The sequence below is a fragment of the Helcococcus bovis genome, from assembly GCF_046035835.1.
Classification (GTDB): Bacteria; Bacillota; Clostridia; order Tissierellales; family Peptoniphilaceae; genus Helcococcus; species Helcococcus bovis.
In genome coordinates, this window is the sequence record NZ_JBFNGB010000009.1 from 1 (window position 1) to 57,671 (window position 57,671).

General features: G+C 30.8%; 63 protein-coding genes (1 of these 63 running past the window's edge). 53 read left to right on the plus strand and 10 right to left on the minus strand.

The features are described from left to right. The first annotated feature begins 176 nt into the window (after window positions 1–176). The 9 genes from ABGF48_RS03975 (at window position 177) to ABGF48_RS04015 (ending at window position 9,317) form a co-directional block, all read left to right on the plus strand. A complete protein-coding gene (locus ABGF48_RS03975) occupies window positions 177–1,166 on the plus strand; it encodes an NAD(P)H-dependent glycerol-3-phosphate dehydrogenase (protein ID WP_408105048.1) in 990 nt (329 codons plus the stop codon). Beyond that, window positions 1,150–2,304, plus strand: a complete 1,155-nt coding sequence (locus ABGF48_RS03980; protein ID WP_408105049.1) for an HlyD family efflux transporter periplasmic adaptor subunit — start codon at window positions 1,150–1,152, stop codon at window positions 2,302–2,304. The genes ABGF48_RS03975 and ABGF48_RS03980 overlap by 17 nt, the downstream gene beginning before the upstream one ends. Window positions 2,305–2,364: 60 nt before the next feature. After that, window positions 2,365–2,892, plus strand: a complete 528-nt coding sequence (locus tag ABGF48_RS03985; RefSeq protein WP_408105050.1) for a cell division protein SepF — start codon at window positions 2,365–2,367, stop codon at window positions 2,890–2,892. 43 nt (window positions 2,893–2,935) lie between these two features. Further along, window positions 2,936–3,394, plus strand: coding sequence for a signal peptidase II (gene lspA, locus ABGF48_RS03990; protein WP_408105051.1), 459 nt, complete (start codon window positions 2,936–2,938; stop codon window positions 3,392–3,394). Then, a complete protein-coding gene (locus ABGF48_RS03995) occupies window positions 3,391–4,065 on the plus strand; it encodes a uracil-DNA glycosylase (protein WP_408105052.1) in 675 nt (224 codons plus the stop codon). Before lspA ends, ABGF48_RS03995 begins: the two co-directional genes overlap by 4 nt. Beyond that, window positions 4,043–4,966 carry an RluA family pseudouridine synthase gene (locus ABGF48_RS04000; protein WP_408105053.1) on the plus strand — a complete coding sequence of 308 codons (924 nt, stop codon included), beginning with the start codon at window positions 4,043–4,045 and terminating at the stop codon, window positions 4,964–4,966. The genes ABGF48_RS03995 and ABGF48_RS04000 overlap by 23 nt, the downstream gene beginning before the upstream one ends. Continuing rightward, window positions 4,950–6,419: an ATP-binding protein gene (locus ABGF48_RS04005; RefSeq protein ID WP_408105054.1), complete on the plus strand. Its 1,470-nt coding sequence runs from the start codon at window positions 4,950–4,952 to the stop codon at window positions 6,417–6,419. The genes ABGF48_RS04000 and ABGF48_RS04005 overlap by 17 nt, the downstream gene beginning before the upstream one ends. Window positions 6,420–6,799: 380 nt before the next feature. Further along, complete coding sequence (locus tag ABGF48_RS04010; protein WP_408105055.1) at window positions 6,800–7,246, plus strand: IS3 family transposase; 447 nt, start codon at window positions 6,800–6,802, stop codon at window positions 7,244–7,246. Between the two features lie 157 nt (window positions 7,247–7,403). Beyond that, on the plus strand, window positions 7,404–9,317 hold the full coding sequence (locus ABGF48_RS04015; protein WP_408105056.1) for a DUF1542 domain-containing protein: 1,914 nt from the start codon (window positions 7,404–7,406) through the stop codon (window positions 9,315–9,317). 463 nt (window positions 9,318–9,780) lie between these two features. On the opposite strand, the gene ABGF48_RS04020 is transcribed toward ABGF48_RS04015, so the two are convergent. Continuing rightward, window positions 9,781–10,125: a winged helix-turn-helix transcriptional regulator gene (locus ABGF48_RS04020; protein ID WP_408105123.1), complete on the minus strand. Its 345-nt coding sequence runs from the start codon at window positions 10,123–10,125 to the stop codon at window positions 9,781–9,783. 116 nt (window positions 10,126–10,241) lie between these two features. On the opposite strand from ABGF48_RS04020, the gene ABGF48_RS04025 reads away from it, so the two are divergent. Further along, window positions 10,242–10,877 (plus strand): NAD(P)-dependent oxidoreductase, encoded by a 636-nt coding sequence (locus tag ABGF48_RS04025; RefSeq protein ID WP_408105057.1) that lies wholly within the window; start codon window positions 10,242–10,244, stop codon window positions 10,875–10,877. A 156-nt stretch (window positions 10,878–11,033) separates the two neighbouring features. Here the strand turns inward: ABGF48_RS04025 and ABGF48_RS04030 are convergent, their stop codons facing one another. From ABGF48_RS04030 to ABGF48_RS04040, 3 genes are all read right to left on the minus strand, one after another. After that, window positions 11,034–12,581, minus strand: a complete 1,548-nt coding sequence (locus ABGF48_RS04030) for a recombinase family protein (protein WP_408105058.1) — start codon at window positions 12,579–12,581, stop codon at window positions 11,034–11,036. Next, window positions 12,578–14,302, minus strand: a complete 1,725-nt coding sequence (locus ABGF48_RS04035) for a recombinase family protein (protein ID WP_408105059.1) — start codon at window positions 14,300–14,302, stop codon at window positions 12,578–12,580. Before ABGF48_RS04035 ends, ABGF48_RS04030 begins: the two co-directional genes overlap by 4 nt. 195 nt (window positions 14,303–14,497) lie before the next feature. Next, window positions 14,498–14,851, minus strand: a complete 354-nt coding sequence (locus tag ABGF48_RS04040; RefSeq protein ID WP_408105060.1) for a DUF2116 family Zn-ribbon domain-containing protein — start codon at window positions 14,849–14,851, stop codon at window positions 14,498–14,500. A 303-nt stretch (window positions 14,852–15,154) separates the two neighbouring features. Here ABGF48_RS04040 and ABGF48_RS04045 point away from each other — a divergent pair, with 303 nt between their 5' ends. Beyond that, window positions 15,155–16,480, plus strand: a complete 1,326-nt coding sequence (locus tag ABGF48_RS04045; protein ID WP_408105061.1) for a DNA cytosine methyltransferase — start codon at window positions 15,155–15,157, stop codon at window positions 16,478–16,480. A gap of 43 nt (window positions 16,481–16,523) precedes the next feature. On the opposite strand, the gene ABGF48_RS04050 is transcribed toward ABGF48_RS04045, so the two are convergent. The 5 genes from ABGF48_RS04050 to ABGF48_RS04070 are packed head-to-tail and all read right to left on the minus strand — an operon-like array spanning window position 16,524 to window position 21,129. After that, window positions 16,524–17,663: a hypothetical protein gene (locus ABGF48_RS04050; RefSeq protein ID WP_408105062.1), complete on the minus strand. Its 1,140-nt coding sequence runs from the start codon at window positions 17,661–17,663 to the stop codon at window positions 16,524–16,526. Between the two features lie 10 nt (window positions 17,664–17,673). After that, window positions 17,674–17,901 (minus strand): helix-turn-helix domain-containing protein, encoded by a 228-nt coding sequence (locus ABGF48_RS04055; protein WP_408105063.1) that lies wholly within the window; start codon window positions 17,899–17,901, stop codon window positions 17,674–17,676. Between the two features lie 11 nt (window positions 17,902–17,912). Beyond that, window positions 17,913–19,724, minus strand: coding sequence for an AAA family ATPase (locus ABGF48_RS04060; protein ID WP_408105064.1), 1,812 nt, complete (start codon window positions 19,722–19,724; stop codon window positions 17,913–17,915). Window positions 19,725–19,727: 3 nt separating this feature from the next. Further along, window positions 19,728–20,171, minus strand: coding sequence for an ABC-three component system middle component 2 (locus ABGF48_RS04065; protein WP_408105065.1), 444 nt, complete (start codon window positions 20,169–20,171; stop codon window positions 19,728–19,730). After that, a complete protein-coding gene (locus tag ABGF48_RS04070; protein ID WP_408105066.1) occupies window positions 20,164–21,129 on the minus strand; it encodes an ABC-three component system protein in 966 nt (321 codons plus the stop codon). The genes ABGF48_RS04065 and ABGF48_RS04070 overlap by 8 nt, the downstream gene beginning before the upstream one ends. 398 nt (window positions 21,130–21,527) lie before the next feature. Between ABGF48_RS04070 and ABGF48_RS04075 the strand changes: the two genes are divergently transcribed. The 13 genes from ABGF48_RS04075 to ABGF48_RS04135 all read left to right on the plus strand — a co-directional run bounded on the left by ABGF48_RS04075 (window position 21,528) and on the right by ABGF48_RS04135 (window position 34,545). Further along, window positions 21,528–22,064, plus strand: coding sequence for an RNA polymerase sigma factor (locus tag ABGF48_RS04075; RefSeq protein WP_408105067.1), 537 nt, complete (start codon window positions 21,528–21,530; stop codon window positions 22,062–22,064). A 120-nt stretch (window positions 22,065–22,184) separates the two neighbouring features. Then, window positions 22,185–22,364, plus strand: coding sequence for a hypothetical protein (locus ABGF48_RS04080; protein ID WP_408105068.1), 180 nt, complete (start codon window positions 22,185–22,187; stop codon window positions 22,362–22,364). Next, complete coding sequence (locus ABGF48_RS04085) at window positions 22,285–22,560, plus strand: hypothetical protein (protein ID WP_408105069.1); 276 nt, start codon at window positions 22,285–22,287, stop codon at window positions 22,558–22,560. The genes ABGF48_RS04080 and ABGF48_RS04085 overlap by 80 nt, the downstream gene beginning before the upstream one ends. Then, window positions 22,557–23,672, plus strand: a complete 1,116-nt coding sequence (locus tag ABGF48_RS04090) for a DUF2800 domain-containing protein (RefSeq protein ID WP_408105070.1) — start codon at window positions 22,557–22,559, stop codon at window positions 23,670–23,672. Before ABGF48_RS04085 ends, ABGF48_RS04090 begins: the two co-directional genes overlap by 4 nt. 2 nt (window positions 23,673–23,674) lie before the next feature. Continuing rightward, window positions 23,675–24,217: a DUF2815 family protein gene (locus ABGF48_RS04095; RefSeq protein ID WP_408105071.1), complete on the plus strand. Its 543-nt coding sequence runs from the start codon at window positions 23,675–23,677 to the stop codon at window positions 24,215–24,217. A gap of 125 nt (window positions 24,218–24,342) precedes the next feature. After that, a complete protein-coding gene (locus ABGF48_RS04100; protein WP_408105072.1) occupies window positions 24,343–26,274 on the plus strand; it encodes a DNA polymerase in 1,932 nt (643 codons plus the stop codon). Between the two features lie 10 nt (window positions 26,275–26,284). Then, window positions 26,285–27,073: a phage antirepressor gene (locus ABGF48_RS04105; protein WP_408105073.1), complete on the plus strand. Its 789-nt coding sequence runs from the start codon at window positions 26,285–26,287 to the stop codon at window positions 27,071–27,073. After that, complete coding sequence (locus ABGF48_RS04110) at window positions 27,073–27,468, plus strand: DUF7768 domain-containing protein (RefSeq protein ID WP_408105074.1); 396 nt, start codon at window positions 27,073–27,075, stop codon at window positions 27,466–27,468. The genes ABGF48_RS04105 and ABGF48_RS04110 overlap by 1 nt, the downstream gene beginning before the upstream one ends. After that, window positions 27,465–29,693 (plus strand): phage/plasmid primase, P4 family, encoded by a 2,229-nt coding sequence (locus ABGF48_RS04115; RefSeq protein ID WP_408105075.1) that lies wholly within the window; start codon window positions 27,465–27,467, stop codon window positions 29,691–29,693. Before ABGF48_RS04110 ends, ABGF48_RS04115 begins: the two co-directional genes overlap by 4 nt. A gap of 139 nt (window positions 29,694–29,832) precedes the next feature. Further along, window positions 29,833–30,114: a VRR-NUC domain-containing protein gene (locus tag ABGF48_RS04120; protein WP_408105076.1), complete on the plus strand. Its 282-nt coding sequence runs from the start codon at window positions 29,833–29,835 to the stop codon at window positions 30,112–30,114. Next, the gene (locus ABGF48_RS04125) at window positions 30,115–31,461 is read left to right on the plus strand and encodes an SNF2-related protein (protein WP_408105077.1); all 1,347 of its coding nucleotides are present in this window, start codon (window positions 30,115–30,117) and stop codon (window positions 31,459–31,461) included. A 93-nt stretch (window positions 31,462–31,554) separates the two neighbouring features. Next, a complete protein-coding gene (locus tag ABGF48_RS04130; protein WP_408105078.1) occupies window positions 31,555–31,971 on the plus strand; it encodes a DUF1492 domain-containing protein in 417 nt (138 codons plus the stop codon). Between the two features lie 180 nt (window positions 31,972–32,151). Further along, entirely contained in the window at window positions 32,152–34,545 is a 2,394-nt protein-coding gene (locus ABGF48_RS04135) for a glycoside hydrolase domain-containing protein (protein WP_408105079.1), read from the plus strand. A gap of 23 nt (window positions 34,546–34,568) precedes the next feature. On the opposite strand, the gene ABGF48_RS04140 is transcribed toward ABGF48_RS04135, so the two are convergent. Beyond that, complete coding sequence (locus ABGF48_RS04140; RefSeq protein ID WP_408105080.1) at window positions 34,569–34,970, minus strand: hypothetical protein; 402 nt, start codon at window positions 34,968–34,970, stop codon at window positions 34,569–34,571. Window positions 34,971–35,315: 345 nt separating this feature from the next. On the opposite strand from ABGF48_RS04140, the gene ABGF48_RS08555 reads away from it, so the two are divergent. The 29 genes from ABGF48_RS08555 to ABGF48_RS04285 form a co-directional block, all read left to right on the plus strand. After that, window positions 35,316–35,480 carry an HNH endonuclease gene (locus ABGF48_RS08555; RefSeq protein ID WP_456264621.1) on the plus strand — a complete coding sequence of 55 codons (165 nt, stop codon included), beginning with the start codon at window positions 35,316–35,318 and terminating at the stop codon, window positions 35,478–35,480. Window positions 35,481–35,592: 112 nt separating this feature from the next. After that, window positions 35,593–36,174 (plus strand): terminase, encoded by a 582-nt coding sequence (locus ABGF48_RS04150; RefSeq protein WP_456264595.1) that lies wholly within the window; start codon window positions 35,593–35,595, stop codon window positions 36,172–36,174. A gap of 70 nt (window positions 36,175–36,244) precedes the next feature. Then, window positions 36,245–36,631, plus strand: coding sequence for a hypothetical protein (locus ABGF48_RS04155; protein ID WP_408105081.1), 387 nt, complete (start codon window positions 36,245–36,247; stop codon window positions 36,629–36,631). Window positions 36,632–36,706: 75 nt separating this feature from the next. Beyond that, complete coding sequence (locus ABGF48_RS04160) at window positions 36,707–37,489, plus strand: S-adenosylmethionine synthetase N-terminal domain-containing protein (RefSeq protein ID WP_408105082.1); 783 nt, start codon at window positions 36,707–36,709, stop codon at window positions 37,487–37,489. Beyond that, window positions 37,486–38,721 (plus strand): site-specific DNA-methyltransferase, encoded by a 1,236-nt coding sequence (locus tag ABGF48_RS04165; protein WP_408105083.1) that lies wholly within the window; start codon window positions 37,486–37,488, stop codon window positions 38,719–38,721. Before ABGF48_RS04160 ends, ABGF48_RS04165 begins: the two co-directional genes overlap by 4 nt. Further along, window positions 38,714–40,147: a DNA (cytosine-5-)-methyltransferase gene (gene dcm / locus ABGF48_RS04170; protein ID WP_408105084.1), complete on the plus strand. Its 1,434-nt coding sequence runs from the start codon at window positions 38,714–38,716 to the stop codon at window positions 40,145–40,147. The genes ABGF48_RS04165 and dcm overlap by 8 nt, the downstream gene beginning before the upstream one ends. Before the next feature lie 43 nt (window positions 40,148–40,190). Beyond that, the gene (locus ABGF48_RS04175; protein ID WP_408105085.1) at window positions 40,191–40,406 is read left to right on the plus strand and encodes a DUF4314 domain-containing protein; all 216 of its coding nucleotides are present in this window, start codon (window positions 40,191–40,193) and stop codon (window positions 40,404–40,406) included. 100 nt (window positions 40,407–40,506) lie between these two features. Then, window positions 40,507–40,761: a hypothetical protein gene (locus ABGF48_RS04180; protein ID WP_408105086.1), complete on the plus strand. Its 255-nt coding sequence runs from the start codon at window positions 40,507–40,509 to the stop codon at window positions 40,759–40,761. Window positions 40,762–40,771: 10 nt separating this feature from the next. Continuing rightward, complete coding sequence (locus tag ABGF48_RS04185; RefSeq protein WP_408105087.1) at window positions 40,772–41,077, plus strand: hypothetical protein; 306 nt, start codon at window positions 40,772–40,774, stop codon at window positions 41,075–41,077. A gap of 117 nt (window positions 41,078–41,194) precedes the next feature. Beyond that, window positions 41,195–41,482 carry a transcriptional regulator gene (locus ABGF48_RS04190; RefSeq protein WP_408105088.1) on the plus strand — a complete coding sequence of 96 codons (288 nt, stop codon included), beginning with the start codon at window positions 41,195–41,197 and terminating at the stop codon, window positions 41,480–41,482. A gap of 97 nt (window positions 41,483–41,579) precedes the next feature. Continuing rightward, window positions 41,580–43,175, plus strand: a complete 1,596-nt coding sequence (locus tag ABGF48_RS04195) for a terminase large subunit (protein ID WP_408105089.1) — start codon at window positions 41,580–41,582, stop codon at window positions 43,173–43,175. 88 nt (window positions 43,176–43,263) lie between these two features. Further along, window positions 43,264–43,911, plus strand: a complete 648-nt coding sequence (locus ABGF48_RS04200) for a S8 family serine peptidase (RefSeq protein WP_408105090.1) — start codon at window positions 43,264–43,266, stop codon at window positions 43,909–43,911. Next, complete coding sequence (locus tag ABGF48_RS04205; RefSeq protein WP_408105091.1) at window positions 43,901–44,725, plus strand: hypothetical protein; 825 nt, start codon at window positions 43,901–43,903, stop codon at window positions 44,723–44,725. Before ABGF48_RS04200 ends, ABGF48_RS04205 begins: the two co-directional genes overlap by 11 nt. A 3-nt stretch (window positions 44,726–44,728) precedes the next feature. After that, a complete protein-coding gene (locus tag ABGF48_RS04210; RefSeq protein ID WP_408105092.1) occupies window positions 44,729–45,214 on the plus strand; it encodes a hypothetical protein in 486 nt (161 codons plus the stop codon). A gap of 112 nt (window positions 45,215–45,326) precedes the next feature. After that, window positions 45,327–46,580 carry a phage portal protein gene (locus ABGF48_RS04215; protein ID WP_408105093.1) on the plus strand — a complete coding sequence of 418 codons (1,254 nt, stop codon included), beginning with the start codon at window positions 45,327–45,329 and terminating at the stop codon, window positions 46,578–46,580. After that, window positions 46,543–47,280, plus strand: a complete 738-nt coding sequence (locus tag ABGF48_RS04220) for a head maturation protease, ClpP-related (protein WP_408105094.1) — start codon at window positions 46,543–46,545, stop codon at window positions 47,278–47,280. Before ABGF48_RS04215 ends, ABGF48_RS04220 begins: the two co-directional genes overlap by 38 nt. 3 nt (window positions 47,281–47,283) lie before the next feature. Beyond that, on the plus strand, window positions 47,284–48,456 hold the full coding sequence (locus ABGF48_RS04225; RefSeq protein ID WP_408105095.1) for a phage major capsid protein: 1,173 nt from the start codon (window positions 47,284–47,286) through the stop codon (window positions 48,454–48,456). Between the two features lie 15 nt (window positions 48,457–48,471). Next, window positions 48,472–48,735, plus strand: a complete 264-nt coding sequence (locus ABGF48_RS04230; RefSeq protein WP_408105096.1) for a head-tail connector protein — start codon at window positions 48,472–48,474, stop codon at window positions 48,733–48,735. Beyond that, window positions 48,735–49,091: a phage head closure protein gene (locus ABGF48_RS04235; RefSeq protein WP_408105097.1), complete on the plus strand. Its 357-nt coding sequence runs from the start codon at window positions 48,735–48,737 to the stop codon at window positions 49,089–49,091. The genes ABGF48_RS04230 and ABGF48_RS04235 overlap by 1 nt, the downstream gene beginning before the upstream one ends. After that, window positions 49,072–49,287 (plus strand): hypothetical protein, encoded by a 216-nt coding sequence (locus ABGF48_RS04240; RefSeq protein WP_408105098.1) that lies wholly within the window; start codon window positions 49,072–49,074, stop codon window positions 49,285–49,287. The genes ABGF48_RS04235 and ABGF48_RS04240 overlap by 20 nt, the downstream gene beginning before the upstream one ends. After that, window positions 49,271–49,630 (plus strand): HK97 gp10 family phage protein, encoded by a 360-nt coding sequence (locus ABGF48_RS04245; RefSeq protein WP_408105099.1) that lies wholly within the window; start codon window positions 49,271–49,273, stop codon window positions 49,628–49,630. The genes ABGF48_RS04240 and ABGF48_RS04245 overlap by 17 nt, the downstream gene beginning before the upstream one ends. Further along, window positions 49,627–49,938, plus strand: coding sequence for a hypothetical protein (locus ABGF48_RS04250; RefSeq protein ID WP_408105100.1), 312 nt, complete (start codon window positions 49,627–49,629; stop codon window positions 49,936–49,938). The genes ABGF48_RS04245 and ABGF48_RS04250 overlap by 4 nt, the downstream gene beginning before the upstream one ends. Window positions 49,939–49,947: 9 nt before the next feature. Then, window positions 49,948–50,505 carry a major tail protein gene (locus ABGF48_RS04255; RefSeq protein WP_408105101.1) on the plus strand — a complete coding sequence of 186 codons (558 nt, stop codon included), beginning with the start codon at window positions 49,948–49,950 and terminating at the stop codon, window positions 50,503–50,505. A 2-nt stretch (window positions 50,506–50,507) separates the two neighbouring features. Further along, the gene (locus tag ABGF48_RS04260) at window positions 50,508–50,870 is read left to right on the plus strand and encodes a hypothetical protein (protein ID WP_408105102.1); all 363 of its coding nucleotides are present in this window, start codon (window positions 50,508–50,510) and stop codon (window positions 50,868–50,870) included. Between the two features lie 11 nt (window positions 50,871–50,881). Then, window positions 50,882–51,043: a hypothetical protein gene (locus ABGF48_RS04265; protein WP_408105103.1), complete on the plus strand. Its 162-nt coding sequence runs from the start codon at window positions 50,882–50,884 to the stop codon at window positions 51,041–51,043. 525 nt (window positions 51,044–51,568) lie between these two features. After that, the gene (locus ABGF48_RS04270; protein ID WP_408105104.1) at window positions 51,569–54,064 is read left to right on the plus strand and encodes a phage tail tape measure protein; all 2,496 of its coding nucleotides are present in this window, start codon (window positions 51,569–51,571) and stop codon (window positions 54,062–54,064) included. Further along, window positions 54,057–54,755: a distal tail protein Dit gene (locus ABGF48_RS04275; protein WP_408105105.1), complete on the plus strand. Its 699-nt coding sequence runs from the start codon at window positions 54,057–54,059 to the stop codon at window positions 54,753–54,755. Before ABGF48_RS04270 ends, ABGF48_RS04275 begins: the two co-directional genes overlap by 8 nt. Beyond that, the gene (locus ABGF48_RS04280) at window positions 54,755–57,154 is read left to right on the plus strand and encodes a phage tail spike protein (protein WP_408105125.1); all 2,400 of its coding nucleotides are present in this window, start codon (window positions 54,755–54,757) and stop codon (window positions 57,152–57,154) included. Before ABGF48_RS04275 ends, ABGF48_RS04280 begins: the two co-directional genes overlap by 1 nt. Then, window positions 57,154–57,671, plus strand: partial view of a hypothetical protein gene (locus ABGF48_RS04285; RefSeq protein WP_408105106.1) — the 5' end (the start) only. It continues 1,174 nt past the right edge of the window; the window shows 518 of its 1,692 coding nt (coding positions 1–518); it begins with the start codon at window positions 57,154–57,156; its stop codon lies beyond the right edge, outside the window. The genes ABGF48_RS04280 and ABGF48_RS04285 overlap by 1 nt, the downstream gene beginning before the upstream one ends.

The following is a 57,671-nucleotide window of genomic DNA, read 5'->3' on the forward strand; positions in this document are numbered from 1 at the left end:
TTCATTGGCGCTTACTATACTAGCATTTGTATATGTTTTAATAGTTCATAATACAAATATAGCTTTTGTAATTATGTCATTGTTAAATACAATAATTGTAATTTATAGCCATAGAGAAAACATTAAAAGATTAATTGAGGGAAAAGAGAAAAAAATAAAAAGAATGGATGTATAACATGGAAATTTCAGTATTAGGTGGTGGTAGCTGGGGTACCGCTATTTCTAAAGAATTGTCAAGCAAATATAATGTTATTATGTATGTTAGAAACGAGGATACTTGTAATTCTATAAATAATCTTCATAAAAATGATAGATATTTGAAAGATTACATTTTGCCTGATAACATCAAGGCATCATCTAATATTAAAGATGTGTTAAAAAATAAATACGTGATAAATGCTATACCTACTCAAAAAATAAGAAATATACTGGAAGATTATTCTAAATATTTCAATGAAGATAATATAATTATAAACTTATCTAAGGGAATTGAAATAAATTCAAATTTGAGTATATCAGAAATTTTTGAAGAATTTTTACCTAATAATAAATTTGTAGCATTATCTGGACCGTCACACGCTGAGGAAGTTATTGAATCAATTCCAACCTCATTAGTAGCTGCAAGCAAAGATATAAATCTTGCTAGAGATGTTCAAGAATTAATGTCAAGTAACAGCTTAAGAATATATACTAATAATGATTTAGTAGGTGTTGAACTTGGCGGTGCGGTTAAAAATGTATTAGCATTGGGAATAGGTATATTAGATGGTTTAGGATTAGGAGATAACACTAAAGCTGCTATTATGACACGTGGAATACACGAAATGACAAGGTTTTGTGTAGCAATGGGTGGGAAAGATAAGACCTTATATGGATTAGCTGGTTTAGGAGATTTAATTGTTACAGCTACATCTAGACATAGTAGAAATAGAAAAGCTGGAGAACTTATAGGAAAAGGACATACTATAGAAAAATTGGAAAACGAGATAGGAATGGTGGTTGAATCAATTCCTACTTGTAAGGCATTATACAATATTAGTAAAGAAAAAAACATTTATATGCCGATAACAGAAGTTATTTATAAAATACTATATGAAAATTTAGATATAGAAAATGCTACTAAAATGTTAATGAATAAGGAAACTAAAGATGAATTTGAGTTTTAATAAACTAAAAAAAGATAAAACTTCTTTAATATTGATTTTCATATTTATATTTTCCTTGATTGTTATTGGATTTTCAATAATTTATACTTTATTTAATAGAAATAAAAATACTGATAATTTATATAACGTGGGTAATTTATATGAAATAAATAATAATATTTCAGGAAGTGGTGTTGCTATTTTTGATGAATTTGTTATAGAAAATTTTGATAATTTAGAAATAAAATTAGATAATAAAAAAGTTTATAGAGCTGACAGTATAGTTGATAATACAAATAATTTTGATGCATATGAAAAAGCGACTAAAATATATAATATAATAAAAGATAATAAGATTTCTGAAAAATTGAATGATTACCAATTTTTTGAAAAAATTAAATGTAATATCATAGATAATAATTTTAATTTTTTAGATATAAGTTCAGTTAAAAACTTAAATAATTCATCTAATTATGAAAAATTAATAAATTATTTAGATGGATACTTAAAAAATAAATCTTTGAAATTAGATAGTTCAGGTTATATTGTAAATTTTTATGATGGATTTGAAACATTGTATAATATAGATGATTTTGACAAATCTAATTTAGAATTATTAACAACTAAATCTCCAAATAAAGCAACAAAAATACAAGGGTTGAAATATGTAAATAATAAATATTTTTATTTTATGACATATATTAAAGATGCTGAAAAATATAGCAAAAATAAGTTGCAAACAAATACACTAAAAATTGACAAAAAATATTATAATGCAACCATAGAAAAGTCAATACCTTATAAGAATGGCTTGATTGTATTATATAAATTATTTGATAATATAGAAGGATTTATTAATAATAGATTTATAGATTACGAAATATCATTAAATAATATTTCAGCATATAAAGTTCCTTATAACTCAGTATTCAATTTAAATGGAGTTGATGGGGTTTATTTTATTAAAAACAATAAAGTTAAATTTACTCCGGTTAAAGTTATCAAAAAAGAGGATGACTTTGTTTATATTTCAAATAATTTTAAGGAAATTTTTCCAGATGTTACAGAACCGATTTATAAAGATTTTGAAGAATTAAATCCATTTTCAAAAATAATATTAAATCCTAAAGATTATAAAGAAAATGAAGATTATAAATAAAAATAGAAAAATGTCATTAAATAAGTTATAATAAAAAATATAGCATATTAAGGAGGAATTATGGCTTTTTGGGATAAAGTAAAAGATTTTATTGGTATTGAAGAAGATTATTATGAAGAAGATGAATTTCAAAATGATGTTAATGATTCAGAATTAGAAGAAAAAAATGAAAAAAAATATGAATCAAGTTCATACTCATTAGATAATAAGTCTGAAACTAAATCAAATACTTATGATAGAAATTTTGATTCAAATAGAAATTATAGAACTGAAACAAGACAATCAACCAATAAAAATTTAGGAGTAAATAAAAATATGTTAGTATCAATTAAAGAACCTTTAACATTTGATGATGTTAAAAATGTATTAGATGATGTTATATCGGGCAAAACTGTAGTTTTAAATTTAGAAATGTTAGAGATTGATATTAAAACACAAATATTTTATTTTGTAAGTGGTGGATTATATTCTTTAAGAGGATCTTTACATAATGTTACTAAAGATATTTATGTTTTAGTTCCTGAAGGTGTAAGCGTAGATTCAAAATTAAAAGAAACTATTGCTGAAAAATCTTTATATCAAATTTAACTATTATAAGGGCGTAAGCCCTTTTTTTATTAAGGGGTAATTTATGATGTATATTATAATTTTTATTGTAGCTGTAATAATAGATCAGCTTACTAAATTATGGGCTATTTCTAATTTGAAAGGACATGATCAAATTAAATTGATTGATAATTGGCTACATTTAACTTATTTAGAGAATTCTGGAGCAGCATGGGGGATATTTCAAAATGCTACTCTTATTTTCGCGGTGCTTACCATATTAATTTGTTTTGGAATTTGTTGGTATTTATTAAAAAATAGTAACAATATTGACATTTACTTTAAACTTCCATTGGTTATAATAATGGCAGGGGCAGTTGGAAATTTAATTGATAGATTGAGATTACAATATGTAGTAGATTTTATATATACTCCTCTTGGAGGATTATATAGTTTTCCTGTATTCAATTTTGCTGATATGTATGTTTCGTTATCAGCTATATTTTTAATAATTTATGTTTATTTTATTGAGGCTAAAAAATGATTATTGGAAATGGATGGGATAATGTTCTTCAAAATGTCTTAAAAACTAAAGAGTTTAATGATTTTTATAACATTCTCAAAGAAGAATATAAAGTTTACGACATATATCCTAAATATAAAGACATTTTTAATGCATTTAAATTGACTAAATATGAAGACATTAAAATTGTTATTATAGGTCAAGATCCGTATCATCAAAAAGGTCAAGCTAATGGATTAGCTTTTTCAGTTAATCCAGATGTAAAGACTCCTCCTTCACTTAAAAATATTTTTAAGGAAATTAGCTCAGATTTAGGGATTATAAATATTAATCCTGATTTGACAGCTTGGGCTAAACAAGGAGTATTACTCTTAAATACTATTCTTACTGTAAAAGATAGTAAACCTAGATCTTATGCTGATTCATATTGGAATATATTTTCGATAGAAGTCATAAAAAAAATTTCTGAAAATGGGAAAGTAGTTTTTATGTTGTGGGGAAATGATGCGATTTCGCTTTCTAAATATATTAGCGATGATAATTACATTTTAACATCAACTCATCCATCACCATTATCAGCATATAGAGGATTTTTAGGATGTAGACATTTTTCACAAGCGAATGAAATACTTGAAAAATTAGATAAATCAAAAATTAATTGGAGTACAGATGAAGATAACAGTTTTAGATAATGAAAATCAAAGATTAGATCAATATTTATCAGATTATTTTGAGGATATATCTAGATCAAAACTTTCAAATTTAATAAAAAATGATTCTGTATTAGTAAATGGAATAAAAGAAAAATCTAAATATATTGTAAAATTAAATGATGTTATTGATATTGAATTGGATTCTCTTAAAATAAAGAAATTAGAGCCACAAGATTTACCTATTGAAATTTTGTATGAAGATGATTACATTGCGGTTATAAATAAACCTATGGGTATTGTTTCTCATCCAACAAATACAATTAGAGAAAATACAGTTGTAAACTTCTTAATGAGCAAGTATAAAAATTTACCAAATATAAATGGTGAAGATAGGGAAGGCATTGTTCATAGACTTGATAAGGATACTTCTGGACTTATGATAGTAGCATTAAACGATGAATCTATGATTAAACTAAAATCTATGTTTGAAAATAGAGATATAATAAAAAAATATAGAGCAATAGTAAATAATAGATTTGAAAATTTAAATGGTATTATTGAAAAAAATATTTCTAGAAGCATGAGAAATCGTAAATTAATGTCAGTTGATGATAATGGTAAATATGCTAAAACAAGCTATGAGGTTGTAGTACAAAATAGTCAATACGCATATTTAGATATTCAATTATTTACAGGGAGAACTCATCAGATTAGAGTTCATTTATCAAGTATTAATCATCCAATTTTGGGGGATTCAGATTATAATAAAATTAAAAGTAATTTTAATATTGATGCTCAGTTGCTTCAAGCGTATTACTTAGAATTTGAACATCCTATTAGCAAAAAATCTATTAAAATTGAAATTCCAATGTATCCCGAATTTAGTAAATATTACAATATAATTTTTGGAGAAGAAGGAATAAATGAACAATTTAATTAAAACATATAATTTTAATAAAGCTGAAGAAAATCTGGTTTATATAGAAACGATAAAAAATAAGGGAATGATGAAGTTTACAATTTCAGGATTGATTTCAAAATCAATTAGTGAAGGAAAAGATAGGATTTATTCAACATTTAAGATGAATGGCTTAAAATTTCCTTATGGTAGGGTAATTACAAATTTATTTCCTGCAGATATAAAAAAACAGGGTACACACTACGATTTGCCTATCGCACTATCTATTTTAGCAAATCAAGGATATATTAAGTACCCTGACGATTATCTCGTTTGTGGTGAATTGTCATTAAATGGAGATTTAGTTGAAATTGACAATCCAATACGTATAATTAATTTTTGTATTAAAAATGACATAAAAAATGTAATTATTCCCTATGGTAATTATCCTTATTTATCTTTATATGAGGATATAAATATATATTTGGCGAAAAATATAGCACAAGTAATGGAGCATTTCAATGGTAAGAATGATTTAATAGTTAATAAAAATTTTAGTATTCAAGAAAATAAAATAGAAACATCAATAAATGATATTTTATCTCAAAAGGCTCTAATAAGAGCATTAATAATCTCAATTTCAGGAAATCACAGTATTTTAATAAAAGGACCTGTAGGTACAGGTAAAACTTTTTCTATAAAGTCAATTAAATCCTTATTTTCAAAATTAAATTCAAAAGACTCTCTAATATTATCTGATATTTTAACTCGATTTTATGAAACTAACACATTCACAAGTTATCCGCAAATTATCTATCCTAAAAATAACATAAATGTAAATGAATTATTTGGAAATAATAAAAAAGTAGGGACTTATACAATGTCCAACTTTGGATTTTTAGTATTTGATGAATTAAATAAATTTAATAAAAATGTAATTGATAAACTTAAGAGCTTTTTGGATTTTGATGAAGTAATAAAATTTAATAAAAAGATGTATTATGAATATCCAATTAAAAGTACAGTAATTACCACAATGAACACATGTCCATGTGGTAATTATGGAACTGAGGAAAAATGTATATGTACTCAAAAAGAAATACAAAACTTTAATAAAAAAATTGATAAGGCTTTATTAGATAGATTTAATATAAAGATAACGGTAACTTCAGCTAAAAAAATATCTAATAGTAATTCAGAAAAATATAATATCGAAGATATTAAAAATAGTATTGAAAAGGCAAAAATTAGACAATATCATAGATACAATTCAGACATAACTACGAATGGAAGTCTTAACAATTTTCAAATAAAAAAATATATTAATGTTTCAGAAAATATAAATAATTTATTAGAAATGCTTAAACAAAAATATAATTTATCACAAAGATCTGTTGATAACATATTAAAAGTTGCACGTACAATTGCTGATTATGAAGGAAATCAAGAAATAGAAGAAGAATATATATTTGAAGCATTGAATTATATAAAATAAAATAAAATAAAATTCCCATTGACGCCACTAGTCCTCACTCCTAAAGGAGTTTCGGAGGTGGCTACATGGGAATTTTATTTTAAACATTTAAATATTTAAAATATTTAAATTTCAGAGTTATATTTGAAACTTTTTTAGTTTTTGACAATGTTTTTATGTTTATAAGAGAATTTAATTAAAAAATAATTAAATTATTGACAATATATATATAATGTCATATGAATGATATGCATAATATTATGTATTTAATGGTGAATTCTGCTATTTATCAGTTATTAAAGATGCTTACACGAACGAAATATTATCAAATGTATTAAGTGAAAAATTAGAAGTTGACTTTGTTCTTGAAACAGTAGAAAAACAAATTAAGAGTCACGGAATTGAGATATATTGCAAAAGCAATGATACACAGTGATCAAGGAAGTCACTACACTATCACATCTTTTAGAGAATTATTAAAGAATTATGAACTTAGACAATCAATGTCTAGAAGAGGAAATTGTTGGGATAATGCTCCACAAGAAAGTTTTTTTGGACATTTGAAACAAGAATTAGCTTCATATGCAAAGCAGTGGACATGTTTTGAAGAAATTAAATCAAGAATTGGTGATAGGATAGATTATTATAACAACGATAGATTTCAAATGCGGCTAGAAAAGCTAACCCAAAAAGAATTCTATAAGATAGATAATGATTTATTTTACAGTAAAAAAAGATTTAAGAGCGAAGAAGAAATGTATAAGGCATTTCAAAGATATAGCGTAAGAACAAATAATATAGTAAGAAGAGTATTGTCATTTAATACACCAAACGTTATGCCTTTTTAAAATATTATTAATGGTTTTCTTGTCACATATGTTTGACGACTCTAGAAGTTTGACGACTCTAGAACAGAAATTTCTATTGACAATATATATATATACATATATAATGTTTGGGAATATATAAATATAACAAAGGAGCAAAGGAGCTAGAAATTTAAAAATGAGAAAGAAAATTTATGACAAAAATAACGATAATAAAGCTAAATCAAATAAAATTAATAAGGCTGTAGCGTCGCGCCTTATCTGTTGTTTGCTGGTGGCAAGCACATCAGCTGTTGTACTTGCTGACAGCCAAGCACAAGGAGTATCTAGTGCTTCTATTAGTACCGCACAAGAAAATAGTGGACTAGATCCAAAGTATCAAAATGTAAAAATACAATATTATGAAAATAAAATATATTTGACCATTGAAGGGTTAGGCTATAATATTAATAGTCTTTCTAATATAAAAGAGCTAAAATTACTCGTATATGATAAGGAAAATTTACCACAAACAGAAGTGGATTTTGGAACTACTCATAAAAAGACAGTTGAAAAAGAGATAGATAAAAAATACGTAACTGCTGAAGGACAGTATAAATTTAAGGTAAAAATAAAGGATAGTTCTGTAAATGGTGGTACCCCATTTTATCTAAGTACGCCTGATGGCTTGTTAAAAGATAGTCTATGGAATGTTACACTTGTAAAAACAAACTCTATCGAAGAAGAAAAGGCTGAAAAAAAACAATCTGGTAGCACTATTCCTGCAAGCCCAGAAACAGGAGCTAGACCAAGTGAGCCTGCTGTACCATCAGAACCTAACCAAGGTGATAGCCTTATGCCACCGGTAAGCCCATCTCCAAGTGGACCACAAGAAGATCAAAAACAAACAGAAGAAATGCAGTCAGAGTCTGAGAAAATTAAAAAATTCAAACAAGATCATCAAGACATATTGGCGAAAGTAGAAGAATATAAAAAATCTAAAACTGTTGATAATAAACAGTTACAGGAACTTGATGAACAAAAGTTATCAGAATATGCAGATAAACTAAAAGCCGCTATTGATGCTCACGGTCAGTTATCTTATGAAGATCAAGGCAAATATGAAATTGACCCTGTTTCTAACTTATATAATGATATTATAAAAGAACAAGCGAAAAGAAAAGAAAATGGAAATGGAAATGGCAATAGTGTTCAGCCACCACAACAAGACCCAGGTATGTCTAATCAGAATGTAGCTAAAGACGTTAAGAAAGCTATTAGAGATGAAATAGAAGAGATTTCTAACAATGTAAATAAATTAATAGAAGAAAAAGCTGATATACTTGGAGAAAAAAGAAAAATTGAATTGATAAAAGAATTGGAAGAAGTAAAAATTAAAGTATTACAATCATTGGAAGAAGCAAAATTGGAAGACTTAGATGCTGAATTAAACGAAGATAAAGCTGAAGAAACTAAAGAAAAACTACTAGAAACTTTTGGTGACATTGTTGAAAAAATTGATGGTATTGCAGATGCTACAGAAGAATTAGAAAACATAGCTAAAAGAAAAATAGAAGAAATTGAAAATTCTAACCAATCTAAAGAAGGTAAAGACGAAGCTAAAAGAAGAGTTAAAGAAGCGTTACAGAAGTCCAAAGAGGAAATAAATAAAGCTCAAACTGAAAGTTCAGTAAATGAAGAAAAAGAAAAAGGAAAAAAAGCTATAAATGAAATAGAAATTATTTCTGATAAAAAAGGCGATGCTCTTACTGAAGAAGCAAAACCTGAGTATGATATCAACAACGAGGACACTTTGAAAAAAGGACTTCCAACAAAAAAAGGAGATGCTCTTACAGAAGATAAAAAACCTGAGTATGATATCAACGACGAGGAGACTTTGAAAAAAGGACTTCCAACACAAAAAGGTGATGCTCTTACAGAAGATAAAAAACCTGAGTATGATATCAACGACGAGAACACTTTGAAAAAAGGACTTCCAATACAAAATCCTCAAACAGGAGAAAGAATCAATGTTGTACAATACACATTTGCAATGATATTATCAGCAATGGCTTTTGTTGTAACTTTATTTAGAAGAAAAAAAGAAAAATAAAAGTTAGATAATAAAAACATATGGGAGAATAAACCACTTTTGGTATAATTTAAATACCAAAGTGGTTTTTTTATGGTAAAATTTATTACAAATAAATTCTATGATAAATAATAATTTTATGGTCAAAAATAAAAACTTTCAAAGTTTAGATAAAAAGTTTCAGTTTTCAAAGGGAAAGTGTAATTGTATCAAAGACAGTATGAAACTAGAGAAAACCATATAGAAAATGATACAAATTAACAATTGAGAATATGGCTGTTTCAAGCCTTTTAGAGCGATAATTGATTATTGGACCACAAAAATGGGTCTTTTTTTATTGCTCATTTTTTGAAAATTAAATTTAATGCACACCCCTTACCAAAAATAGTGGCTATACTATTTAACGCTTTATTGATAGGGGTGTGCATTAGAACTTGATTAATATTTTGTTTTAAGCCGTGTGAAATAGGAAAAATATATCCTCTTAGTCTTGAGTTTCGTCACTACCTTTTATTAGATCCTTGTAGGTCAAGCCCCACTTAGTCATCTCATCTAAAATAGGCTTAAGGCTTCGACCTAAATCAGTCAAGCTATATTCGACTCGTGGAGGAACTTCAGCATAGACCTTGCGATTGACTAACCCATCATCTTCCATAGAGCGAAGGTTTGATGTCAAAACTTTTTGTGAAATATTTCCTACACTTCTTTGTAATTCACCAAATCTTTTTGTCTCATTTAATAATTCACGAATTATTAAAACTTTCCACTTACTGTTGATTAAGGATAAAGTAATCTCAACAGGACATTCTGGTAATTTATTCTTTATAATAGCTTAATTCTCCAATTCTTACTAAAAGGTACTTACAGCACTTAATTGTACCTACTTGTATTAAGTAACTAATAAAATTATAATAGAGACGTAATAAAAAAACAAGGAGGTATTCTATGAAAATAATGGTATTAGCGTCTAATGGACGTGTAGGAAAGTTATTTGTTGAAGAAGCGGTTAAAAGAGGCCACCATGTCACAGGTGTGGCTAGACAGGAAAATAAGTCAAAAGCACAAGAATTTATTGAAAAAGACCTTATGAACTTAACCAAAGAGGATGTTAAAGGTTATGATGTAGTTATAAATGCTTTTGGAGTTTGGGCTGAGGAACAATTACATGAGCATGATAAGGTAACACAAATTATCTGTGATGCTATTAGTGGGACAGATACTAAACTGTATGTTGTAGGAAGTGCGGGTAGCTTATTTGTAGATGACGAGCTTACACAAGAACTCTGGGAGAGTGAATGGATGCCAGATATGTATAAACCACTTGCTTCTAATATGTCAAAAGCTTTCCATAATTTGAAAGAAAGAAATGATTGTAACTGGGTTTACGTTTCACCTGCTTTAGATTTTAGACCAGATGGAGAAAAGGAAGGGAACTATGCCATAGCAGGCGATCGCTTTACCTTAAATGATAATGAAGAATCCTATATCTCATACATTGATTATGCCGTGGCATTGGTAGACATGGTAGAGAGCGATGAGTATAATCAAGAAAGAGTATCCCTTTATGCAAGGGGAAAGTAATTAAAGAAGAAAATTTATCCCTTATTGGATCTCTAAATCAAAATTAAATCTAATTGCAACAAAGCCTGTAACACCATCAAAGTGCTACGGGCTTTTACTACTTTATTTGATTGAGAACCAAAACAGAGCCTATAAGAAATCTTATAAGCTCTAGTCTTAAATGCCGTTAGCAAATTTAAATTCTAAACTTCCATCTTCTTTTACTATCAGTTTATCTACCATCAAGTTCCAAAGGATAGGGTCAAATTCTGTTATAGGATTTAGCTTATTAATTTGTTTTGTGAATAAGTTATATTGAAGTTTCCTAGATTCTTTATCTTGAATTTTTGCTGATAATTCTTCGTAGCTAGATTTTGCATTATTGAACTTAGTTACTAGTTTTTCATATTTTCTAGCATACTCAATTTGGTCAGAACTCACTTTTGAATTTTCTTCAATGAGCTGTTCTATTTTTTCTTTTATCTTATTCATGTTATCAATATGAGTATCATGCTCTTTTTCTAATTCAGAAGTATCAAAGATTTCTTCAACTAGTTTTAGGTCTTCTAGGATGTGGCTTTTATTTGATATAAGTTCATTAAGTGATTTTATAAAAGCATTTTTTACATCTTCTTCATAGAGATGTGGTGTATTGCAAGGATGACCTTTATTGCTGTATTTCTCATTACACCTCCAGATAGTTCTTTTATATTTTGAATTTGAATGCCAGGTCTTAGAGCCATAATATGATCCACAAGTTCCACAAACAATTTTTGATGAGAAAATATCTTTTTGAGACCTTGGTCTTCTTTCTAATAAATCTTGCACATAATCCCAGACCTTAGGCTCTATAATCGGCTCATGGTTCCTTTCAACATAGTATTGAGGGATTTCTCCCTCGTTTTTCTTTTTCTCTTTAGTTAAAAAGTTTACTGTAAAAGTCTTTTGTAGTAGAGCATCACCTCTGTGCTTTTCATTTGTAAGTATTCTTTTGATTGTACCACTAGCCCAGTTCTTTTTGCCTTGAACGGTAGGTATGCCTTCTTCAGTTAATTTCTTAGAAATTCCATAAGGGGAGAGACCTTGTAAGAAATATTTATATATCTTTTTTACAATCTTAGCTTCTTCTTTATTTACAACTAGGTTTCCATCTTCTCCACGATCATAGCCTAGAAAATTTCCAAAGGGGACAGATACCTTTCCATCTGAGAATCTTTTTCTGTGTCCCCAAGTAACGTTTTCTGAAATGGACCTGGATTCTTCTTGGGCGAGTGATGACATTATTGTTATTAATAACTCCCCCTTAGAATCAAAAGTCCATATATTTTCTTTTTCAAAATAAACTTCAACACCCGCATCCTTTAATTCCCTGACAGTAGTTAAACTATCCACGGTATTTCTTGCAAATCTTGATACGGATTTTGTAATAATAAGGTCGATTTTTCCTGAAAGGGCATCCTCAACCATGTTATTAAAGCCCTCACGCCTTTTAGTATTTGTTCCAGAGATACCTTCATCTGTATAGATTCCTACAAACTCCCAATCGGCTCTTTGCTTAATGTAATTAGTATAATAATCAACCTGTGCCTCATAAGATGTAAACTGTTCATCTGATTCAGTAGATACTCTAGCATAACCTGCAACTCTTCTTTTACTTACTTGGACTTTAGATTTGGATGAATACTTAGTCTTTGTTGCTGGAATGGTTCTTATCTTCTTTTTCATGTGTTTCCTCCAGTTCTAAATTCTTTTTTTTGTCGCCACCTTTCTTTGTTTCCTTTTCCTATTTTTCTTCTAGTTTCTATACTATGCTTAGGTCTTGGTCTTTTGATATTTTCATAGTGAGTGCTTGTTGTATTTCCATTTTTATAATGAAAGTTAAGGGTATTTTCTTTGATACTTAAATGTGAAAAAGCTTCAATCATTTTGTTACTATCAAATCTATCAAGGTTTAGTTCTTTTGCAACTAGATTTTTAAGAACTTTCAAATCTATAGTTGAATTTTGGCACTCACTAGCAGGAGAACTGCAAAGAAAATAGATTTTTTTATCTCCATTTTTGTATTTTCTAATTTGCCTTCTATAGTTTCTATTACATTTGTCACACTTTATGAAACTTGAAAACTCATTAAATCTTTCAATTTTTCTTGAGAATTCAGGACTTTGTCTAAGCTTTGCATGTTTTAGCTTGACTTCATCTGTCCACCAATCTTTCTTTGCTGTTGATTTCCAGTTTGTTTTAACCTTTTTACCATCATTAAAAGCAAATTCTAAAAGTCCTGGTTCTAAAACATTAATATCAGATACCTTTTCTAAGAAGATATTTTCATCAAATTCATCTAAATAAAGCATTTCACTACACTTATTTTTTAGGATGTATTCTGGCATGGAAGGATTAATGCATCCTTTTCTATGGCCTTCTTTTTGTCCTGCACACATCCAAACAGCATATTTTCTTCCTGCTTGGTTTCTTTGAGATCTTTGAAAGTTTCTCCCGCATGAGCAATGAATTTTACTGGTAAAGCATGAGGTGTTTATAGCCCAGTTTGCTAAAGCTCCAAGCTCTCTTCGCCTTTTCATTTCTTCTTGCACTTTTTCAAAAACTTCAAAGTCTATAATTTTAGGATGAGTATTTTCTGTCCAGTACATAGGAAGTTCTCCTTCGTTTTTGACTTCCTTTTTTGTTAAAAAGTCAGTGTAGGTTTTTTGAAATAGGGAATTGCCTGTGTATTTTTCTTGCCTTAATATGGACCTAACACTTGATGCACTAAGTGGTTTTCCAGAAAGACCTTTTATTCCTTTTTTCCTTAACTCTTTCTCTGTTGTTTCAGCAGACTTACCATCAAGAAAGTTTTGAAAACATAGTTTAATAACTTCAGCTTCTTCAGGGACAAGATTAAATTTTTCTCCATCCCATCTATAGCCATAGAGCACATAAGAGTTTCCTATTCCTTTTTCAAAGTTTTTACGAATACCCCATTTCACGTTATTAGATATAGACCTAGATTCTTCCTGGGCAAAAGATGCGAGAATAGAAAGCATTAACTCTCCATCACCTGAGAAGGTTTTAATATTTTCTTTTTCAAAATGAACCTCTATGCCTATATCTTTTAAGTGACGAACAATTTCAAGTAAGTCTACAGTGTTTCTAGCAAACCTGGATATTGACTTAGTGAGGATGAGATCAATCTTTCCATCCTCACAAGCTTTCAGCATCTTTTGAAATTCCTTTCTTTCTGTGGTTGCTCCACTCGTACCTGAATCAGCAAAAACTCCTGCAAACTCCCAGTCAGTATTTTTAGTTATTAGGTCGTTATAAAAACTTACTTGCTGAGATAAAGAATTAAGGGTTCTACCTTTAGCAACTGATACTCTTGCATAGGCAGCGACTCTTTTTTTCTTTTTTAGTTTAGGTAGCTTTATATCTATTTTTTGTATTCTTTTCATAAGAATCCTCCCTTCACATACATATATCAATACTATTGGCCTTATAGTCAAGTAATATCGAGCATAAAAGGGATAATATAGGCTTTATATTTTGCTATGAGCTTTTCTGTGATTTTCTTAAGTTCTTTTTTACTTATAATCTTTTCTTCTTTCAATTTCAGAAAGACTCGGTAGGAAGTATAAAATTTAAACTCATTATTCATGATAAAACCTATCCTTTATATAACACTTATGTGAGCAATACTTCCTATTCTTATTGCCATAGGCATTAAAAGGTTTATGACAATAAGAACAAGTAAATGAGTAGTAAGCTTTGCGATTTACTTTATCCAAATTATTATTCCACCAGCTTTGCCTACATTTTGAAGAGCAAAACTTCTTTCCCTCATCAATCTCAGCTCCACAGTTAATACAGATTGTGTTTTTATTATCTTTAGTTTTAGTAATTCCATTACGTCTACAAAAACTTTTTACTGTATTTACTGAGATTATTAATGCATCAGCTATCTCTTTATAGCTATATCCTTCTTGTCTTAGTTTTGTAATCATTTTTAGTACCTCCTATGAGGTACAGGACATTTTAAGGTGGCTTGAGTAATAGAATTAATAAAAAATGTTATAATAGATGTAAGTATTTAAATTTCGTAAAAAAATGTAAAAAGTATTTTTTGATGTAGTTTATTTCATACTAAAATATAAAATATTGTTTAATTGGTGATAAAAGATAAAGTTAGAGTTCGTAATTATTTACACGAGCCTGAATTTAGAAAATTAATAGTTCTAGTAAGATTTGATAAACCAAAATATGAATGGTATTATACGATTTGCAAATAAGCATGGTGAAATGGAGGGATGAAGATGGGGCAAATGTCACTTGAAGACTATTGGAACGAGGAGAAATACACACACCCTTCTCCCTATGACGGGATAATTCCAGACAAGAAAAGAGTGCTATCACTATTTAGCGGTGCTGGTGGAATGGATATTGGTTTCGAAGGTGATTTTTTGACATTAAAGAGATCTATCAACGAAACGATGCATCCTTCATGGATAAGAGAAGATTATGGAGAGTGGGTGAAAGTAGCTCCTACAAATTTTGAGACTGTTTTTGCAAATGATATTAGACCTGATGCTAAAGCTGCATGGGTAGGGTATTTTGAGGATAGAAAAGATGATGCAAATAGTATTTATAGATTAGAAAGCATTGTAGAATTAGTAAAAAAAGCAAAAAAAGGAGAAAAAATATTTCCAGAGGATATAAATATTGTAACTGGTGGTTTCCCATGTCAAGATTTTTCTGTAGCAGGAAATAGAAAAGGATTTAAATCAGATAAAAGCCATAGTGGAGGTAAATTGGATATAGATGAGCCTACTATTGAGAACAGAGGGCAACTATATATATGGATGAGAGAAGTAATTAGCATTGTAGAACCTGAAGTGTTTATTGCGGAGAATGTTAAAGGATTAGTATCTCTTGAAGATGCAAAAGAGATAATAGAACATGATTTTTCAAATGCGGGTTCAGGAGGCTATATTGTAGTTCCAGCGAAAGTTTTGCATGCAGCAGATTATGGAGTGCCTCAATCTCGTGAAAGAATAATCTTTTTCGGTTTTAAACGCTCGGCTCTAAAGCCAGAGGCTAAAGAAGCGTTAGAGAACTTTGATGAAGACTCAATTTTTAATCCATATCCAACAATAACTCACTCATTCAATATAAAAAGTGAATACTTAAAAGCTTTCGTTAGAACTAAAGAAGCTTTAAATGGGTTAAAAGAGCCAAATGAATCTAAAGATTTATCTCAAACTAAGTATTCTAAAGCCAAGTATTTACCTAAAGGCCAAGGAAACATAGAGATAAAGCTGGATTCAATTGCGCCAACAATCAGAGCAGAGCATCATGGTAATATCGAGTTTAGAAGGCTTAGTGCGGAAAATGGCGGAGTTAATAACGAAGAATTAGATCTTGGATTGGAGCAAAGAAGATTAACTGTAAGAGAATGCGCAAGATTACAAACTTTTCCAGATGAGTATCAATTCATTTTAGATAAAACAGATGATAATGTGGCACTAAGTGCAAGTAATGCTTATAAAATTATTGGGAATGCAGTACCAGTTGTGTTGGCTTATAATATAGCTAAAACTCTTAGTGAAAAATGGGGGATTTATTTCAAAAACTAAAAACAAGTCCTTATAAATTTTCATAAGGACTTGTTTTTAGTTTTCAAAGTTCTTCATATATAGCTAATAAAGAATCATTTCTTCTATAATACAATTTAGCTTCGGGAGTTCCATTAAACTGACCATGACTATAACGGTATTCATTTCGTAAGGTTAAAGTTTTATTGGTTTTATTATTTTTTATAGTAGTTATTATATTTGCTTGATCTTTAGGAACAGAAGGTTTGATTGAATCGATAGTTACATCTGTACCAAACTTATCTCTAGAAGGTACTTTATAAATCTCTACGCCTCTGCTGGTAGTTTTTGCATAATAATATTCTTTCTCATGGATTCTAAGAAATCTAGCAAGTGTTTCCTCGTATTTTAAATTATCCATTAAATATGAGGATAAATTTTGAGTTGCAATAAGAGCACATTCACGTTTAGCATTATTATATTCGTCTTCTTTTGAAGCGACTTTGTTTATAAATTTAGAAAAGGCATGCTCACGTATTAGGCTAATAGTGTTTTTTTCAAAATCACTATAGTCACTATTCTTATCTAAAAATTTGTTTATAGATTTGGAACCATCTCTTAATGAATAATTGAAATGAACTTTATCACCATTTAATCTTATAGAAGTTTTGTATCTTTGTGAATCGTCATAAGTCCAGATTTTATTTAAAACTAAATACTCAACAAGGATATTCCAAGTTGTATTAAACCATTCATTAAATTCTTGAGGAGAGAATTGTTTAAAAATATGGACATGTTTATAATTTGAGCCCGTAAAAAGATTGATCAATTTATAAAGTCCCATGTTTTCAAGGATAAAGCTATCTTCTTTTAAAGAAAACCCATATTTACCTATTAGGATATCTATAGGATCCTCTTTACTTGTGTCGCTACCTAGCCACATAATATTATCGCTTTTTTTGAAAATGAAATGAGGGTGGTTAAATATAGCTACTCCTAGTTGATAGCCATTACTAATAATTTGTTTATTATCGTATGAAAAAGTTTCAAATTCTTGTATTCTCTGAGCTAAGTGTAAGTTATCATTAGAAATAACCTCTAATGCTTTAGAGTAAAAAAAGTTTCCATCATAAAGGTCCGATAACGAAAAATCTATATTGTTTTTAAGCATTCCAATAGTCAAAGCAACTGAAAGCTCTCGCAGATGTGTTTTTGTATTTGGCATATAATCCTCCTTAATTTTTTGGATTGTCCATAATATATTTAGTTTCAATAATATCTTCTAACTTAACATCGATAGTTTCACAGATTTTCAATAATGATCTAGTGTTTACATTTTCACCCTTACTTAATTTATTGAGAGTTGCAGAGCTTAAACCAGATTGCTTAATTAAGTCTGTTTTGCTCATGTTCTTATCAATTAATACTTTCCAAAGTTTGTTATAGTTTAATTCCAATTTCAAAAATTAACCTCCTAGTCTGTCAAATCTTCAAGAAAACCATATCTACCATGTTCTTGACTTTTTGTAAATTCGATAGCGTTTAAGTCTTTTTGTTTCCAATTTATCTTTGGTAAATTTTTATTATTATCAATCAAAATAACTTGTCTATGCTTACCAGTTTCAATTAGGTATTTATAAAAAGATGACCTCATATTATCTAAATTTTCTTCTGTGGTCTTTTGCTCTTTTAGTGCCTCATCTAAACCTAGGAGAGGGGTGTCTACAATAAACAATGGGATAGGATAGGTTGCATTTCTATCAAGATAATCTAGCATTGATGAACTGACGATTGAGTTTAGATAGGCGCGGTAACCTTTACCTTGACTAGCTTTGAAGTCGCTATTTACAACAACATCAAATGTAGACTTGTCAAATCTTGCTGAGCTGAGATTAGGGAAGGAGCATTTTTCAAGATTAGATTTAACAATTTCACTCATATCACTAAAGAAGTCTTGAGGAAATCTATCTAACGGTTTATACTTACTGTCTTCAATTTTTTCATCATCAAAGTCCGATAAATCGTTATTCCATTCATTGGCCATTTTTTGTAAAGTTTCTTTTTCAGTCTGTAAGTTAAAGAATGTGTTATAGTCTTTTATGGTAGCTTCTAACTCATTTATTGCAGGAGCTATTATTTTATTAATGTGTTCGCTGTTTTGGTCTATTTTTTCCTGATTATTTTCAATTCGATTAGCGAGAGAAGAATCTTCTTCTTTCAAAAAATGTAACGTATCATTTAAGTCTTTTAATTTTACTTGAATACTTTTTAGTTCAGTAGCAACACTTTCCAAATTTAATAAATTATATTCTTTTACCAGTTTGGAATCACAAAAAGGACATGATACTTCTTCTTCATGTTCGTGCATTGGACCGTATCCCTCAATGATTAAAGTTAACCTATTCAAATCAATTTTATACTGGTCCATTAATTCTTTGAAGTTACGAATACTAACGCTATTCTCTTCTCTTTTTAGATACAAGAGGGTATTTTCTTTAGTAAGATTTCTATTATCCTGTGTAATCTTTGAGAGAGCGTCGTTGTTATAGTTTATTTGAGTTAAAGCATCATTTAATTTTTCTTCTGCTTCTTCTTTAGTTATGTCTTTCATAATCTCTGAGATTTCAGCTTCTTTCCTTGAGATTTCGCTGAGTTTATTATTTACGTATGAGCGAACAGCTTGGTTTTTAAGTTTTTTAGTCTCAGGAGATTCTTCTCTTTCTAAGACTGCTTGGTCTTTACCATTTATAAGAAATAAAAGAGAAGACCTAAATGATGTTTTATTAAACTTTGGATTTAAAATAGAATCTTCTCGTATAATTTCTGACTCTTTCAAAAAGAACATGTGTGACAAACTCCTCCAAGTGAGGTTTTGTGTAGCAAAATTCTCATTTTTTATTACTTTTATTGGGAGGTCTTTTAGACCAAGCAAAGTAAGGAATATATCAGATAGATTCATCTTATTTTTAGAGTCAAGAGAATACACGCCATCCTCAATTTCAGGAATAGAACTTGAGATGTATAATTTGTTTTTGTTTTCCTCTAAATATCTTTTTATTTCAATTTTTCCTGAAGGGGAAGAAAGCTCCATAACCAAATAATCTTGATTAATTAGGCCATCAACATCTTTTGCACCAAAAAGGTAATCAATAGACTTCAAAATCATGGTTTTACCTGTGTTTGAAGGACCATAAATTAGATTAAATCCATTACTAAAATCAACTTTCGATACTATTCCTTGTTTGATTACACTTTTAATTGATTTTATATGAAAAGTATTTCTCATGTTTTACAAACTCCTTTCTCGAGAGATACCGTTTATATATTTCAAAATCTCTGAATCAGAATACTCTTTAAAATGTTCTTGAGTTTCAATAGCAAGTTCTGTATAAATCATTGCATATTCAAGCTTTAGCGAATCAACCACTTGCTTTCCTGAATCCGTAATCTGAAATATGAAACCTTGATTTTCCGCTGAAACTGATGCGTAGCCTTTGGATACTAAAAGTTTCAGAGCTTTTTTCCCTAATTTTATTCGAGAAGCAAGCTCACTAAAGCGATATGGTTTTTGGCCATGTAAATCATAGTTCCCAAACTTAAAGGATTTAGAGTAAAGACTTAAATAATCTATACATGAAATATAGTCAGAGGTTCTTGCTTCCCTATTAAGAACAAAAAGTTGAATAAGCATTCTAAGAGAAATTTCATAAACTGAATTAAATAGACTACTCATCCTCATCCTCCTCAACCCAAACTAAGCGATTTTCATTAACCAACATATGGCAAAAGCCACATTTTCTCTTAATAGTAATCATTCCTGGTATGTCATAAATTCGAGAAACATTAAATTGAAGTTGTGTAGCCTGTTCCAGAACAGACAGCAGCCTGTCATATCCATTATTATAATTTTTCCTACTAGTATTGATGACACCATCGTAGGTTTCATCTAAGAGTTTTTGGAATTCATCGGTATCAGATGCAATGGTATCTCTTGAAAAGTTTTTTAAACTTTCAGCCTCATAAAAATTGACTCTTTGCTCTTGGAAATTTTCCTTGTACTTCTTTTTAAACTTTGACCTATCTTTAACATCAATATTGGTTTTTCCTGCTTCGTTATAGGCATCTATTAGAGCATGAATGTATTTCAACTTTAATTCGTAATCTGGAATCTCTTCAGCAGGAATCTCAGCAGTGGGTAAGTCCCATTTAGAGTTCCCTAAAATAATTTTCCCATCTTCTACTTTTATAGAATTAATAAAGTCTTCAACATTAGTCGGTTGAGGGCTTTTTTTCTTTGTGCTTGTTGCAGCTTTTCTTAAAATTGTGGTCAACAATTTTGAAATTTCAATGTGCATATTTGACCGAGTCAGATTTGTCATATTGAATAGGTGAATAAAGTTTTCTAATACAAGCTGCGTTATTTCTTCTGTTGTGTCTTCTAAGTACTCAGCAAAAGACTCCTCATCGCCAGCTTTTAATAAGTCTCTAGCCAATGGTTTTGAAATTTCTGAAGTCCCATAAGCATAAGTTCTTAGTGTTGCAGGTTTCCTTTTTATATCTATATTAGGTACCTCATCACGATAGGGAGTATATTCTACGAATACTCTATTTACGAAACTTGGCATGCTTTCTTTTTCCTCTTTTAATGGCTCAATGCATTGGATGAATTTTGCAAATTCAGTGTCTCTCAAAAAATGACCTCCTTCCATTTAAGATGTGTTTTAATTCGAATCTTTTGGGATCTTCAAATATCCAAAGATAAAAAGAACCAAAATATAATTAAGACAGATATTAATTTAGTCTGACAAATTAATTATATCAGAAAAATATTCACTTTACTAAAAACACTGTTTAGAAAGATGAATGAAACAGTAGTAAACCTAAAAGTCAGAACATTATGAACATTCTCAGAGTCCGAGATGCGCATTAGGACGTAGGGGATTACAAAAATAGCTAAAGAAGTCTAAGAGACTTTCCAAGCTTTTTGATCTCTACGTTTATTTCTAATGCGCATTTTTTGTGCTTTGAAAAACAAAGGTCAGTTTTGTCTTCCCGATGAGAATTACCAAATTTCAAAAGGAGACAAGATATGACAAAGAAAGACAAAAGATTTTTAGAAACAGAAGTAACAAAAGAAGCGATTAGAGAACTAAACCTAGACAAAAAGAAAATTAAAACAGTTAGAAGAGGAAATGGATTCAAAACATTCTACTACGAAGAAGTAGACGAGGAGCTTTATTTTGAAGTCAAAAGACCAGAATGGGTCCATGAAAAAAGAAGATACAGATTATTTGAGGATGAAAGAAAAGGAAAACTATCCATCATTTATATCGATCAAGTAAGAATTGATGATTCTGACGAAGAAAAAGCAAATTTAGAAATTCCATCGAACATAGATATAGAAAGGGATGCTATGGAACACCTAAGAGATGAAGCCTTATATGAGGCTTTAGACAAACTTGATGAGAGTGAACGTATGTTAATAAATCTCTTATTTTTCAATGAATTGACAGAAAGAGAAGCTGCAAAGCAAATGGGAGTTAGTCAAAAAACAGTTAACAATAGAAAAAGAAAAATATTAGAAAAGTTAAAAACTGATTTATCTGACTACTCAGACATGGTCTAAATGTCCTGTACCTAATAGGAGGAAAAACTCCCTCTACAAATATTACTCAAGATGGCCAGAAATGTCCTGTAAGAAGTAGAGGGATAAATTCCTTCAAAAATATGGAAAGGAGGAGGACCAATGCGCGAAAGAGAAGAAATGGCAACAAGACTTTATGCAATTTCCATTGTATCCAAGAAGTTAGCAAGACAGTTATTACAGCAAGAAAGGAGAAAAATTTATGGCAAAGATAAAACAGTTAAAAGAAATTCACGAAAGCCTGACAGAAATTGTAGACGACTTAGGAAACCTACTATATAGAGAAGACGATAAAGAAACTAAAAATGAAGAAGAAATTGATATTGAAACCTTAAGAGGCATTTTAGCTGAGAAGTCCAGAGCTGGATTTACTAAAGATATAAAAGAACTACTAAGCAAATATGGTTCTGACAAATTATCTCAAGTAGATCCTATGAACTATAAAAATCTCATCAAGGATGTGGAGGAGCTTAAATGAGTCATGCTTTATTATCCCCATCCTCTTCAGAAAGGTGGATTAACTCTCCAGCTAGTGTGAAGTATCAGATTATATTTGAGGAAGAATCTTCTCCTTATGCTAAGGAAGGTACAGAGGCACATAAGCTTTCTGAATTTAAACTAAAAGAATCTTTAGGTATTGATACTAGTAATCCAAGAAAAGAGCTTGAGTTTTATTCCAAGGAAATGGAAGAATGCTCTGATGGCTATGTAGAGTATATACACGAAATCATGGCAGGTCTAGAAAAGCCCAAAGTTTATGTAGAAGAGCAACTCGACTTATCGATGTATATACCAGAATCCTTTGGAACAGCTGATGCAATTATTGTATCTGAGAAAGAACTTCATATAGTAGATTTCAAATATGGGCTTGGAATTCAAGTTAGTGCAGAAAAGAATAGTCAGTTAATGATTTATGCCCTTGGAGCTTTATATCTATTTGATGAAATCTTCGATATAGAAAAAGTGACAATGCATATTTACCAACCAAGAAGAGAAAACATTTCATCTTATGTAGCAAAACCAAAAGAGCTATATAAATGGGCTGATGAAATTCTAAAGCCTAAAGCAAATCAAGCTATAAATGGCCAAGGTGAATTTAAAGATGGACCATGGATGAGATTTTGGCCAGCAAAAAGCAGAGGAAGAAGAAGGGCTGAATATGTTCTTGAATGCTTAAAGTATGACTTTAAAAAGCCTGAACTTTTACTCGATTCAGAAATTGAGGATATTCTTTCCATTATCCCGTCTCTTGAATCCTTTATAACAGATGTAAAAGATTATGCCCTTAAAGAAGCAAAGCTTGGTAAAAGCTGGAAAGATTTCAAGCTTGTCGAAGGTAGAGCAACAAGAAAATATGAAGATGAAGAAAAAGTTATAGAAACAGTAGAAAAACTAGGTTTAGACCCTTATGAGAAAAAATTACTTGGGATAACCAAGATGACAAAACTTATGGGAAAAGAGGAGTTTGATAAACACCTAAACCCATATATTACGAGACCTCAAGGAAATCCCATTCTTGTCCCTCGTTCAGATAACCGTCCAGAAATCGGAAATGTAAAAAATGAATTTTCAAAAATAGAAGGAGATTAAATATGACAAATCAAACTAAAGTAATTACAGGTGAAGTAAGACTATCTTATGCAAATTTATGGGAACCAAAGAGCATTAATGGAGGAAAAGAAAAATATTCTGTATCAATCATTATTCCAAAAAGTGACCAAAAGACAATTGAAAAAATAGAAAGAGCTATAGATGCAGCTATTGAAGAAGGTATCGGTAAATTTGGTGGTAAGAAACCAAATAAAAAGACTTTAAAATTACCTCTTCGTGATGGAGATATTGAAAAGGACGATGAAGCTTATCAAGATTCATATTTTGTAAATGCAAACTCTTTAACAGCTCCTCAGATTGTAGATAGAAATGTAGAGCCAATTTTTGATAGAAGTGAAATCTATTCAGGTGTTTATGCAAGAGTATCTATTAACTTCTATGCCTTTAATGTAAATGGAAATAAGGGTGTAGCAGTAGGTTTAGGTAATGTTCAAAAAATAAGAGACGGTGAGCCTTTAGGCGGAAGAACTAATGCAAGTGCGGACTTTGATGCTTTAGATGTTGAAGATGACTTTTTATCGTAGGAGGAAAATATGAAAATAATCGAATATTTCTTTGCGATATATATAGGGACTATATTGGCAAACTATGTCATTAAGACCGTGGTAGATATTTACATCTATGTCAAAAGAAGATTAAAAGATAACAAATGAAAAGAATAAATTTAGATATAGAGACTTACAGCTCTACAGATTTATTAAAGTATGGGGTCTATAAATACGCTTTGAGTGAGGATTTTGAAATCCTCCTCTTAGCCTACTCTATTGATGGTGGAGAAGTTAAAGTAATTGACCTCAAACAAGGTGAGTTAATACCTAAGAAAGTTATAAAAGCCTTAAAAGATGAAACGGTTGAAAAATGGGCATTTAATGCAAACTTTGAAAGAATCTGTCTATCAAGATATCTAGATGAAAAATTAGATCCATCATCTTGGTATTGCTCTATGGTTTGGTCAGCATATCTGGGACTTCCTTTATCCCTTGAAAAAGTAGGAGAAGTTTTAAGCCTTGATAAAAAGAAACTCCAAGCTGGAAAATCTCTAATTCGATATTTTTCTATTCCTTGTTCTCCAACTAAAAGCAATGGTATGAGATTAAGAAATCTACCTCATCATGACAAAGAAAAGTGGGAAGAATTCAAAGTTTATAACAAAAGAGATGTGGAAACAGAAATGGAGATTCATGAAAAACTTTCACCTTTTCCAGTTCCAGATTTTGAATGGGAAAATTATCACATAGACCAAAGGATAAATGATAGAGGGATTTTAATTGATGAAGTATTGGTTGATAAAGCCATAGCCTTTGATGAAATTTTAAGTGAAGAAAATATGAAAAGAGCTATAAAGCTAACTGGACTTGAGAATCCTAACTCACCTTTACAATTAAAAGAATGGCTAAATTCAAAAGGGATTGAAATAGATTCTCTTGCTAAAAAGGAAGTAAAAAAAGCGTTGAAAAATGCAAGTGGAGTTGTAAAAGAAGTTTTGGAACTTAGACAAGAACTGTCAAAATCATCCGTTAGAAAATATGATGCTATGAAAAATGTAAAAGGTAAAGATAATAGGGCTAGAGGTTTAATTCAATTTTATGGTGCAAATCGTACTGGAAGATACTCAGGAAGACTTATTCAAGTTCAAAATTTGAGAAGAAATAATCTAAAAGACTTAGAGCTTCCAAGAAGTCTAGTTAGAAATGGCGAGTTTGAAACCTTGATGCTTTTATATGATTCTCCATCAGATGTTCTTTCTCAGCTTATTAGAACAGCCTTCATACCAAGAGATAAAGAAAGGTTTATCATCTCAGACTTTTCAGCTATTGAAGCAAGAATACTCGCATGGCTTGCGAATGAAGAATGGCGAATGAAAGCTTTTATTGATGGTGAGGATATTTATTGTAGATCAGCAAGTGAGATGTTTGGAGTACCAGTTGAGAAAAATGGAGTCAATAAAGAACTTAGGCAAAAAGGAAAAATAGCTGAACTAGCCTGCGGATATCAAGGTTCTATTGGAGCACTTAAAGCTATGGGAGGTCTTGAGATGGGTTTATCTGAAGATGAACTTCGTTCTATTGTTGATTCTTGGAGGGAATCAAATCCTAATATAGTAAAGCTTTGGTGGGATATAGATTTAATTGTAAAAAGAGTTATTAAGGCAAGGTCTAAAGAAAAGTATAGAAATCTTACATTTTCTTATGAAAAAGGGATTCTTTTTATAACCCTTCCAAGTGAAAGAAGGCTCGCTTATGTGAAACCAAAAATTGGAATGAATCGATTTGGTGGAGAGTCCATTACTTATGAGTTTACAGGCGTTTCCAATAAATGGGAGAGGATTGAATCCTATGGAGGAAAGTTTGTAGAAAATATAGTTCAGGCAATTGCTAGGGATATTTTAGCAAAGGCTATTAAGAGACTTGAAAATAAAGGATACAAAATTGTCATGCATGTTCATGACGAAGTAGTAATTGAAAGTGATTCATCAAGCATTGAAGAAGTAAATAAGATTATGTCTCTTGTTCCTAAGTGGGCAGACGGATTAGTGCTTGATGCAGATGGATTTGAAGCAAAATTTTATAAGAAGGACTAAGGAGGTCTTTATGAAGTTAGAAGTATTTAGAAATAATGATTTTAAAGATATCAGAACAATGCTTATTGAAAATGAACCGTGGTTTGTAGGTAAGGATATAGCTGAGAATTTAGGTTATAAAAATTCTAGTAAAGCCGTTATCAATCATGTAGATGATGAGGATAAACAGTTTATTATGATTAATTTAGCAGATTCCCAAAATGGGAATGTGCCTAGAGGGCAGACTAAAACAGCGTTTATAAATGAGTCTGGTCTATACTCTCTGATTTTATCAAGTAAACTATCAACAGCTAAAAAGTTTAAAAGATGGGTGACAAGTGAAGTTTTACCGTCTATTAGAAAAAGAGGTCTTTATGCAACTAATGAGCTCTTAGACAATCCAGATTTATTCATATCCGTTTTAGAAGATCTAAAAAGAGAGCGGGAAGAAAAGTTAATTTTACAGCAGCAAAATCTAGAGCTTAAACCAAAGGCATCCTATTATGATGTGATATTAAATTGTAAGGAAGCAGTAGCTATTTCAGTTATTGCTAAAGATTATGGCTTTTCTGCTATAAAAATGAATAAACTTCTTCACAGACTTGGAGTTCAATTTAAGCAAGGGAAAATATGGCTTTTATATCAAGACTATGCCGAAGAAGGGTACACCTGCACAAAGACTCACGCCTATCAAAAAGGAAATGGGGAGATTGGTTCAAAAGTTCATACCTACTGGACTCAAAAGGGAAGACTCTTTATCTATGACCTTTTAAAATCAGAAGGCTATGTACCCTTAATTGAAAAGAAGGTGGCAGCATAATGAAAAGTGAACTTTATAACCAAAGTGGCTGTAAAGATCCTACAGCCTATAAAGCAATTAAAAATTTATCTAAAAAGACTTACTTTCCTTTGGTATATATCTGTAGCCCTTTTTCAGGGGATATAAATAATAACGTTAAAAAAGCAAGAATCTATTCAAGATATGCCCTTGATAAAGGCAACATCCCAATAGCCCCTCATCTTCTATTTCCTCAATTTATGAGTGAAGAAAAAGAAAGAGATCTTGCTATGCACTTTAATTATGTACTTCTTGGAAAGTGTGAAGAGTTATGGGTCTTTGGTGATTATATTAGCTCTGGGATGGCTTTAGAAATCGATGTAGCTAAGAAAAGAAAAATGAAAATAAAATATATTTCAAAGGAGGTGGGAGCTTGAAACTATATGTATCAAATAGAAGAGGAGATTCCTTTAATGCTCTTTATCCAAATGAAATAAAAGTAAGTGATATTAGGTCTTTTGAGGAAGCGGTATCTTTTGACCATGTTATGGCAAAGTATAAGGCTAATCATAGGTCTCGAGATAATTTTATAGAATCTGACTGTATCGCTATGGATTTAGATAATGACCACTCTGAAAATCCTAAGGACTGGATTGGGATTAAAGACTTAAAAGAATACTTTGAAGATGTAGAGTATGGAATTGTATTTAGTAGAAACCATAATAAAGAAAAGGGAAATAAAGCTAAAAGACCAAGAATGCATATCTACTTTCCAATTCCAAAAGTAACAAGTCTTAATGCTTATGAAAATATTAAGGCAGAAATTATATCTTATTTTCCCTATTTTGATAGTAAAGCCATTGATGGAGCAAGATTTTTCTATGGAGTGGAAAATCCAATCGTAGAAATTATTCGTGGCAGAAAAGATGTAACTCAAATCCTTGTTGATAATTTTGAAAAGTGGGAGAATGACCAAAGTCTTATTAAGGAAGGCTCAAGAAATTCTACTATGAATCATTTTGCAGGTCGTATCCTTATTAGATATGGAGACAGTAAAGAGGCAAGAGACTTATTTGATAGAAAAGCCATGCTTTGTTCTCCACCTTTATCAAATGAAGAATTAGAGCTTATTTGGAAATCTGCTTTGAAGTTTTATAAAAAAGTATCTTCTAGTGATAATTATATAAACCCTGAAGATTACACTGAAGGGATAAATCTAAAACCTTCAGAATTTTCAGATATAGGCCAAGCAAATGTTTTTGTAAATGAATATAAAGATAAGGTTCGTTTTTCTCCATCAACGGGATTTTTAGTCTATAACGGATCTTACTGGGAAGAGACAGAATTAAAAGCACAAGGTCTTTCTCAAGATTTGGTAATAAAACAGCTTGAAGAAATTGATAGAGAACTTATGAAACTTGAAGATGAAATATCATCAAGTGGTATTAGAGATGCTCTTACTACTATGTCAGAGAAAAAAGCAATCAGCACCTTTGATAAAAACCAAGTAAATCTTTTTTATAGATTAAAAGCCCTTCAAACTTATAAGAATTATGCGGTTAAAAGAGGAGATACAAGGGCTATACATGCAACCTTAAAAGAAGCAAAGCCTATGCTTGAAATCGACCAAAGAATGCTTGATACAAATGAATACCTATTAAATACACCTTCTTTTACAGTTGACTTAAAAACTGGTGAGAATAAAAGTCATAAAGCAGAGGATTATATAACTAAAGAAACCCTTGTTGACCCAAGTAAAGAGAATATGGATATGTGGCTTGATGCTCTTGATACATTTTTTGTATCTGATAAAGAGTTAATAGAATACGTACAGAAAGTTGCAGGAATTTCACTTATTGGGAAAGTATTCATAGAGGCTTTAATTATAGCTTATGGAGATGGTAGAAATGGTAAATCCACATTTTGGAACACTATATCGAGAGTACTTAATCTATATAGCGGGTCAATATCTGCAGATATTCTAACAGTAAATTCTAAAAGAAATGCTAAACCTGAACTTGCTGAAGCCCGTGGAAAAAGATTATTAATAGCAGCAGAGCTTGAAGAGGGTTTAAGACTTAATACCTCAAATGTAAAACAACTCTGTTCTACAGATGAAATTGTAGCTGAGAAAAAATACAAAGATCCCTTTAAGTTTATCCCTTCCCATACCCTTGTTTTATATACCAACCACCTACCAAAGGTTGGTGCTCTAGATGAGGGAACCTGGAGAAGGCTTATTGTAATTCCTTTTGAAGCAAAGATTGTAGGAGCTAGTGACATAAAAAACTATACAGACTATTTATTTGAAAATGCTGGGGGCGCAGTTTTAAGCTGGTTAATCGATGGAGCTAAAAAAGCTATTAAAGAAGATTTTAAGTTCAAGCTTCCTAAAAAAGTAGCAGATGCAATTAGTCATTATAAAGAATCTAATAATTGGTTTAAGCATTTCTTAAATGAGTGCTGTGAGACTGATTCATCATACGAGGAAAAATCTGGAGAGCTTTACCAGGAGTATAGGGCTTTTTGTTTAAGAACTGGAGAGTATATAAGATCCACTACTGATTTTTATGCTGCACTATCCTCATCAGGATTTAATAGGGTTAAATTACGTGACGGAGTTAAGATTTATGGCCTAAGGCTAAAAAGTGAGTTTGTGTAAAAATAGCCATTGTGATGGTCTCGAATGTCTTATATGTAATTTTTTAAACGTAAATAAAAACTAAAAATATTATATATATAGAGGTTATAGAAAGGAGGTTCGAGACCATCACACATCTTCAAGAAAGGTTGAAATATCAATGTTAGAAAAGAATATAGAAAAAAGATTAATTGATGAAGTTAAAAAGAAAAAAGGTCTATGTCTTAAGTTTATATCTCCATCTATGACGGGTATTCCTGACAGAATAGTGCTTTTACCTAATGGAAGAATAGGATTTGTAGAAGTAAAAGGACCAGGAGAAAAGCCTAGACCCATTCAGTTAAAGAGAATAAAAGAATTAAAAAGTCTAGGATGTAAGGTTTTTGTATTAGATGAAATAGACCAAATAGATGAAGTTATAAAAAAGATTGGAGGTGACTAGTTGGAATATAAACCACATAAATATCAGGAATTTGCTACTGAATTTATAAAAGAAAAAGAAGTATCAGCCTTACTACTTGATATGGGCCTTGGTAAAACTGTAATTAGTTTAACTGCTATAAAAGATTTACTATTTGATTCATTTGAAGTTTCTAAAGTGCTTATAATTGCACCACTTAGAGTAGCAAGAGATACATGGAGACAAGAAATTGAAAAATGGAATCATCTAGATATACTAAAGTACTCAGTGGCAATAGGAAGTGAAAATGAAAGACTTAAAGCTTTAGAAGAAAAAGCAGATATATATTTAATCAACAGGGAAAATGTAGACTGGCTAATAAATAAAAGTGAAATGCCCTTTGATTATGACATGATAGTTATCGATGAACTTTCATCATTTAAGTCACACAGATCAAAAAGATTTAAGGCCTTAATAAGAGTAAGACCAAAGGTAAAAAGGATAGTTGGGCTTACTGGGACACCCTCTTCTAACGGATTAATGGATTTATGGGCACAATTTAGACTCCTTGATATGGGTAAGAGACTTGGAAGATTTATAGGTCAGTATAGAGAGATATATTTTAAGCCAGATAAAAGAAATGGGGCAATTATCTATTCATATAAACCACTAGCATTTGCAGAAGATACGATATATAAAAAAATATCTGATATCACTGTATCAATGAAATCAGAAGATTACCTTAAAATGCCAAAAAAGATAATAAACGAAGTTTATGTACATCTATCTGATAAAGAAAGAGATATCTATGAAAGCTTTAAAAAAGACTTAGTTGTAAATCTGAAAGATAAAGAAATAGATGCAGTTAATGCTGCTGCTCTTTCTAATAAACTTCTACAAATGGCATCTGGTGCAGTTTATGATGAGAACAAAGAAACAGTTTATATTCATGATAGAAAGCTTGATGCGCTTGAGGATTTAATAGAAGGTGCAAATGGAAAACCTGTTTTAATAGCCTATTGGTATAAATCAGACTTAAAAAGAATTAAAGAAAGGTTTGATGTTAAAGAACTAAAAACAAGTGAAGATTTTAATAAATGGAATGAAGGAGAAATTAAAGTAGCAATTATTCATCCAGCATCTGCAGGTCATGGATTAAACCTTCAAGCTGGAGGCTCTACTCTTATTTGGTTTTCACTTACATGGTCTTTAGAACTTTACGAGCAAACCAATGCAAGACTTTTTAGGCAAGGACAAAAGGATACTGTAGTAATCCACCACATTCTAGCAAGAGAAACAATTGATGAGGATGTAATAAAGGCATTAGAAAGTAAAAACAAAACCCAGTCAGCCTTAATTGATGCAGTGAAAGCGAATCTATGTAGTTAATGTCATGGAATGTCAGTATTAGAATTTGATAAGATTAACATAATGAGCAGGAGTTATATGGATAACTTACCTCAAAAAGTATGGGGGTAAGAAATGAACGCAAAAGAATATTTACAACAAGCATTTTATTTAGACAAGAGGATTAATAGCAAATTAGAGCAAGTAGAAATACTAAACACTTTAGCTACTAAGGTAACATCAACTTTATCAGATATGCCAAAGAGTCCTCATAGACGAACATCGATATTAGAAGATACGATTGTTAAGATTATTGATCTTCAAGATGAAATCAATAGGGATATTGATAAACTAGTAGATTTGAAAAAAGAAATAGCGAATTCTATTTGTTCGCTTAAAGATAAAGAAGAACAAACGGTTCTTGAAAAAAGATATCTTTGTTTTAAAACATGGGAGCAAATAGCTGTCGATATGAACTACTCAATTCAACATTGTTTCACAGTTCATAGGAATGCATTAGGGAAAATTTCTGTTCCAATTAAAACTTTGTAGTAAAGTTGATAGAATGAGAGTTAACTAGTGTAGTATAGTTAGAATAGAAAAAGTATAGGCCTTGAGGAGAAATCTTCGGGGCTTTTTTTATGCAAGAAATGGAGGTAATTATGTAAAAAAAATTTATTTATGAAGTTTGTAAATTTGTTATATAAAATAAATATTTAAAAGGAGTGGAGCATGGATTTAATGGTATTAGAAACTCAACAATGGTTGAATAAGACCTATGGGCAAGATAATAGATACGAAAAGGTAAAAGAAAATGGAAAGACTGGATGGCCAACTATAGACGCACTGACTTTGGCTTTACAAATAGAATTAGGTATACAAAATACTGCAACAAACTTTGGACCAACAACTATAAGATTGTTTAACGAAAAATTTCCAAAAGGAGTAAAACAACAAAATGATGATGATAAATCAAAAAGTAATATTTACTCTATAATTCAAGGAGCTTTATGGTGTAAGGGCTACTCTACAGGTTCTCACATAACACAAAACTTTTATAATGGAACTGGTAAAGCAATAAAAGAATTAAAATCAGATATGGGTTTAGGTGGAGACTCAACAGTTACAGTGGATATCATAGAAGCTCTTCTTTCGATGAAACAATTTGTATTGCTTTGGAGATACGGTGGGAGTGAAGGAGTTAGAATTATTCAACAAAAGCTTAATAGAGATTATCCAGAGTATTTAGGCATCATACCTACAGATGGCTTATATGGTAGGGAAATGAATACTGCATTAATAAAAGTACTACAAGCAGAACAAGGATTTAAACCAAATGAGGCAACAGGGTACTTTGGTAAAGGTACTAAAAGCAGATTAAAAGTCTTAACTGAAGATAACTATAAATCATATTTAGGCATGTTCAAAGTAGCATATTATGCTCTTCATTGTTTGGGCTATGGGGCAGGTCCATTAGAAAATAGTTGGACTTTTGCATTTGCACAAGCATTAAATAATTTCCAAACTGATTATGGATTAGAAGTGACCTCTAGATTAGATATAAACACTTGGATGAGTTTATTGACTAGTAGAGGAAATCCAGATAGAAAAGTCACAGCTTGTGATACAAGATTTGAGATAACGGATGCACTTCTAAAAAAATTAAAGTCTGATGGATATCAGATAGTCGGAAGATATTTAACTGGAGGAGACTTTAAGGAAATTAGAGATGGAGAATTACAAAGAATAATTGATGGTGGAATGAAGTATTTTCCTATATTTCAAGAGAGTGCTAGAAAATTATCTGACTTTAGTTATCAAATAGGTTTAGAACATGGTAGAAAAGCGAGTATTGCAGCTTTAGAAAAAGGAGTTCCAAATACAGTAATATATTTTGCTGTAGATATGGATATACTAGATTATCAAATCGACTCTCACATAATTCCATATTTTAGAGGAATAAATGAAAGTATAGATTATAGATATCAAGTAGGAATTTATGCATCAAGGAATGTATGTACTAGAGTAGCTAATGTGGGGTTATCAGTATCAAGCTTTGTCGCAGATATGTCTACAGGATTTAGTGGAAATTTAGGATTTAGAATACCATCTAATTGGAATTATGACCAAATATATGAAATAAGTGGTTATGGAGGTAAATGGGATTTAGATAAAGTAGCTTACAGTGGAAGAATTCCTGCTTGTGCTAAAGTTGAAGAAAAACGAGATAATTATATAGAGTATACTTTACCTACAAGAACTTCGAAAGAAGAGTTAAAGCAATATACTAAAATCCAAGATATTTATCCTCTAATAAAGGATCTACAAGATGCATACCAAGAATATATAGATATTAATTTATTTTCAAGTAATAAAGCTTTATATAACTCATCAATAGGGGCTCTGCAGTATATTGCTAAACCTTATTTTTTAGAATCTGGATTCATAAAAGGAATAGGTTTTTCATTAGTAACATCTATTGCATATGACACGGGTTTTGATTTATATATGAAAATTACAAAAAAGAATTTAATGAATAAACTATCTCCTTACATTAATGGGGATAAAAAAATATGGGATGGTTATAAATACCCAATAGATTTACCACATCTAGCAGTAACTACATTAACTTATAAAAATTTTACATTAAATCCATCATCGTGGAATGGATGGGCTGGTGATTTAGTATCTGCATATAGTTATGTAAGAGATTATTATAATAACAATCCTAGCGGGAATTTGAGAAAAATCGCTAGAGCATATATAGGTGGTTCATATCCTAGAACTGATCTAAAACCAGAACCAAATACAAAATATAATCCATGTAGTTTTATTGATTTGTGTTCAGATGGGTTTGCAATCAATCTTGCTAATAATTTAGAAAAAGATTTAGTATCTTCGCTAAATAAAACTTTTACTTCAACATCTAATCCTTTTATTTATATATTAGAAGATATAGGGGTTGAAAATAATATAGTACAGATTAGGGAAAAAGTAAAAGACATAACTAGAGGTTTTATACTAGATTTACTTTCACGTCTTGAAAATAATTTTACTGATAGTCCAGAAGAAATAAAAGAAATATGTGTGGATATATTTGCGAGATATTTAAATAAATCAATATAGAAAAAATAGGAGATAATAAGCTGTCAATATCTTATTATCTCCTCTAATATACCACCAAACATTATATTATCCCAAGTTAATGTAGCAGTTTTATTATTGTTCCATGTTAATGTATATCCTGAATCATCTTCGACTATACCTTTATATTTTCCACCTAATTTGATATTAGTTTTAACAAGTTCTTTTTTATCAGGATATTTTAAAAATAACTCACTTTCAAAATTTGGATAGAATATCTCTTTTGTAATAGAAACAACTTTTATACCTTCAGGTGAAGTTGGTTTAAGCTCATAGTAAGTTCTTCCATATTTCCAATTAATAAATGAACTAATTAAAATTAAGAAAAAAACTGAAAAAATTATAAGTATAGGATGATTTAGAATGAGTGATAAGATTGATTTTAAAGTACTTTTTAAAATTTTCATTCGATCTCCTTTAATAATTAATATGTTATATCTTTATAATAGCATAAAGATGAGAGTAAAGGTGATAGAATGAGAGTTAGCAAATTTAGTATAATTAGAATAGAAAAAGTATAGGCCTTGAGGATAAATCCTTGGGGCTTTTTTTATGGAGAAGTCATGCCTAGAAAACCTAAAAGCCCATGCTCTTATCCAGGTTGCCCTGAGTTAGTTGATGGACGTTTTTGTAAGAAACATGAAAAAGAGTACAACAGAAATTATGAAAAATACCAACGAGACCCAAGAACTAAGAAACGTTATGGAAGTTAGTGGAGAAAGATAAGAAAAATTTATCTTAATGCTAACCCTTTGTGTGAAGAGTGTAAAAAGAATAATAAATACACGAAAGCCAATGAAGTCCATCATATCCTTCCTTTGTCACGTGGTGGTACACATAGCTTTTCAAATCTCATGGCTTTATGTAAATCATGCCACTCAAGAATTAGTGTTCTTGATGGAGATAGATTTGGATAGGCCTAGGGGGGTGTCAAATCTCTAAAGCTCTAGGTCAAGGGAACGGTGGGGGCCAAGCACGCACAAAAAGACAGGTTCAAAGGGGGTATTAAAGAAATCACATAAAAAGGAGGTGATAAAAATAGCACGAGATGGAACATATCGAGGCGGAAGAAGAGTAAGAGCGGGAGGAAAACCAACACCTGCCATTGAAAAAATACAAAAAGGAAAAGACGTAAAAATTATTTATAACGAGATTGAGGAATTTGAACCAGAAGAGTTAGAAGCAGTAGATTTACCAGAAGGAGCACATCTTACTGGTTTTGATATGCCAGTTCCCAGTGACTATTTATCAGCTAAACAAAAAAATGGGATTCCTTTAGGCGCAGATGATATTTATAGGGAGACTTGGATTTGGTTAAAAGAAAGAAATTGTGAAAAGCTAGTAAATCCTAGACTTTTAGAATCATACTCACAAGCTTTTGCTCGTTACATTCAATGTGAGGAAGCTATTAGTCAATTTGGACTTTTAGGAAAGCATCCAACAACAGGCGGAGTTATTTCATCACCTTTTGTCCAGATGTCCTCACAATTTCAAAAAACAGCAAATCTCCTGTGGTATGAGATTTACGACATTGTAAAAGAAAACTGTACAGAAACGTACGAGGACTTTGGTAATGATATGATGGAGAAATTATTGAGAAGTAGAAAGTGACGACCAACACTAGATAAACAAAAAATTAGGTTATATAATTAAAATAAATAATTATATAAAGAGGAAAAATATGTCTCTAGTCATAGTATCAGCAAAAAATATTCAAGAAGCTTACGAGAAAAGTGTACACAAGAAAGATAAAGCAGCCTTCATTATTGAAAGTGATGGGTTACAAGATTTCTTTTCTGAGTATAAAGATAGCTTCAAGTATTATGAATTTTATTATAAATTAGAACCATATGGAACATCGAAAGTGGCTCACTCTGATGTCATTTATATTAAAGAGTTCGCAGAATCAATAATGAACTATATAGTAAACAACAAAGACTTTGAAAACAAAAGCATCAATAAATTCAATGTATCTAGGTCTAAGATTAAGAAGTATGTTGATAAGCTAATAAATCTTTATCAATATGCCATAGAAAATAACGATCATTTAATTGGATTGGGAGATTGACCAATAAAAATAAAATTTAGAAATAAGACTGACTACCAAAGTTTTGAGTAGTCAGTTTTTTTATGGAGGTAAAACATGTTTGAAAAAGTAAATCCAAAGCATCCAGATAAACAGGCTGATTGTATAGATGGAGCAATTGTTGATTTAGCATATAAAGAAAATAAAAATCCTAAAATTGCTGTTGAAGTTTTATTAGGTCATGGTAATTGCCATGTGATTATTGAGACAGATTCTAAATTAGATAAAAAAGAAATTGAGAAGGCTATTAAAAGAATAGCCGGAAATGTTGAAGCTAATATAAAAATAGTGGACCAAGATAAGCACTTATCTAAAAATCAAAAGGACAAAATTAGATGTGGAGATAACGGAATATTCAAAGGAGTGCCTACTTCTTTTGAAGAAGAGAGGCTTTCTTTAATAGCTAGAGAAATATATTCATATCATCCCTTTGATGGAAAATATATTCTTGATGGGGATAAACTTATTATCTGTCAATCTAATGTATCAAATAAGGTACTAGAGCCATTTTATCCAGAAGCAATAATAAATCCACTTGGAGAGTGGACTGGTGGAACTAATGTTGATACAGGCGCTACTAATAGAAAACTTGGATCAGATATGGGAAGAGCTGTAACTGGAGGAGGTCTTCATGGAAAAGACTTATCTAAGGCAGATGTTTCTGTAAATATTTATGCCCACTTAAAAGCACAAAAAGAAAATAAAGAAATTAAATTCTCATGTGCTATAGGAGATGAAGAGATTGATGGAAGACCGTATTTTGAAATAGTAGAAATTGCAAGAAATTATATTCAAGATATAGGTGGCTTTGAGGCATTTGCAAAGTGGGGACTTATATGATTACAACTAAAGAAATGAAGTTAGTAGATATAAATAAGTTAGTTCCTTATGTAAATAATGCAAGAACTCACTCATCAGAACAAATTAATAAGCTACGTTCATCTATACGTGAATTTGGTTTTATTAACCCCATCATAATAGATAAAGACTATGGAGTTATAGCAGGACATGGAAGAATAATGGCTGCTAAGGAAGAAGGAATAAAAGAAATTCCTTGTGTATTTGTTGACCATCTAAATGAAGCTCAGAAGAAAGCATATATTTTAGCTGATAATAGGATGGCTTTAGATGCTGGATGGGATGAAGAGCTTTTAAGAATCGAAATTGAGTCATTAGAGGAATTTGGTTTTAATGTAGAACTTACAGGTTTTTCAGAAGAAGAATTAAGTCAACTATTTGATTTAGACAGTGGTTTAGAAGATGATGATTTTAATGTAGATGAGGAATTAGAAAAATCTACGTTTTCAAAAACTGGAGATATTTGGATTTTAGGTAGACACAAACTTATATGTGGAGATTCTACAGATGAGTTAACTTACGAGAAATTAATGGAAGATACAAAAGCAAATCTTGTAATAACAGATCCTCCATACAATGTAAATTATGAGGGATCTGCCGGAAAAATTAAAAATGATAATATGGAGCAAGGTAAATTTTATGAATTTTTACTAAGCTCCTTTTTAAATATGGAAAAATATCTTGCTGATGATGGTTCGATTTATGTATTCCACGCTGATACAGAAGGTCTTAATTTTAGAAAGGCGTTTCAAGAATCAGGCTTTTATTTATCTGGAACTTGCATTTGGAAAAAACAATCACTGGTTTTAGGGCGTAGTCCATATCAATGGCAACACGAACCTATCCTTTATGGTTGGAAGAGAAAGGGAAAACATCAATGGTACACAGGAAGAAAAGAATCAACTATATGGGAATTTGATAAACCAAGGAAAAACGGTGAACATCCTACAATGAAACCTATACCTTTAATCTCTTATCCAATAAAGAATTCATCAATGATTAACTCAGTTGTTCTTGATCCCTTTGGTGGAAGTGGAAGTACCCTTATTGCCTGTGAAAAGACAAATAGAATTTGTAGAATGATAGAACTTGATGAAAAGTTTGTAGATGTTATTGTAAATAGATTTATAGAACTTGTAGGAAGTGATAAGGATGTAAAGTTATTAAGAGATGGTAAAGAATATAGTTACTTCGAGGTAGTAAAAGATGAATAAGAATTTAACTCTTGGCAGTTTATTTTCAGGTTCTGGTGGATTTGAATTAGCTGCTATTTTTTGTGGAATAAAACCTATATGGGCATCTGAAGTTGAACCATTTCCAATAAGGGTTACACAAAAAAACTTACCTCAAGTTAAACATTTAGGAGATATAAAAGAAATTGATGGATCTAAAATAGAGCCTGTAGATATTATTTCCTTTGGCAGTCCTTGTCAGGATTTATCAATCGCTGGTAAAAGGGCAGGACTTGAAGGAAAAAAATCTAACCTTTTTTATGAGGCCATAAGAGTTATAAAAGAAATGAGGTGTAAAACTAATGGTAAGTATCCAAGATACCTACTGTGGGAAAATGTGCCAGGAGCCTTTTCATCAAACAAAGGTGAAGACTTTAGATGCGTCCTTGAAGAAATTACAAGAATTAAAGATACCACAGTTAAACTTTCTCGACCATCGAAATGGGAAAGTGCAGGAGAAATCCTGGGAGATAATTTTTCCCTTGCTTGGAGAGTCCTTGATGCTAAATATTTCGGAGTGGCCCAACGAAGAAGAAGAATCTTTCTTGTCGCAGATCTTGATGGAAAAAGTGCCAGAGAAATACTATTTGAGCAAAAAAGCTTGTCAGGGAATACTTCAAAGAGCAAAGAGAAAGGGAAAGGAAATCCCAAAGCAACTAAAAGATGCATTGATAAAACAATCTGTTTAAATGACCAAGGTGGAGAAAGGATGGATATATCTGAAGAAATATCTGGAACTTTAAGAGCAAAAGCAGGAAATCCACCTTTAGTATTTGAAAATCATAGTCAAGATTCTAGATATAAAGGTCCTTTAGAAAAAAGTCCAACACTTGCATCAAATTTAGGTCAAGGAGGAAACAATCAACCTTTTGTTGTATATGATATTAGACAAACTTCTAAAAATACAAAAAATGAAAGGCATAATATTTATAAATGTGATGTTTCAAGAACAATAGATACATCTGGAAACATACCTACAAGAAATCAAGGTGGTGTGGCAATAGTTGAAGATGTTTATTCTATTAGTAAAAATTCTCATTTTACAAATGCAGATAAAAATATATCATCGGCCTTAGTTGCAAGTGACTATAAAGATCCACCACTTGTTAATCATAGATTTGTTAGAAGACTTACACCAAAAGAATGTGGAAGATTACAAGGTTTTCCTGATTATTGGTGTGAAGATTTAAAATTAGATAATCCATCAGATATAGATCTTAAATTTTGGAGAAAAGTTTTTGATAAGGATGCTGAAATTAAAGGATTGAAAAATAAGAAATCAGATAAATGGATATTAAAATGGCTAAAAAATCCTCAAACAGATTCAGCAGAATACAAAATGTGGGGCAATGGCATAGCTCTTCCATGTGCAATATACATTTTTAATAGACTTGTAAAAAATACTTGATATAAATTTTATCTTGAGCAATATATGTAGTTGAGGTGATTAGATGATTTCAAATAATATAATAAATAAATTAAAGATAAAATATCCTATAGGAACTCGTATAAAGCTAATTAAAATGGATGATATAGGAGCTCCACCTATAGGAAGTTATGGAACAGTTGTAGGTATAGATGATTTAGGTTCAATTCTTGTAAATTGGGATAATGGATCTACATTAAATGTTATTTTTAATGTAGATAAAGTTGAAATAATAGCCTAAAAAGCTCTAAAAATAGCGGTTTTTATGCTGTGTTTACTTGACTAATTCTTCGTTATACGGGAATATGTGTATAACAAAAGAAGAGAAGGAGAACATTAAAATGACAAACAAAGAATTAAAAAGACAAACATTTTTAGAATCAGCAAGAAAATTAAAAGAAAAAAGAGAAGCACTTTACGAAAGAGAACCTGAAAGAGTACTTTATGAAGAAGGCAAGATCAACTGGAAAGAATACATGCAAATGTACAAAAAAAGAAAAGAAGAGGAACTTGAAAAATACAAAGATAACCCTTTTTACCAAGACTACAATGACGGCTTAATAACATACGATGAATTCATAGCATTTTCAAAATAAGGAGAAGAACGTGACATACAAATATGTAAAAACAAAAGATGAAATACAAGAATTAATAGACTCCTCAGCAATAACAATGCTTGGACTTTGCGAAGGAAAAGATGGAGATTTAGCATTTCAAGAATATTTAAAAGAATACCTAGAAGATGATACTATTTACATTACAATGGGAGAAACTATAAACGAAATATACGGAACAGATTTTCAGGATGATTTAAGGATTGTAAGCTTAAAATATAATAAACTAGGAAGACTACCAATGATAAGACTTGAGATTGGAGCAAAATGGTTTGATGATTTTATAGATAACCTTTAAAAAAAGTGTGTATTAAAAGACACATCTCCTTTATAACCGTGATGATATCAAGGTTATAGTTGCTATAGATTTTTTATTATGGCAATATACACATAACAAAAGAAAAGGAGAGAAAAGATGAAAAAAGAATTATTAGAAAGACTAGAAATAGAAGTTAAAGCGTGTAAAAGATACGCAGAAAACTCAATAAAAAAATCAAAAGAAGACAAAATTGGATTAGCAATAAACTTTTTAGAAATTGCAGGAATAGCAAAGAAATGTGCAGACCAAGTTCATGAAGAACTTTGGGAAGTATCAAAAGGAAATTTAACAAATGAAGAATTCCAACTTTTTGCAGAATCAGAAACGTTAGATAGAGAACTTAAGAAAGCATACAAAGAATTAAACATAGCAAGACAAAGATAAGAATAGAATTCTAAATAGAGTTTAGGCTCTATTTGTCATAGTAGAAGTCACAATCATGTGGCTATTTTTTATGCTTATTTTTAAGGAAAGGAGAAAAATGAAAAAGAAATATGTGCCAAGTAAATTTATGCTGGATTCATCTTATTACGATAAGGATAGAGCAGATTATGCCGTTACCTTTATAGAATGTTTAAAACACACAAAAGGAAGATGGGCAGGTAAGTCATTTAAGTTAATTGATTGGCAAGAAGAAATAGTAAGAGATTTATTTGGGATTATAAAAGAAACTGGATATAGACAATTTAATACGGCATATATTGAAATTCCTAAAAAACAAGGTAAATCAGAACTTGCAGCAGCTGTAGCACTCTTACTTACTTGTGGTGATGGAGAAGAAAGAGCTGAAGTTTATGGATGTGCAGCCGATAGACAACAAGCTACCATTGTATTTGATGTGGCTGCAGATATGGTTAGAATGAGTCCAGCTCTTTCTAAAAGAGTAAAAATTTTAGCATCACAAAAAAGGATAATTTATAAGCCTACTAACTCTTTTTATCAGGTCTTGTCTGCAGAAGCATATTCAAAGCATGGCTTTAATATACATTGTGTAGTTTTTGATGAACTTCATACTCAACCTAATAGAAAACTTTTTGATGTAATGACAAAAGGATCAGGGGATGCAAGGACACAGCCTTTATACTTTTTAATTACTACTGCAGGAACTGATACTAAATCAATTTGTTATGAGACCCACCAAAAGGCTGTAGATATAATTGAAGGAAGAAAAACTGATCCAACTTTTTATCCAGTAATTTATGGAGCAGATAGAGATGATGATTGGACAGATGAGAAAGTATGGAAAAAAGCTAATCCATCTCTTGGTATTACTGTTCCAATAGAAAAAGTAAAACAAGCATGTGAATCTGCTAAACAAAATCCTACTGAAGAAAACTCATTTAGACAATTAAGACTAAATCAGTGGGTAAAACAATCAATAAGATGGATGCCTATGGATAAATGGGATTTATGTAATTTTAATGTTGATGAAGAGAAATTAAAAGGCAGAGTTTGTTATGGAGGACTTGACCTTTCATCAACTACAGATATAACTGCCTTTGTATTAGTTTTTCCACCATTAGATGAAGAAGATAAATTTCAAGTTCTTCCATATTTTTGGTTACCAGAAGATAATCTAGATTTAAGAGTTAAACGAGATCATGTAAATTATGACTTGTGGGAAAGACAAGGATTTATTCAAACAACAGAAGGAAATGTAGTTCATTATGGTTTTATTGAAAAGTTTATAGAAGATTTAGGTGATAAATATAATATTAAAGAAATAGCCTTTGATAGATGGGGAGCAGTTCAGATGGTTCAAAACTTAGAAGGTATGGGTTTTACTGTAGTTCCATTTGGACAAGGATTTAAAGATATGTCTCCGCCAACAAAAGAGTTAATGAAACTAACACTTGAGAGAAAAATTTCTCATGGAGGACATCCAGTATTAAGATGGATGGTCGATAATATATTTATTAGAACAGATCCAGCAGGAAATATTAAAGCTGACAAAGAAAAGTCCACTGAAAAAATAGATGGAGTGATTGCAACTATAATGGCTTTAGATAGAGCAATTAGAAATGGAAATGTAAATGAAGAAAGTGTGTATGATAATAGAGGGTTATTGTTTATGTAAAATTAATGAATTGTTTAAATATATTTAAGTTGAATTAGCATACATTAAATGTTATAATATTTATTATATATTTTTTTCGAGGAACATAATGAATAAAAAAACAGGTAAATTGATATTATTTTTGTTTCTAATACTTTTAATTATATTTTTATTTGTGTCATACTCTTTTCTTTTCTTGAATACAATTGATAATAAAATTGAAATAGGTATAATTGATTCCTCTATTTCTTCATTGAATCGTAATAAAGTTTTTGAAATAAATAGAAAAGATAAGAACGAGGATGAAAGTCATGGCAATGAGATGGTAAATTTTGCTTTGAATTTTAGTCCTAACGCAAAAATATATTATTATGATGCAAGTATAGACGGTAAAATTAACGATAATTCAATTAAAAAGGGTTTGTCTTGGATGAAAGAAAAAGGAATAAGAGTAGTAAATATTAGTTTGTCTTCTACAAGATTTTCTAATGAACTAGAGTCTTATATTAATGAATTTGTTGAAGGAGGAGGGATTATATATGCAAGTTATAATAATAAAAAATCAACCTTTGATTATCCAGCTCAATATACCAATGTTGTAGGAGTAGGAACAAAATCGGTAGTTAAATCTAAGCATATAGATTCAATATACAGAACATCTAGAATTTTTTTAAATGGGAAAATTTATCTAGGTAATTCCTATTTGTCATTAACTGAAGCAATACTTAAAGCAAAGGAGATAAGAAATGAAAAATAATTTTTTAAAGAAAATAATAACTATATCTTTAGCACTTGCTATTATACTAAATATATCATTTGTTAGTAATTCTGAAGTAATAGCTGTTGAGGATTATAATCTTGAAACAATTTACATCGATGGTGTAGAATATAACATTAGTTTAACGAAAGATCTGGATTTAAAGGTTGAAACTGTTTTAGAAGGAGATGCATACAGTTTATCTATAGATAAAAATAGTGGTGATGGCGAGTTTATTTCAACTAATAATAGGACAAATACTGAAGATTATAGTATTAAAATAAAAAGTTTGGCTACTGATAATCTTGATATGACAATCTATGATAAAAAAACAATGGTATCTGATAAAATCGATTCAATGGATGAACTTTTAGACGAAAGCTACGAAGGACAAATATCCATTACTTTAGGGGGCTTTGCGGGAAAAGCCATTCTAACGGCTTTAGCTGCTGCGTTAGCAAAGGCTGCAACAGTTGTAGTTGTTGCGGGAGTTACCTATTACGCAATAGATAAAATTAGTCAAAGAATAATAAAAGGGCTTTATTACCCTGCTATAATAAAAGGAAATAATGTATTAATTTCTCCAATATCAATTAAAAGGGATACAGCGGTTAGAAGAATAAAATCTGGATTAAGCACATATACTATATTGGCAGTTCATGCCAAAGGAATTGTTAAAGAAACAGGTTTAGGGGTTACACATTCTGAGAATCATTATTCATCGGGTAGAAAAGGCGTATTTTTCTCTCATTATCATACTTTGAAAAGAAGAGGGGAGCATTCATTCTATGGATTACCTAAAATAAGGAGATAAAATATGATTAAGATAGAATTGAAAGATCATTTTGATTATGTTGAATATATAAATTATGTATATGCAAATACACAGTATATAGAATATGTAGTTTTAGAGAATGATGACAATAATATAAAAAATGTAATGAATTATTTTGATAATAATAACATAATTTCAAAAAGTGTTAGATCTTGGAAAGGCACAGTTTCAAGTGGAAGAAGAAATCAATTGTATAAGTTTTATGCAGATGATGAATTTAAGAATATACTATTGAACTTTGAAAATTTCTTTATTATTGAAAAAAAAGAAATGCCAAATAATCTAATTGCTTGTAAGCTTAAAGAAACCTCATGGGGGATCTCAGATATAGCATTTTATGATAAGAAAGGCGAGATAGTTTCATTTGTTATAGCACATGAAGGGCAGGTATTAGTAAGTCCAAAATATATTAATAAAATAAAGCACTTAATTATAAATGATGATAATTATATATTTGGTCTTAGATAGTCATATTTCATAGAATTGAAATAAAAAAGATTACATTAATATAAATTTTACTTAATATTAAGCACCTACAAAAAGTAGGTGCTATTTTAATACCTTTTTTTAAGGAGAAAGAATGAATATAATAAAAAAAATATTTAGTGGAAAATCAAGAGATAAACCAGTAAATAAGATTTCAGACAATCGATATAACTTTTATGTAGGAACCTCATCTAGTGGTAAAAGAGTAACTGAACAAACTGCAATGACCATGTCTGCAGTATATGCTTGTGTAAGAATTTTATCTGAAACAATAGCTTCTCTTCCACTACATGTATATGAATATACAAATCTAGGTTCAACAAAAGCAATAAAGCATCCTTTATATAAAATACTTCATGATGAGCCAAATAGTGAAATGACAAGTTTTATCTTTCGTGAAACCTTAATGACTCATCTTTTATTATGGGGTAATGCTTATGCCCAAATAATAAGAAATGGAAGAGGTGATGTTTTAGGATTATATCCTTTAATGCCAGATAGGATTAAAGTTGATAGGGATGATGATGGAGAAATATTTTATGAATACCGTATGACAATTAAGAATATAAAGCTTTCAAATAAAGATGTCTTACACATTCCAGGATTAGGATTTGATGGATTGGTTGGATATTCTCCAATTGCTATGGCAAAAAATGCGATAGGAATGAGTATATCTGCTGAAGAATATGGAGCAAAGTTTTTCTCAAATGGAGCAACACCAAGTGGAATACTTGAACATCCTGGTACGATAAAAAATCCAGAGGCAATGAGAGAATCTTGGTCTAGAGGCTTTTCAGGAAACAACTCTCATAAGGTTGCGATACTTGAAGAAGGTATGAAATATACACCAATATCAATATCTCCAAATGAAGCCCAGTTTTTAGAAACAAGAAAATTTCAAATTACAGAAATAGCTAGAATTTTTAAGATACCTCCTCATATGGTAGGTGATCTTGAAAAGTCTAGCTTTTCTAATATAGAACAACAATCGCTAGAGTTTGTTAAATACACTCTTGATCCATGGGTTTCAAGGTGGGAACAAACTATAGTAAAAACACTTCTTAAAGATGATGAAAAAGATAAATACTATGTGAAGTTTAATGTTGATGGATTACTTCGTGGAGATTATCAATCAAGGATGAATGGTTATTCTATAGGAAGGCAAAACGGCTGGATGAGTGCAAATGATATTAGAAGACTTGAAAATCTAGATTTAATACCTAAAGAAGAAGGAGGAGATTTGTATTTGGTAAATGGAAATATGCTACCACTAGAAAAAGCTGGTGCATTTTATAACAAGGAGGAAGAAAGTGAAGAAGTTTTGGAATTGGAAGAAGATAAAAAATAAAGATGACACAACAGAAAATATCTTATTTCTAAACGGAACAATTGCTGAAGAGTCTTGGTTTGATGATGACATCACGCCAGGACTTTTTTTATCGGAGTTAAAGGAGCATAAAGGTGATATTACGGTTTGGATAAATTCGCCAGGAGGTGATGTAGTAGCCGCGGCTCAAATTTATAACATGCTGATGGACCATAAAGGAAATGTAACAGTAAAGATAGATGGTATCGCAGCTTCTGCTGCATCTGTTATTGCTATGGCTGGTACTAAAGTATTAATGAGCCCTGTTTCTATGATTATGATTCATAACCCGATGACTATTGCTTTTGGTAATAGAGAAGACATTAAAAAGGCAGTTTCTATGCTTGATGAAGTAAAAGAGTCAATCATTAATGCATATGAAATAAAAACAAATCTTGATAGAAGAAAACTATCAAAGTTAATGGATGATGAGACATGGATGAATGTTCACACAGCTATCAATCTTAATTTCTGTGATGGAATTTTACATAGAGAAGAAAATAAAGATTTAGAAATACCCGAAGTAAGCTCTATGTATTCAAGGGTTAAGGTAGTGAACTCATTAATGGATAAACTTGCCACAAAGGCCAAAATAAAGCCCTTAGAAGAGGGTGTAACTGAAGATAAGATTAACACTAATGAAATAAATAAAAGATTAGATTTACTAAAAAGTTGGAGGTAAGAAATGAATAAGATTAATGAACTTATGGAAAAAAGAGCTAAGGCATGGGATTTAGCTAAGGCTTATGTAGATGAAAAAAAAGATAAGGATGGTCTTTTATCAAAAGAAGACTTAACTACTTATGAACAGATGGAAGAGAAAATCAAAAACTATTCAGTAGAAATTGAACGTCTAAGAAGGGAAGATGAAATGGATAAAAAATTAAGTATGGCAGTGTCTGAACCTATTACCAATAATCCAAGAGCAATGGAAGAAGAAAAGAAAGATGTAAGACAGACTAAAGCATATAAGGATTCTTTCTTAAAGGCTTTTAGGTCAAATTTTAGAGTCATTGATAATGTCTTACAAGAAGGTGTTGATGAAAATGGAGGCTATTTAGTTCCAGAAGAATATGATGACAGATTAATCACTAAGCTTCAAAGTGAAAATATTATGAGAAATCTTGCAACTGTTATTGAAACAAGTGGTCTTCATAAGATTAATATTGCTGCAACTAGTCCATCAGCTGCTTGGATAGAAGAAGGTGCAGAGATTAGCTTTGGAGATTCTAAATTTAAGCAAGTAAACCTTGATGCTCATAAGCTACATGTAGCAATTAAGATTACTGAAGAACTTTTATATGATAATCAATTTAACCTTGAAGACCATATTATTAATCAATTTGGTAAGGCTCTTGGAAATGCTGAGGAAGAAGCGTTCTTAGTTGGTGATGGTAGAAATAAACCAACAGGAATCTTTAATGAAACTGATGGTGGTACTTTCCTTGATGGAGAGGTTGCATTAACACCAAATAGTTTAATTGATTTAGTCTATAAACTAGAAAGAGCTTATAGAAAAAATGCTTCTTTTATCTTGCATGACTCATTAGTTGCACAAATTAGAAAGTTTAAGGATACGACAGAAAACTATATCTGGGAGTCATCATATAAGGAAGGTGAGCCAGATAGGCTTTTAGGTTATCCAGTTTATACTTCTGAATTTGCACCAGTAGATAAAATAGCCTTTGGAGATTTCTCTTATTACAACATTGGTGATAGAGGTACTCGTTCGTTCCAAGAATTAAAAGAACTGTATGCAGGAAATGGAATGATTGGACTTTTAGCAAAAGAAAGAGTTGATGGAAAAGTCATCTTAAAGGATGCCATAAAAATTCAAAAGTTAGTTCAATCAGTTTAAGTATAGGAGGGTGTGATGATAAGTTTAGAGGAGGCAAAAAATTATCTAAGAGTTGATTCAAACGATGATGATGACTTAATCACATCCTTAATTGAATCATCAAAAAGAATATGCCTAGATGTTTTAAGAAAAGACCATCTTGAAGATGAAGAATTAATAAAAACAGCGGTCTATTATGCCTTAGGATATTTTTATGAGAACAGAGAAAATGCGAATCATAAAGACTTAACGCTTACCTTACGAGCACTTTTATTTGGACACAGGAAGGTGGAGTTTTAATGAAAATATCCCTTTTAAATGAAAAAATAAAAATAGAAAAGTTAGAAATCATAAAAGATGAAATGGGAAATCAGTCTAAGAAATGGGTTGATTTCCTTATTTTATATACAACTATCTCTGGACAATCTCCTAATGAAGCATTAACTAATGGAGCGGTTTGGGATGTGAATAATATCGACTTTACTATTCGTTACTCAAAAGAGGCTAGTTTGCTTGATTCAAGATCCTATAGAGTCGTTTTTAAAGGAGATTATTACGACATTCTAGGCATAGACTATATGAATTTTAAAAAGAAAGCATTAAAGCTTAAGTGCAAAAAAATAGAAAGGAATAAAGATGAAGGTATTAATAACTAAAAGATTTTATGGTATACAAGAAAAAAGATATTTTAATGAAGGGGATGAATTATCCTATAAGGAGTTTAGTTTAGAAAGACTAAAGGAGTTTGTTCTTAAAGGTGTAGCTAAAGAAGAACTTGAGAAAACTCAAACTAGAAAAACAACGAAGGCTACTACAAATAAATCGGAGAAAAATAATGAAGGAGCTTCATAAAGAGCTTAAAGACATATTTGAAGATTACACTGATGATGTTATAAAAGCCACCAATGAAATTATTGATGAGATATCTAAAGAAACAGTTAAAAATCTAAAGTCTTCTGGGTCATTTAAGGATTATAGGCCTAAGTATAGGAAAAGCTGGAGGGTTTCAAATGGAGATAAAAAGCTGGGAATTCAATCCAAAATTATTCATAACAAAGAATATCAGCTTACTCATCTTTTAGAACATGGCCATGTAAATAGGGATGGTTCAAGAACAAAAGCATACCCTCATATTGAAAAAGCAGAGAAAAAGGCAAGTGAAGATATCATCAAGTATTTTGAGGGCAAAGTATGATTGAATTTTTTAATAAGCTAAGTAAGGAAATGGGAGTTGATGTTGCTTATGACCACTTTGAAAAAGCACCTTCACTTCCATTTATTGTTTATGTTGATGAAGGCAAAGAAAGTTTTATTGCTGATTCAAAAATTTACACAAAGAAAAGAAATATAAGAATAGAGCTTTATACAGAAACTAAAGATTTAGCTACTGAAGAAAAGCTTGAGAATTTCTTAGAAGAGAATTTCAAGATATTTACAGATGATGAAACTATTTATATAAAAGACCAAGAGTTATATAAACACAATTATTATATATCAATTTAGGAGGAGTTTATGAATAAGGTAAAATACGGACTTTCAAATGTCCATGTTTATCCAATTACAAGTGAAACGAGTGATTCAATAACTTATGGACAAGCTATAAAAATACCAGGTGCAGTATCTTTAAGTTTATCTCCAGAAGGATCCAGTGAGCCATTTTATGCTGATAATACTTCATATTATGTTGCTACATCTAACAATGGCTACAGTGGTTCTTTAGAGATTGCATTAATACCTGAAGACTTTTTAATAAAGATTTTAGGTATGAAAAAAGATACTTCATCAGGAGTGATTACAGAAAGTGGAGAAGATAAGAATACTCCATTTGCTTTAGGTTTCCAATTTGAAGGTGATGAAAAAGGTGCAAGGCATATTCTATATAAATGCTCAGCTACTAGACCAAACATTGAAGGAGAAACTGTAGGAGATTCTGTAAAACCAAAAACAGATTCCTTTGATTTTACTGCTGTTGGAAGAATATCAGATAAGTTAGTTAAGGCTAGAGTAGACCAAGGAGAAAGTGCTTATAACGATTTCTTTAAAAAGCCATTTGAGGCGGTGAGAGTATAGCTATGGAAAAAACAATTATAATTTCAGGAAAGCCCACCAGATTTAAATGTACTGGTGGTTTTTTAATCAGGTATAAACAACTAACTGGAAATGATCCACTTAAAGATATGATGGGGATGTTTCCAGATGATAAGAAAAAAAGTAAAACGATAGATATTGAGAATATTAATACTGAAGTAATCTTTAATATCATATGGGTTTTAGCTAAAACAGCAGATAATACAATTCCTGATTTACTTGACTGGCTTGATAGTTTTGATGAGTTTCTACTTGAAGATATTATGGTGGAGCTTGAAGAACTTTTGACTCGAGCTTTTGTTTCAACCATTGAAAGTAAGTCTAAAAAAAAGCCGATAAGGAAGTAAACATTGAAACCATGATGATAGGGGCAGTAAAAAGAGGACTGTCCCTTGAAATGTTTGATGAAATGAATCCAGGTCAAATTGTAGATTACTGCATTGAGTATAACAATTTTTATTTTGAGGATGAAAAAGAATTAGTAAGAAATGCTACTCAAGCGGACTTTAATAATTTTTAAGGAAGGAAGGTCTAGATGGCTAGTAAAAGAATAAGATGAATCACCATTCATATTGATGGCAACACCACTAAACTTTCAAAAGCATTAGAAGATTCGGAAAAGAAGGCCAAAAAGGCCTCTGACTCTTTAAGAGATATTGAAAAAGCACTAAGGTTTAACCCTGGTAATACTAAGCTTGTAGAACAGCAACAAAGAAACCTGCAAGTTGTACTTGATGAAACCAAGAACAAGTTAAATATCTTAAAAGATGCAGAAAGAGATGTAAAAAGACAATTTAATGAGGGTAAACTTTCTATTGAAGAATATGAAGCCTTTCAAAGAGAAATCATTGACACAGAAAAAAGTTTAGAAATCTATACAAGAAGACTTAGAGATTCCAAGAACGAACAAGAAAATCTAGAAAAATCAACAGATAATATAATAAGACTTCTTGAATCTCAGGGAAAAACCATTGATGATGTATCTGATATTGTTGGAGATAAATTAGTAGGCCAGTTTAAAAAGGGAGAAGGCTCATCTAAAGAGATGCAAAAAGCTCTCATAAAGCTTGGTGATGAATTTCTAGATACTGGGACAGATGTAGAAAAATTAAATAAATATCTAGAGTCTATTGGTGGGGATACTTCTTTTAATGGCTTATCAGATGAAACTAAGAAGTTTTCTGATAGCTTAAAGCAAACCGAGAAAAGTGCAGATGGTGTATCTGATTCCCTAGAACAAATGGTTGCTGGAGGAGCATTAACAGAGCTTGCTGATATGGCACAAGCTGTAGTTGATAAGTTTGTGGATATTGCTAATGCAGCAAGGGAATATGCTAACGAGCAAGATGATAATTGTGTAAAACTTCAAACCAATCTATCATTAACTAGAGAAGAAGCTTTATCTTTAGGTGAAGTCGTTGATGATGTAATGGCAGGAGGTATTGTAGAGTCTTCTTCTGAAGCAACAGATGCAGTCATTTTAGTTAAAAAAGCTTTTAGTGAGTTAAATGATGTAGAGCTATCTAAAGTGACAGATAAACTATTAACCCTATCCAAAAGAACTGGAACAGAAGTTAATGAAAATGTTAGAGCGGCACAAGTTCTAATTAGGGAATTTGGATTAAGTTCTGAAGAAGCCTTTGATTATCTTGCAGGTGGATATCAAAAAGGACTAAATTATTCAGATGATTTTGTAGATACGATAAAAGAATACAGTCCTTTATTTGCAGATGCTAATTTATTAATTGAAGAATTTATGGATATTCTTCTCACGGGTATGGAAAATGGTGCTTTTAATACCGATAAGACAGCAGATGCTATTAAAGAATTACATATAAGACTTGCTGATGGATCCTTTGAAAATAACCTAGATTCTTTTTCTGAAAGTACCAAGAATGTGTTTAATGATTGGAAAGAAGGTAAAGCTACAATTACAGATGTCATGGCATCCATTGGAGAAGATATTAAGAAAATGGATCCATCAGACCAGCAAGCTGCATTAACTCTTTTATCAACTCAGTTTGAAGATTTAGGTATAGAAGCATCTATTGCCCTACTTGGAATTGAATCTAGTATGGGCGATGTAACAGGTAAAGCAGACTTAATGAACCAAAAGACAGTTGGAGAAAACTGGCATGGAACATTGGAGAGATTAAAAGATTTATTAGAACCACTAGGAACAAGTTTTCAAAATATAGCCCAGGGTGCATTAACAATTTTTGTTGATGCTCTTGAGAGCTTATTTAATTGGTTTAACAATCTAAATCCAGTTCTTCAAAATATTATTACTGGTCTTGGAATATTTGCTGGTGTATTTGTTGCCTTACTTCCTATAGTTACAAGTGCAATAGGGATTTTTACAGCCTTAAAAGGTATATCAGCTGTTTTAGGAGTAGGTTTAGGTGCTTTAGCAGGACCTGTAGGCATTGTGATGGCTGTAATAGCAGCCCTTGTCGCAGTAGGGGTTTTACTGTATCAAAATTGGGAGACTATAAAAGAGTATGCCATTGTGATTTGGGAGGCTATTAAAAATATATTTGTAACAGTTGTCACTTCCATTGGAGAGTTTTTATCTTCAGCATTTGAAGCTATAAAAAATATTTTTCTAACAGTTTTTGAAGTTATAAAGACAATTGTTTCAACCTACTTTGAAATTTACAAAACGATTATAACAACAGTCATTGAAGCTATAAAAACAGTAATTACAAATGTTTGGGAAGCTATAAAATTTGTAATTACAACAGTTGTAAATGTCATAAAGACAGTTATTGAAACAGGATTTAATGTAATTAAAGAAGTCATTACAGGCATCTTAAATACCATTAAGACCGTTGTTACAAATGTCTGGAATAGTATAAAAACAGTAATTAGCACTGTTGTAAATACAATAAAGACAACTATTCAAAATGTGTTTAACACCATCAGTTCATTAATAACTAATGTTTTTAATGGGATTAAGAATACAACAAGCAATGTCTGGAATGGTATTAAATCAACGATATCAAATATTGTTAATTCAATTTCATCAAGTATATCAAATGTCTTTAATGGAATAAAAAATACAGTAACAACGATATGGAATGGAGTAAAGTCTGCAATTATAACTCCAATCGAGACAGCTAAAAATGCTGTAAAAAGAATTGTTGATGCAATTAAGGGATTCTTTTCATTTAAGTTTTCATGGCCAAAAATTCCAATGCCACACTTTGGGATAAAGCCAAAGGGATGGAAAATTGGTGATTTACTTAAAGGTAGTATTCCATCTCTTGGAATCTCTTGGTACAAGGAAGGGGGAATATTTGATAGACCTTCTGTTATAGGTGTTGGTGAGGCTGGCTCAGAGGCTCTTGTTCCGACTCACAAATTAGATAAGTTTTTAGAGGATGCTGTCAAAAGAGTAAAGTCTAAAAATAATACTAGTGATGCAATTGTTATTAATATTGAAAAGCTAGAGGTAAGAGAAGAAGCAGATATTGAGAGAATTGGTAGAGAGATTTTAAAAGAAATTAAAAGGTATGAAAGGGGGCTATCACATGGCTGATTTTATTTATAACAATACTGATTTATCAAAGTTTGTAAAAGTAGAAGATATAAGAAGACCCTTAGTGTCTGTTTCTAATACTTATTATGATTTGCCAGGGAAAGAAGGAGCTTATTTTCTAAAAAGAAAACTAAATTCAAAACCCGTTGAAGTTGATATAAGACTTATAGAAGAAGTATTTAATAAAAATATCAACGAAACAAAAGACATTCTTTTAAGTTCCCTTCTTGTAGAAAGCCCTAAAAAGCTTGAACTTAAAGATTATAAAGATAGATATGAAATGGCCATTCTTGATGGAGAGATTGATTTTCAAAAATTTCTAAACACTGGATTTATCACATTAAAGTTTATCAACCCAGATGGTGTTTTTTATTCTAAAGAAGAATATAAGTCATTAAATAATATTGGAAATCTTAAAGCTCCATTTAAGTTAAGAGGGCAAATTTCAAAAGAGCTAGTGACGATTACAAATAATAAGACTTTAGAAAAGATTACTATTAACACTTCAGGAATGATTAATAAAACTATAGAAGTAGACACTGGATTAGAAGCGGTCTACATAGATAATAAAAATGCTATGAGGTATGTATTTTTAGACAGTGACTTCTTTTATCTAAGTAAAGGAGAAAACTCAATAAAGTTAGAAGGGATTACTAGCCCAATTTATCGATACAGAGCAAGGTGGGCATAATGAAATTTATAGTATTAAATAGAAATGAAGAAAGAACAAACAACCTAAATGCTTTTAATGTTAAGAGAAAAGAAGTAATTAATGGTCTTGATTCTATCACTTTTGAAACTTTTGATAATTTTTTAGAAAAGTATTTCAAACTTTTATATAAGGATCAGGAAGGTCTATGGCATGAATATATTGTTTCATCAATTGATCGTATTCATGATGAAAAAGGCGTTTATTATCAAGTCTTTTTAGAAAACTCATTAACTGAAATTAGAGGAGATTTCATAGAGGACTTAAGAGCAAGAAACTCATCAGCTAAAAACGCATTAGATAGGCTCTTATCTGTAACAAGATGGAAAAGTGAAGTATCAAAAACGACCATTGGGACGACTAATTATTATAGAATCTCTGCCTTTGAGGCTTTAAGTAAACTGTTAAAGGATTTTGGTGGTGAGATAAGTACAAAAATAACAGTTTCAGGAGAAAGAGTTGTTGAAAGAAAAGTTATATATAAAGACAGGATTGGAGAGGATAAAGGTAAGAGGTTTTCTTTTTCTAAAGATATAAAGGCTATAAAACAAACGATTAATGAAGATGATATTATCACAGCACTCTATGGATATGGCAAGAGTGAAGAATTAGAAAATGAGGAAGGAGTAAAAGCCTACACTAGAAGAATTAGTTTTAAAGACATCAATAACAATAAGGCTTATATAGAAAATAATGAAGCTAGAATAAAGTATGGTCTAAATAATAGGCATAGGTCTGGGGCTATATTTTTTGATGATATCGATGATAAGTATGTACTTCTTCAAAAAACAAAAGAAGAACTTAAGTTTTTATCAAAACCAAGTATCACTTATGAAGTGGATGTTGTTGATTTAAAATCGTTTGGTTTAGATTTTGAAGGAGTATCTATTGGAGATACAGTAACTATTCGAGATTATGACTTAAATGAAAGCTTTAAGGCGAGAGTTCTAGAAGTGGAAGAAAGCCTAGATAAGAGTGAAGTTAGAAAACTTGTTTTAGGAAATATTAGAAAAACACTAGGAGATTATGCTAAAAGCATAAAAGAAGAAGTCTCATCATTATCAAGTAAAGAAAGTCTATATGATAAAGCATTTATACAAACAAAAGAAATAAATAAACTCACCTATATCGATAAGGTGGTTGAGGCATTAAATGACCAGTTTTCATCTGGGACATCTAATGCCTTTTTTGATGTCGATAGAGGGGTTGTTATCACTAATAAAAAAAGTGAAAAAGACTCTACTTGGGCTATGGAGCTTAGCTCATTAGGTTTTAGAATTGCAAATAAGAAAGATAGCAAAGGTGGTTGGATTTGGTCTACCTTTGGAACTGGCGCAGGCTTTACAGCATCTTTAATTAGAGTAGGAATTCTTGAAGGCGGTCAGGTTAGTTTTGATTTAGAAAATGGGACTTTTAATATTGGAGATGCATTAGTGTGGGATGGGAAAAATCTAACAATTAGTGCAGAGTCTATTAAATCAGTTGTCTCAAGTGAAATTCAATCAAGCTTAACTGACCCTATGGTAATTGAAAGATTTAAAGGAGAAAGAGGACCTAAAGGCGATCCTGGTCAAAGAGGTCCACAGGGAGAAAAAGGTATTCAAGGAATGAAAGGAGAAACTGGTCCTAGAGGTAATACTGGTCCAAGAGGCCCCCAAGGAGAGAAAGGTGAACAAGGACCTAAAGGAAAAGATGGCAAGGCTGGTATTGGAATTAAAAGCTTTGGTGCTGAGTACAGTCTTCATTCAAGCAATGAATCTAAGCCTGATTCTAATTGGTCTGAAATTGCTATGTATGAGGAAGGAAAATATCTGTGGAGAAGGTATAAGACCATTTTTTCTGACGGTTCTATTTCTTATACCGAAGCTGAATATATACCTAATCCTTTTGAAATTGATGAGACTCTTCATGAAATTAAAACAAGTATAACATCAGTTACAGAACAAACCGATGAGCAATTATTTTCGATTGTTGAGATGAAAAAAGAAATTGAAACAATGGGCGGGGCATTAAAAATAGTTTCTCTGACCTCAACTCAAGCTAAACAAAAGTCAGATAGTTTTATCCAGGAGTTTAAACGAATAGATAATGCTTTAAGTCAAAATGAAAAAGAGACTAAAGAAATAAAAGCACTTATACGTTCTGGACTTGATAGTGAAGGAAACACCTATACAGAATGGGGGTCTGCTGATAGTTCCAGTTTAAGAGTAGGTTCAAATGGAATTGATATGAACTCAAATGGAGTAAAAACGATGACTCTTAAGGATGGAAGAGTTGATGCAAAGAGTTTATATGTTGAGGAGACAATCGGATTTGGAAACCATACGGCACAGAAATATAAGAGCGAGTTTACGATATTTAGCTGGACAGGAGGAGTTTAATGGCAAGAAGTGGTGTAATTTATGGTACAAGAAGAGTTAACCAATGGGGACCAAGATTAGAGCTTCATTGGGATATTTCATCGCAGTCAGTAAAGGATAATACTACAACAATTCGAGTAAGGTCATATTTTAATGTTAATGGAACCATTAGTTGGAATGCCTATAATTATGAGGGAAATACGAGAATAAATAACGGGACTAGAAATACCTATTATTATACGTCTTCAAATTCATCCGAAAGACATAGGTTAATGAATACAGCCTATCATACAATAAAGCATGATAGTAATGGTAATGCGACAGTAAAGCTTGAAGGTTGGTTTAATGTAAAAGTTTTGTATTGGAGTGGAGTTAATGTTTCTGAAATTTATGCAGGTGGGGACATTACACTTGACAGGATTATTAGAGGAATTAATGAATCAAGTTTCTCACTTTCTAGTGGATGGTCTAATGCAGTAGGAAACAAGACAGTTACTTTTAGTAAATACTCATCAACAGCAAAAGTCTCCTTATACTA

Bases quoted from the DNA above. Each gene is read 5' to 3' on its own strand.
- ABGF48_RS04275 (WP_408105105.1), top strand. From the start codon at position 54,057: ATGGCTGATTTTATTTATAACAATACTGATTTATCAAAGTTTGTAAAA.
- ABGF48_RS04065 (WP_408105065.1), bottom strand. From the start codon at position 20,171: ATGAGTAGTCTATTTAATTCAGTTTATGAAATTTCTCTTAGAATGCTT.
- ABGF48_RS04200 (WP_408105090.1), top strand. From the start codon at position 43,264: ATGAATAAAAAAACAGGTAAATTGATATTATTTTTGTTTCTAATACTT.
- ABGF48_RS04205 (WP_408105091.1), top strand. From the start codon at position 43,901: ATGAAAAATAATTTTTTAAAGAAAATAATAACTATATCTTTAGCACTT.
- ABGF48_RS04130 (WP_408105078.1), top strand. From the start codon at position 31,555: ATGAACGCAAAAGAATATTTACAACAAGCATTTTATTTAGACAAGAGG.
- ABGF48_RS04215 (WP_408105093.1), top strand. From the start codon at position 45,327: ATGAATATAATAAAAAAAATATTTAGTGGAAAATCAAGAGATAAACCA.
- ABGF48_RS04015 (WP_408105056.1), top strand. From the start codon at position 7,404: ATGAGAAAGAAAATTTATGACAAAAATAACGATAATAAAGCTAAATCA.
- ABGF48_RS04095 (WP_408105071.1), top strand. From the start codon at position 23,675: ATGACAAATCAAACTAAAGTAATTACAGGTGAAGTAAGACTATCTTAT.
- ABGF48_RS04040 (WP_408105060.1), bottom strand. From the start codon at position 14,851: ATGATTACAAAACTAAGACAAGAAGGATATAGCTATAAAGAGATAGCT.
- ABGF48_RS03995 (WP_408105052.1), top strand. From the start codon at position 3,391: ATGATTATTGGAAATGGATGGGATAATGTTCTTCAAAATGTCTTAAAA.
- ABGF48_RS04105 (WP_408105073.1), top strand. From the start codon at position 26,285: ATGAAGTTAGAAGTATTTAGAAATAATGATTTTAAAGATATCAGAACA.
- ABGF48_RS04060 (WP_408105064.1), bottom strand. From the start codon at position 19,724: ATGAGAAATACTTTTCATATAAAATCAATTAAAAGTGTAATCAAACAA.
- ABGF48_RS04225 (WP_408105095.1), top strand. From the start codon at position 47,284: ATGAATAAGATTAATGAACTTATGGAAAAAAGAGCTAAGGCATGGGAT.
- ABGF48_RS04160 (WP_408105082.1), top strand. From the start codon at position 36,707: ATGTTTGAAAAAGTAAATCCAAAGCATCCAGATAAACAGGCTGATTGT.
- ABGF48_RS04240 (WP_408105098.1), top strand. From the start codon at position 49,072: ATGAAGGTATTAATAACTAAAAGATTTTATGGTATACAAGAAAAAAGA.
- ABGF48_RS04255 (WP_408105101.1), top strand. From the start codon at position 49,948: ATGAATAAGGTAAAATACGGACTTTCAAATGTCCATGTTTATCCAATT.
- ABGF48_RS04080 (WP_408105068.1), top strand. From the start codon at position 22,185: ATGCGCGAAAGAGAAGAAATGGCAACAAGACTTTATGCAATTTCCATT.
- ABGF48_RS04155 (WP_408105081.1), top strand. From the start codon at position 36,245: ATGTCTCTAGTCATAGTATCAGCAAAAAATATTCAAGAAGCTTACGAG.
- ABGF48_RS04270 (WP_408105104.1), top strand. From the start codon at position 51,569: ATGCAAAAAGCTCTCATAAAGCTTGGTGATGAATTTCTAGATACTGGG.
- ABGF48_RS04035 (WP_408105059.1), bottom strand. From the start codon at position 14,302: ATGAAAAGAATACAAAAAATAGATATAAAGCTACCTAAACTAAAAAAG.
- ABGF48_RS04075 (WP_408105067.1), top strand. From the start codon at position 21,528: ATGACAAAGAAAGACAAAAGATTTTTAGAAACAGAAGTAACAAAAGAA.
- ABGF48_RS04260 (WP_408105102.1), top strand. From the start codon at position 50,508: ATGGAAAAAACAATTATAATTTCAGGAAAGCCCACCAGATTTAAATGT.
- ABGF48_RS04120 (WP_408105076.1), top strand. From the start codon at position 29,833: ATGTTAGAAAAGAATATAGAAAAAAGATTAATTGATGAAGTTAAAAAG.
- ABGF48_RS04085 (WP_408105069.1), top strand. From the start codon at position 22,285: ATGGCAAAGATAAAACAGTTAAAAGAAATTCACGAAAGCCTGACAGAA.
- ABGF48_RS04110 (WP_408105074.1), top strand. From the start codon at position 27,073: ATGAAAAGTGAACTTTATAACCAAAGTGGCTGTAAAGATCCTACAGCC.
- ABGF48_RS03975 (WP_408105048.1), top strand. From the start codon at position 177: ATGGAAATTTCAGTATTAGGTGGTGGTAGCTGGGGTACCGCTATTTCT.
- ABGF48_RS04210 (WP_408105092.1), top strand. From the start codon at position 44,729: ATGATTAAGATAGAATTGAAAGATCATTTTGATTATGTTGAATATATA.
- ABGF48_RS04140 (WP_408105080.1), bottom strand. From the start codon at position 34,970: ATGAAAATTTTAAAAAGTACTTTAAAATCAATCTTATCACTCATTCTA.
- ABGF48_RS04135 (WP_408105079.1), top strand. From the start codon at position 32,152: ATGGATTTAATGGTATTAGAAACTCAACAATGGTTGAATAAGACCTAT.
- ABGF48_RS04190 (WP_408105088.1), top strand. From the start codon at position 41,195: ATGAAAAAAGAATTATTAGAAAGACTAGAAATAGAAGTTAAAGCGTGT.
- ABGF48_RS04195 (WP_408105089.1), top strand. From the start codon at position 41,580: ATGAAAAAGAAATATGTGCCAAGTAAATTTATGCTGGATTCATCTTAT.
- ABGF48_RS04005 (WP_408105054.1), top strand. From the start codon at position 4,950: ATGAACAATTTAATTAAAACATATAATTTTAATAAAGCTGAAGAAAAT.
- ABGF48_RS04180 (WP_408105086.1), top strand. From the start codon at position 40,507: ATGACAAACAAAGAATTAAAAAGACAAACATTTTTAGAATCAGCAAGA.
- ABGF48_RS04230 (WP_408105096.1), top strand. From the start codon at position 48,472: ATGATAAGTTTAGAGGAGGCAAAAAATTATCTAAGAGTTGATTCAAAC.
- ABGF48_RS04280 (WP_408105125.1), top strand. From the start codon at position 54,755: ATGAAATTTATAGTATTAAATAGAAATGAAGAAAGAACAAACAACCTA.
- ABGF48_RS04265 (WP_408105103.1), top strand. From the start codon at position 50,882: ATGATGATAGGGGCAGTAAAAAGAGGACTGTCCCTTGAAATGTTTGAT.
- ABGF48_RS04235 (WP_408105097.1), top strand. From the start codon at position 48,735: ATGAAAATATCCCTTTTAAATGAAAAAATAAAAATAGAAAAGTTAGAA.
- ABGF48_RS04165 (WP_408105083.1), top strand. From the start codon at position 37,486: ATGATTACAACTAAAGAAATGAAGTTAGTAGATATAAATAAGTTAGTT.
- ABGF48_RS04175 (WP_408105085.1), top strand. From the start codon at position 40,191: ATGATTTCAAATAATATAATAAATAAATTAAAGATAAAATATCCTATA.
- ABGF48_RS04000 (WP_408105053.1), top strand. From the start codon at position 4,043: ATGAAGATAACAGTTTTAGATAATGAAAATCAAAGATTAGATCAATAT.
- ABGF48_RS04025 (WP_408105057.1), top strand. From the start codon at position 10,242: ATGAAAATAATGGTATTAGCGTCTAATGGACGTGTAGGAAAGTTATTT.
- ABGF48_RS04245 (WP_408105099.1), top strand. From the start codon at position 49,271: ATGAAGGAGCTTCATAAAGAGCTTAAAGACATATTTGAAGATTACACT.
- dcm (WP_408105084.1), top strand. From the start codon at position 38,714: ATGAATAAGAATTTAACTCTTGGCAGTTTATTTTCAGGTTCTGGTGGA.
- ABGF48_RS04090 (WP_408105070.1), top strand. From the start codon at position 22,557: ATGAGTCATGCTTTATTATCCCCATCCTCTTCAGAAAGGTGGATTAAC.
- lspA (WP_408105051.1), top strand. From the start codon at position 2,936: ATGATGTATATTATAATTTTTATTGTAGCTGTAATAATAGATCAGCTT.
- ABGF48_RS03985 (WP_408105050.1), top strand. From the start codon at position 2,365: ATGGCTTTTTGGGATAAAGTAAAAGATTTTATTGGTATTGAAGAAGAT.
- ABGF48_RS04100 (WP_408105072.1), top strand. From the start codon at position 24,343: ATGAAAAGAATAAATTTAGATATAGAGACTTACAGCTCTACAGATTTA.
- ABGF48_RS04045 (WP_408105061.1), top strand. From the start codon at position 15,155: ATGAAGATGGGGCAAATGTCACTTGAAGACTATTGGAACGAGGAGAAA.
- ABGF48_RS04250 (WP_408105100.1), top strand. From the start codon at position 49,627: ATGATTGAATTTTTTAATAAGCTAAGTAAGGAAATGGGAGTTGATGTT.
- ABGF48_RS04030 (WP_408105058.1), bottom strand. From the start codon at position 12,581: ATGAAAAAGAAGATAAGAACCATTCCAGCAACAAAGACTAAGTATTCA.
- ABGF48_RS03980 (WP_408105049.1), top strand. From the start codon at position 1,150: ATGAATTTGAGTTTTAATAAACTAAAAAAAGATAAAACTTCTTTAATA.
- ABGF48_RS04050 (WP_408105062.1), bottom strand. From the start codon at position 17,663: ATGCCAAATACAAAAACACATCTGCGAGAGCTTTCAGTTGCTTTGACT.